The 57671-nt window shown below is 64.0% G+C and carries 47 protein-coding genes (1 of these 47 only partly in view); 30 read left to right on the top strand and 17 right to left on the bottom strand.

The features are described from left to right. The first annotated feature begins 105 nt into the window (after positions 1–105). The 8 genes from QQF40_RS04015 (at position 106) to smc (ending at position 9961) form a co-directional block, all read left to right on the top strand. Positions 106–873: a heme ABC transporter permease gene (locus QQF40_RS04015; RefSeq protein ID WP_285460618.1), complete on the top strand. Its 768-nt coding sequence runs from the start codon at positions 106–108 to the stop codon at positions 871–873. After that, positions 870–1136 (top strand): heme exporter protein CcmD, encoded by a 267-nt coding sequence (ccmD, locus tag QQF40_RS04010; RefSeq protein WP_285460522.1) that lies wholly within the window; start codon positions 870–872, stop codon positions 1134–1136. The genes QQF40_RS04015 and ccmD overlap by 4 nt, the downstream gene beginning before the upstream one ends. An 81-nt stretch (positions 1137–1217) precedes the next feature. Continuing rightward, a complete protein-coding gene (gene ccmE / locus QQF40_RS04005) occupies positions 1218–1724 on the top strand; it encodes a cytochrome c maturation protein CcmE (RefSeq protein WP_285460521.1) in 507 nt (168 codons plus the stop codon). Further along, a complete protein-coding gene (locus QQF40_RS04000; RefSeq protein WP_285460617.1) occupies positions 1724–3724 on the top strand; it encodes a heme lyase CcmF/NrfE family subunit in 2001 nt (666 codons plus the stop codon). Before ccmE ends, QQF40_RS04000 begins: the two co-directional genes overlap by 1 nt. Beyond that, positions 3721–4299: a DsbE family thiol:disulfide interchange protein gene (locus tag QQF40_RS03995; RefSeq protein ID WP_285460520.1), complete on the top strand. Its 579-nt coding sequence runs from the start codon at positions 3721–3723 to the stop codon at positions 4297–4299. Before QQF40_RS04000 ends, QQF40_RS03995 begins: the two co-directional genes overlap by 4 nt. Continuing rightward, complete coding sequence (locus QQF40_RS03990; protein ID WP_502871415.1) at positions 4296–4829, top strand: cytochrome c-type biogenesis protein; 534 nt, start codon at positions 4296–4298, stop codon at positions 4827–4829. The genes QQF40_RS03995 and QQF40_RS03990 overlap by 4 nt, the downstream gene beginning before the upstream one ends. Next, positions 4826–6190 (top strand): c-type cytochrome biogenesis protein CcmI, encoded by a 1365-nt coding sequence (gene ccmI / locus QQF40_RS03985; protein ID WP_285460519.1) that lies wholly within the window; start codon positions 4826–4828, stop codon positions 6188–6190. The genes QQF40_RS03990 and ccmI overlap by 4 nt, the downstream gene beginning before the upstream one ends. Positions 6191–6439: 249 nt before the next feature. Next, entirely contained in the window at positions 6440–9961 is a 3522-nt protein-coding gene (smc, locus tag QQF40_RS03980) for a chromosome segregation protein SMC (RefSeq protein ID WP_285460518.1), read from the top strand. An 89-nt stretch (positions 9962–10050) separates the two neighbouring features. On the opposite strand, the gene QQF40_RS03975 is transcribed toward smc, so the two are convergent. Next, complete coding sequence (locus tag QQF40_RS03975) at positions 10051–10491, bottom strand: hypothetical protein (RefSeq protein WP_285460517.1); 441 nt, start codon at positions 10489–10491, stop codon at positions 10051–10053. Between QQF40_RS03975 and QQF40_RS03970 the strand changes: the two genes are divergently transcribed. The 3 genes from QQF40_RS03970 to QQF40_RS03960 all read left to right on the top strand — a co-directional run bounded on the left by QQF40_RS03970 (position 10474) and on the right by QQF40_RS03960 (position 14382). After that, on the top strand, positions 10474–11487 hold the full coding sequence (locus QQF40_RS03970; RefSeq protein WP_285460516.1) for a cell division protein ZipA: 1014 nt from the start codon (positions 10474–10476) through the stop codon (positions 11485–11487). The genes QQF40_RS03975 and QQF40_RS03970 overlap by 18 nt on opposite strands. A gap of 433 nt (positions 11488–11920) precedes the next feature. Continuing rightward, the gene (ligA, locus tag QQF40_RS03965; protein ID WP_285460615.1) at positions 11921–14011 is read left to right on the top strand and encodes an NAD-dependent DNA ligase LigA; all 2091 of its coding nucleotides are present in this window, start codon (positions 11921–11923) and stop codon (positions 14009–14011) included. A gap of 92 nt (positions 14012–14103) precedes the next feature. Beyond that, positions 14104–14382 carry a YheU family protein gene (locus tag QQF40_RS03960; protein WP_043333752.1) on the top strand — a complete coding sequence of 93 codons (279 nt, stop codon included), beginning with the start codon at positions 14104–14106 and terminating at the stop codon, positions 14380–14382. 169 nt (positions 14383–14551) lie between these two features. On the opposite strand, the gene QQF40_RS03955 is transcribed toward QQF40_RS03960, so the two are convergent. After that, positions 14552–15862, bottom strand: a complete 1311-nt coding sequence (locus QQF40_RS03955) for a 2-hydroxycarboxylate transporter family protein (RefSeq protein ID WP_285460515.1) — start codon at positions 15860–15862, stop codon at positions 14552–14554. Between the two features lie 192 nt (positions 15863–16054). Here QQF40_RS03955 and QQF40_RS03950 point away from each other — a divergent pair, with 192 nt between their 5' ends. Further along, the gene (locus QQF40_RS03950) at positions 16055–17872 is read left to right on the top strand and encodes an ATP-binding protein (protein ID WP_285460614.1); all 1818 of its coding nucleotides are present in this window, start codon (positions 16055–16057) and stop codon (positions 17870–17872) included. A 65-nt stretch (positions 17873–17937) separates the two neighbouring features. Next, positions 17938–18675, top strand: a complete 738-nt coding sequence (locus QQF40_RS03945; RefSeq protein WP_285460514.1) for a response regulator — start codon at positions 17938–17940, stop codon at positions 18673–18675. A gap of 14 nt (positions 18676–18689) precedes the next feature. Here the strand turns inward: QQF40_RS03945 and mnmC1 are convergent, their stop codons facing one another. The 3 genes from mnmC1 to QQF40_RS03930 all read right to left on the bottom strand — a co-directional run bounded on the left by mnmC1 (position 18690) and on the right by QQF40_RS03930 (position 22031). Further along, positions 18690–20993, bottom strand: a complete 2304-nt coding sequence (mnmC1, locus tag QQF40_RS03940; protein WP_352230714.1) for an FAD-dependent 5-carboxymethylaminomethyl-2-thiouridine(34) oxidoreductase MnmC1 — start codon at positions 20991–20993, stop codon at positions 18690–18692. Positions 20994–21150: 157 nt separating this feature from the next. Next, entirely contained in the window at positions 21151–21450 is a 300-nt protein-coding gene (locus QQF40_RS03935; RefSeq protein WP_176676085.1) for a YciI family protein, read from the bottom strand. Continuing rightward, complete coding sequence (locus QQF40_RS03930; protein ID WP_043333711.1) at positions 21450–22031, bottom strand: septation protein A; 582 nt, start codon at positions 22029–22031, stop codon at positions 21450–21452. The genes QQF40_RS03935 and QQF40_RS03930 overlap by 1 nt, the downstream gene beginning before the upstream one ends. A 251-nt stretch (positions 22032–22282) precedes the next feature. Between QQF40_RS03930 and QQF40_RS03925 the strand changes: the two genes are divergently transcribed. Beyond that, positions 22283–23257 carry a PHP domain-containing protein gene (locus tag QQF40_RS03925; RefSeq protein ID WP_502871414.1) on the top strand — a complete coding sequence of 325 codons (975 nt, stop codon included), beginning with the start codon at positions 22283–22285 and terminating at the stop codon, positions 23255–23257. Positions 23258–23322: 65 nt separating this feature from the next. Further along, complete coding sequence (locus tag QQF40_RS03920; protein ID WP_054555307.1) at positions 23323–23946, top strand: L-threonylcarbamoyladenylate synthase; 624 nt, start codon at positions 23323–23325, stop codon at positions 23944–23946. Positions 23947–24056: 110 nt separating this feature from the next. On the opposite strand, the gene QQF40_RS03915 is transcribed toward QQF40_RS03920, so the two are convergent. Continuing rightward, on the bottom strand, positions 24057–25142 hold the full coding sequence (locus QQF40_RS03915; RefSeq protein ID WP_285460513.1) for an ion transporter: 1086 nt from the start codon (positions 25140–25142) through the stop codon (positions 24057–24059). A 151-nt stretch (positions 25143–25293) separates the two neighbouring features. Beyond that, positions 25294–26304, bottom strand: a complete 1011-nt coding sequence (locus QQF40_RS03910; RefSeq protein WP_285460512.1) for a CYTH domain-containing protein — start codon at positions 26302–26304, stop codon at positions 25294–25296. A gap of 471 nt (positions 26305–26775) precedes the next feature. Between QQF40_RS03910 and QQF40_RS03905 the strand changes: the two genes are divergently transcribed. From QQF40_RS03905 to glrR, 6 genes are all read left to right on the top strand, one after another. Further along, positions 26776–27456: a TIGR00153 family protein gene (locus QQF40_RS03905; protein WP_285460511.1), complete on the top strand. Its 681-nt coding sequence runs from the start codon at positions 26776–26778 to the stop codon at positions 27454–27456. Positions 27457–27496: 40 nt separating this feature from the next. Continuing rightward, on the top strand, positions 27497–28780 hold the full coding sequence (locus QQF40_RS03900; RefSeq protein ID WP_285460510.1) for an inorganic phosphate transporter: 1284 nt from the start codon (positions 27497–27499) through the stop codon (positions 28778–28780). A gap of 216 nt (positions 28781–28996) precedes the next feature. Further along, the gene (gene argA, locus QQF40_RS03895) at positions 28997–30307 is read left to right on the top strand and encodes an amino-acid N-acetyltransferase (RefSeq protein WP_285460509.1); all 1311 of its coding nucleotides are present in this window, start codon (positions 28997–28999) and stop codon (positions 30305–30307) included. Between the two features lie 1088 nt (positions 30308–31395). Continuing rightward, a complete protein-coding gene (locus tag QQF40_RS03890; RefSeq protein WP_285460508.1) occupies positions 31396–32952 on the top strand; it encodes a sensor histidine kinase in 1557 nt (518 codons plus the stop codon). Between the two features lie 4 nt (positions 32953–32956). Beyond that, a complete protein-coding gene (locus tag QQF40_RS03885; protein WP_285460507.1) occupies positions 32957–33523 on the top strand; it encodes a hypothetical protein in 567 nt (188 codons plus the stop codon). A gap of 120 nt (positions 33524–33643) precedes the next feature. After that, positions 33644–35011, top strand: a complete 1368-nt coding sequence (gene glrR / locus QQF40_RS03880; RefSeq protein ID WP_054555312.1) for a two-component system response regulator GlrR — start codon at positions 33644–33646, stop codon at positions 35009–35011. Between the two features lie 291 nt (positions 35012–35302). On the opposite strand, the gene xseA is transcribed toward glrR, so the two are convergent. Further along, positions 35303–36673, bottom strand: coding sequence for an exodeoxyribonuclease VII large subunit (gene xseA, locus QQF40_RS03875; protein ID WP_285460506.1), 1371 nt, complete (start codon positions 36671–36673; stop codon positions 35303–35305). A 462-nt stretch (positions 36674–37135) separates the two neighbouring features. On the opposite strand from xseA, the gene guaB reads away from it, so the two are divergent. After that, complete coding sequence (gene guaB / locus QQF40_RS03870) at positions 37136–38605, top strand: IMP dehydrogenase (protein WP_285460505.1); 1470 nt, start codon at positions 37136–37138, stop codon at positions 38603–38605. Between the two features lie 164 nt (positions 38606–38769). Continuing rightward, positions 38770–40344 carry a glutamine-hydrolyzing GMP synthase gene (gene guaA, locus QQF40_RS03865; RefSeq protein WP_175089919.1) on the top strand — a complete coding sequence of 525 codons (1575 nt, stop codon included), beginning with the start codon at positions 38770–38772 and terminating at the stop codon, positions 40342–40344. A 173-nt stretch (positions 40345–40517) separates the two neighbouring features. Here guaA and QQF40_RS03860 read toward each other — a convergent pair whose 3' ends face one another. The 5 genes from QQF40_RS03860 to QQF40_RS03840 all read right to left on the bottom strand — a co-directional run bounded on the left by QQF40_RS03860 (position 40518) and on the right by QQF40_RS03840 (position 44620). Then, positions 40518–41135: a hypothetical protein gene (locus QQF40_RS03860; protein ID WP_285460504.1), complete on the bottom strand. Its 618-nt coding sequence runs from the start codon at positions 41133–41135 to the stop codon at positions 40518–40520. Further along, positions 41132–42322 carry a DUF3500 domain-containing protein gene (locus QQF40_RS03855; RefSeq protein ID WP_285460503.1) on the bottom strand — a complete coding sequence of 397 codons (1191 nt, stop codon included), beginning with the start codon at positions 42320–42322 and terminating at the stop codon, positions 41132–41134. Before QQF40_RS03855 ends, QQF40_RS03860 begins: the two co-directional genes overlap by 4 nt. 141 nt (positions 42323–42463) lie before the next feature. Further along, the gene (locus QQF40_RS03850) at positions 42464–43354 is read right to left on the bottom strand and encodes a pseudouridine synthase (protein WP_285460502.1); all 891 of its coding nucleotides are present in this window, start codon (positions 43352–43354) and stop codon (positions 42464–42466) included. 244 nt (positions 43355–43598) lie between these two features. Then, complete coding sequence (locus QQF40_RS03845; RefSeq protein ID WP_043333722.1) at positions 43599–43913, bottom strand: hypothetical protein; 315 nt, start codon at positions 43911–43913, stop codon at positions 43599–43601. A 203-nt stretch (positions 43914–44116) separates the two neighbouring features. Beyond that, positions 44117–44620 carry a hypothetical protein gene (locus QQF40_RS03840; protein ID WP_285460501.1) on the bottom strand — a complete coding sequence of 168 codons (504 nt, stop codon included), beginning with the start codon at positions 44618–44620 and terminating at the stop codon, positions 44117–44119. A 388-nt stretch (positions 44621–45008) separates the two neighbouring features. On the opposite strand from QQF40_RS03840, the gene QQF40_RS03835 reads away from it, so the two are divergent. Further along, positions 45009–45443 (top strand): hypothetical protein, encoded by a 435-nt coding sequence (locus QQF40_RS03835; protein ID WP_285460500.1) that lies wholly within the window; start codon positions 45009–45011, stop codon positions 45441–45443. Positions 45444–45786: 343 nt separating this feature from the next. Here the strand turns inward: QQF40_RS03835 and QQF40_RS03830 are convergent, their stop codons facing one another. Further along, entirely contained in the window at positions 45787–47382 is a 1596-nt protein-coding gene (locus tag QQF40_RS03830) for a hypothetical protein (protein WP_285460499.1), read from the bottom strand. Positions 47383–48446: 1064 nt separating this feature from the next. Here QQF40_RS03830 and dbpA point away from each other — a divergent pair. The 3 genes from dbpA to QQF40_RS03815 all read left to right on the top strand — a co-directional run bounded on the left by dbpA (position 48447) and on the right by QQF40_RS03815 (position 51003). Then, complete coding sequence (gene dbpA / locus QQF40_RS03825) at positions 48447–49847, top strand: ATP-dependent RNA helicase DbpA (RefSeq protein ID WP_285460498.1); 1401 nt, start codon at positions 48447–48449, stop codon at positions 49845–49847. Between the two features lie 229 nt (positions 49848–50076). Further along, a complete protein-coding gene (locus tag QQF40_RS03820; RefSeq protein ID WP_285460497.1) occupies positions 50077–50649 on the top strand; it encodes a GNAT family N-acetyltransferase in 573 nt (190 codons plus the stop codon). A gap of 186 nt (positions 50650–50835) precedes the next feature. After that, on the top strand, positions 50836–51003 hold the full coding sequence (locus QQF40_RS03815) for a hypothetical protein (RefSeq protein ID WP_166019763.1): 168 nt from the start codon (positions 50836–50838) through the stop codon (positions 51001–51003). 120 nt (positions 51004–51123) lie between these two features. Here QQF40_RS03815 and QQF40_RS03810 read toward each other — a convergent pair whose 3' ends face one another. Then, complete coding sequence (locus QQF40_RS03810) at positions 51124–52482, bottom strand: NarK family nitrate/nitrite MFS transporter (protein WP_285460496.1); 1359 nt, start codon at positions 52480–52482, stop codon at positions 51124–51126. 562 nt (positions 52483–53044) lie between these two features. Here QQF40_RS03810 and QQF40_RS03805 point away from each other — a divergent pair. The 3 genes from QQF40_RS03805 (at position 53045) to QQF40_RS03795 (ending at position 55669) form a co-directional block, all read left to right on the top strand. After that, a complete protein-coding gene (locus QQF40_RS03805; protein WP_054555320.1) occupies positions 53045–53620 on the top strand; it encodes an ANTAR domain-containing response regulator in 576 nt (191 codons plus the stop codon). Positions 53621–53670: 50 nt separating this feature from the next. Continuing rightward, entirely contained in the window at positions 53671–54879 is a 1209-nt protein-coding gene (locus tag QQF40_RS03800; protein ID WP_285460495.1) for a CmpA/NrtA family ABC transporter substrate-binding protein, read from the top strand. Positions 54880–55048: 169 nt separating this feature from the next. After that, the gene (locus QQF40_RS03795) at positions 55049–55669 is read left to right on the top strand and encodes a TetR/AcrR family transcriptional regulator (RefSeq protein WP_285460494.1); all 621 of its coding nucleotides are present in this window, start codon (positions 55049–55051) and stop codon (positions 55667–55669) included. A 156-nt stretch (positions 55670–55825) separates the two neighbouring features. Here the strand turns inward: QQF40_RS03795 and preA are convergent, their stop codons facing one another. Next, on the bottom strand, positions 55826–57178 hold the full coding sequence (gene preA / locus QQF40_RS03790) for an NAD-dependent dihydropyrimidine dehydrogenase subunit PreA (RefSeq protein ID WP_285460493.1): 1353 nt from the start codon (positions 57176–57178) through the stop codon (positions 55826–55828). Beyond that, a protein-coding gene (locus QQF40_RS03785) for an NAD(P)-dependent oxidoreductase (protein WP_285460492.1) crosses the window boundary here: on the bottom strand, positions 57178–57671 show its 3' end. It continues 907 nt past the right edge of the window; the window shows 494 of its 1401 coding nt (coding positions 908–1401); the start codon falls outside the window, past its right edge — the gene reads right to left on this strand; it ends in the stop codon at positions 57178–57180. Before QQF40_RS03785 ends, preA begins: the two co-directional genes overlap by 1 nt.

Genomic DNA, 57671 nt, shown 5'->3' with positions numbered 1-57671 from the left:
TGCCCCTGACAAGAGGCCCGTGTGACCGCCGATTCCGACTCTCCTCAAGCGCCTTCCCGCAAGGTTCGTCCCCGCAAGGGCGGGCTATGGCCGTGGCTGCATCGCATGGGTGCGCCGGCGACCTTTTTCGCGGCCAGTCAGCGCTGGCTGCCGTGGCTGTGGGCGCTGGCGATCATCTCGCTGGTGGCCGGCAGTGTCTGGGGGCTGGCCTTCGCGCCCGCCGACTACCAGCAGGGCAACAGCTTCCGCATCATCTATGTACATGTCCCAGCGGCGATTCTCGCCCAGTCGTGCTTCATGCTGCTGGCGGTGTGCGCGCTGCTCTTCCTGGTGTGGAAGATCAAGCTGGCGGACATGGTCGCCACGGCCGCCGCGCCCGTCGGTGCCTTGATGACGGCTCTGGCACTGTTTTCCGGCTCGGTGTGGGGCATCCCCACCTGGGGCACCTGGTGGATCTGGGATGCCCGGCTGACCTCGATGCTGATCCAGCTGTTCCTGTATCTGGGCGTGATCGTATTGCGTGGTTCCTTTGCCAGCCGTGACAGTGGTTCGCGTGCGGCCTCGATCCTGGCGCTGGTCGGCATGGTCAATATCCCGATCATCAAGTATTCGGTGGACTGGTGGAGCACACTGCATCAACCGGCCACCTTCACGCTCAGCGAAGCGCCGCCGATGCCGGCCAGCATGTGGATTCCCTTGCTGATGATGGTGATCGGCTTCTACGCCCTGTTCGGCGCGCTGGTGCTGATGCGCACGCGGGTCGAGGTGCTGAGGCGCGAGAGTCGCAAGCAGTGGGTGCGTGATCTGCTGAGTCCATCTTCGCGTGCGCGCCCCGATGCTGCGGTGGTCGCGGCAGAAGGGGACAAGCCATGAATCTGCCGGGCATCGCCTTCTCGAGTGTCAGCGAGTTCTTCGCCATGGGCGGCCATGCGCTGTATGTGTGGTCGGCCTGGGGGCTGACGGCGGCGTGCCTGGTGGGGCTGGTGATCGCCACGCGGCTGTCGCGTCGCGCGCTGGAGGCGGATATCCGTCGCCGGCTGCGCCGCGACGCTTCCCGTCATTCTTCGCACCCTGCTACACACCGCGCTTCGCATCGTTCGTCACCTCAGGATTCGCGCCGCACCTCTCGTGATTGAATCTGTTTTCTTCCTCCCGCGGCGGTTGTCCCGCTGACCGCGAGAGGCTTGACTGTCCCTTGCCCTGATCGAGCCCTGACCATGACTCCCAAACGCAAGCAGCGCCTGTATATCGTCACGGCCATCGTGCTGCTGGCCGCCCTCGCGGTGGGTCTGACCCTCTATGCCCTGCGCGCCAACATCAACGCCTTTTATACCCCGACCCAGATCGCCAGTGGCGAAGCGCCCCAGGGGCGGCAGATCCGTGCGGGTGGCATGGTGCGTGATGGCAGTGTCAGGCGCGACAACGAGACGCTGGATGCCATCTTCACCGTCACCGATTTCGATCATGATGTGACGGTGCATTATCAGGGCATCCTGCCGGACCTGTTCCGTGAAGGGCAGGGCGTGGTGGTGATGGGCACCTTCGATGGTGATCATCTCGAGGCCAGCGAAGTGCTGGCCAAGCATGACGAGAAGTACATGCCGCCGGAGGTATCTGATGCACTCAAGGCCTCCGGGCGCGATGTGTCTGGTAACAGGACGGGCAACCTGGCCAGCGACAGCAGCGCTACCAAGGCCGCGATCGATCCGCAGGAGGCCCCGTGATGGTGATGCAACTGTTGCCGGAAATCGGCCACTTCGCGCTGATTCTGGGTGCCTGTCTGGCCTGTGTGCAGGCTGTCGTGCCGCTGGCGGGGGCCAGCACGCGTCGCCCGCTGTGGATGAGCTTTGCCCAGCCGATGGCCTGGGGGCAGTTCCTGTTCGTGCTGATCGCCTATGCCTGCCTGACCGCGAGTTTCTTGCTGGATGATTTCAGCGTCGCCTACATCGCCAACAACTCCAACAGTCAGTTGCCGTGGTACTTCAAGTTCAGTGCCGTCTGGGGCAGCCACGAGGGCTCGGTGCTGCTGTGGAGCCTGATTCTGGCCGGCTGGGGCTTTGCCGTCTCGCTGGGCGCGCGCCATCTGCCGCGCGACATGCTGGCACGGGTGCTGGGCATCATGGGGCTGATCTCCACCGGCTTCATGGCCTTCGTGCTGCTGACCTCCAATCCCTTTGCGCGCCTGTTGCCTGACATGCCGGCTGACGGCGCGGACCTCAATCCGCTGCTGCAGGATATCGGGCTGATCATCCACCCACCGATGCTCTACATGGGTTACGTGGGCTTCTCGGTGGCGTTCGCGTTCGCGATGGCGGCACTGATGGGCGGGCGTCTCGATGCCGCCTGGGCACGCTGGGCGCGCCCCTGGACCAACATCGCCTGGGCCTTCCTGACCGTCGGCATCGCATTGGGCAGCTGGTGGGCCTACTACGAGCTCGGCTGGGGCGGTTGGTGGTTCTGGGACCCGGTGGAGAACGCCTCCTTGATGCCGTGGCTGGCCGGTACCGCCCTGATCCATTCGCTGGCGGTCACCGAGAAGCGCGGCGCCTTCAAGAGCTGGACGGTACTGCTGTCGATCTTCGCCTTCTCGCTGTCACTGCTGGGCACCTTCCTGGTGCGCTCCGGCGTGCTGACCTCGGTGCACGCCTTCGCCAGTGACCCCGACCGCGGGCTGTTCATTCTCGTGCTGCTCGGCATCACCGTCGGTGGCTCGCTGCTGCTGTTCGCGTTGCGTGCACCGCGCGTACGTTCGACGTTGGGCTTTCACTGGCTGTCGCGGGACGCCTTCCTGCTGGTCAACAATCTCGTGTTGCTGGTGATGATGGTCACCGTGCTGCTGGGCACTCTCTATCCGCTGGTGCTGGATTCGCTGGGACTGGGCAAGATCTCGGTGGGCCCGCCGTACTTCAATGCGCTGTTCGTGCCGCTGACCACGCTGCTGTGTGCCTTCATGGGCCTCGGGCCGGCTTCGCGCTGGAAGCAGATGCCGGGCCGCGAGCTTACGCGCCGTCTTGCGCTGGCCGGCAGCGCGGCACTCGTCATCGGTGGCCTGCTGCCACTGACGCTGGATATCGAGTGGAGTTTCCCGGTGGCACTCGGGCTGGTCATCGCGCTGTGGGTGGTGCTGCCGCTGCTGCGCGACCTGTGGGACAAGAGTGCCTCGAAGGCGGGGCGCTGGGCGGGGCTCAAGCGCCTCACGCCCAGCTACTGGGGCATGCAACTGGCGCATCTGGGGCTGGCAGTGACCATCGTCGGCGTGACGCTGGTCTCCAATACCGAGGTCGCCGAGAACGTACGCATGGTGCAGGGCAAGGAGGTCAGCGTGGGCGGCTATCAGTTCCGCATGACTGAGCTTGGCGAATATCGCGGCCCCAACTACCTGTCGGACCGCGCCACGGTGGAAGTCAGTCGCGATGGCAAGGCGGTGACGACACTGCATCCCGAGAAGCGTCTGTTCCTGGCCAGCGGCATGCCGATGACCGAGACCGCGCTCGATGCCGGCTTCACGCGTGACCTCTACGTCGCCATGGGCGAGAAGCTGGATGACGACAGCTGGGCGGTACGCATCCAGGTCAAACCCTTCGTGCGCTGGCTGTGGCTGGGCGCCTTGCTGATGGGGGCGGGCGGTGTGATCGCCGTGCTGGATCGCCGTTATCGCCGCCGTGTCGAGGCCAGCACGGCGTCTGACACCCACTCTATCGCCACACAGGAGGCTCGCCCATGAATCTTCGTCGTCTGGTGCTGTTCGTGCCGCTGGTGGTCGTGGTGGGGCTGGGTGCCTTCCTCTACCAGCGCCTCGATGATGACCCCTACGCACGGGACTCCGCGCTGCTGTCGCGGCCCTTCCCCGAATTCTCGCTCAGCACCTTGAGTGAGCCGCAGGCGCGCCTCGATGCCTCGCTGCTCAAGGGGCAGGTCAGCCTCGTCAACGTCTGGGGCGAGTGGTGCCCGACCTGCAAGCACGAGATGCCGCAACTGCTGGATCTCGCCAGCCGCGGCGTGCACATGGTCGGCGTCGACTACAAGGACACCCGCGCCAAGGGGCGCCAGTTCCTGGAGGAGTTCGGCAACCCGTTCAGCGTCAATCTGTTCGACCCCGACGGCGCCCTGGGCTTTGATCTTGGCGTCTATGGGGCACCGGAAACCTTCCTTGTCGATGCCGAGGGCGTGATCCGCTATCACCACACCGGCTACATCCGCCCCGAAGATGTCCGCGACGTCATCCTGCCGACGCTTGAACGCATTGTAGAGCCCGCGCCTGACGTCGCCAGCACGCCCGATGAGGAGGCCAGCTCATGAAATCCGTACTCAGGAGTGTCGCCATCCCGCTGGTGCAGGCGCTGGTGGTGCTGATGTTTCTTGCCTGGCTGTCTGCCGGCAAGGCGCATGCCGCCATCGAGATGCATCAGTTCGACAATCCGGTGCTGCAGAAGCGCTACGACAGCCTGACTGCCGCGCTGCGCTGCCCCAAGTGCCAGAACCAGGCGATCGGTGACTCGGACTCCCCCATCGCCGGTGACATGCGCCAGAACGTGGCTGATCTGCTCAAGGACGGCCGCAGCGACAGCGAGATCCAGAATTTCATGGTCGCGCGCTTCGGCGAGTACGTGCTCTACAACCCGCGCCTTGATGGGCGCACCTGGCTGCTGTGGGGCGGTCCGGCCGTCCTGATTCTGCTCGGCTTGCTGGTCGTGACGCTGATCGTGCGTGCCCGGCGGCGTGCGCGTGTGCGTGCGCTGGATGATGATGAGCAGGCGCGCCTGTCGGCGCTGCTCGCCACGCACTGCCAGTCCGGCGCTGGGCAACATGCTGCCAAGGAGCGCTCATGATCCTGTTATGGCTGGCGATTGCCGTGCTGTTGATTCCCGCCGGCTGGCTGCTGTTGCTGCCGTTGCGGCGGGCGCGCCGCGTGCATGCCGATCAGCAGGCGTTCGAGGACAACGACAGCCTCGGCGCCGAGAACGTGCGTGTCTATCGGCGCCGACTGGCCTCGCTGGAGCGCGGCCATGCGCGTGGTGAGCTGGATGACACGGCGCTGGCGGAGGGGCGGGTCGAGCTGGAACGCAGCCTGCTGGAAGATGCCGAATCCCTCAAGCGCTCTCCGCTCAAGACGGCCAGCAGCGGCCGTGTGCTGGTGCCCGTGTTGCTGGTGGCGATGGTGGCGGGCTCGCTCTACTGGTATCAGCGCGAGGGCGCGAGCGGGGACCTGGCGCTGGCGCAGGCGATTGCCGCCACGCCGATCCACGATGCCGCCAGCTTCGAAGCGCGCATCGCCCGGCTGCGCGCCGAGGCCGAAGCCCAGCCCGACAACGCCAAGGTATGGATGGCGCTGTTCCCGCTCTACCGCGATGCCGGACGCCTCGATGAGGCCATGCAGTCGCTCGAGGCGTTGATCGCGCTCGAAGGCCGCGTGCCCGCATTGATCGCGCAGCTGGCGCAGCTCAAGTTCTTCGCCGCCCAGCGTACCCTGACCGATGAGGTGCAGACGCTGGTCGACGAGGTGCTGGCGGCCGACCCGCGTCAGCCGACGGTACTCGGTCTGCTCGGGATCGAGGCCTTCGATCATGCCCGCTATCCCGAGGCCATCGATTACTGGCGCAAGGCGATTGCCGGTTTCGAGAATCCCGATGCCGCCAAGGCGCTGCGCGAAGGCATCAAGGCTGCACGCCAGCGCATGGCCAGTGCCGGTGATGTCGATGCGTCGGTCGCCCTGGCTCCCTCGGCAGCGAGAGATAAAGACGCGGCGGATGCGCAGGGAGCGAGGGCTGATCAGGACACCAGAGAGGGCGCTGCACGTCTGACGCTCAAGGTGTCACTGGACCCGGCGCTCGAGGCGCAGCTGGCGGCGCTGCCGGTCAGTGCCGAAGCGGCGACCCTGTTCATCGTGGCGCGTGATGGCGAAGGCAAGTTGCCGCCTCTGGCAGTGGTACGCACCACCGCGGACAAGCTGCCGCTGACGCTCACTCTGTCGGATGACAACGGCATGGCGCCGATGGCAAGGCTCTCGATGGCGGAGCGCGTCGATCTCGTGGCGCGTATCTCCGCTTCCGGCCAGCCGACGGCCCAGCCGGGGGATCTCGAAGGCACGCTCGAGAATGTCATCGTTACTCGCAGCACCGATGCTGGTGTCACCCATGAGGCTGCGGACGCGCCGCTGATGCTGCGTATCGACCACCGCGTCACTCAGTAAGCCGCGATTGGTCCCTGCCCCGCGCGATGACGGCTTCGTTTGTCATTGCGCCGGTTGGGGCCATCGCCGCTTTTGGGTAGACTGCGCGCTGGTTTTCGAAAACCCCCTCGATGACCGGCTGTCTCGTCGTAAGGACATGTTTACCCTGCGGTGGTGCGGGATCTCCCCACGGAGGTCTGCAAGGCCGGAGCGTGTCAGGTTTTCTGCACCAGCCACTCTTCTCCCAGACTCAAGGACGCGCCAGGCGCAATGCGGCTCAAATCGATCAAGCTGGTCGGCTTCAAATCCTTCGTCGATCCGGTCACCGTACCCTTCGACAGCAACATGACGGCGATTCTCGGCCCCAACGGCTGCGGGAAATCCAACGTCATCGATGCTGTGCGCTGGGTGATGGGCGAGTCCAGCGCCAAGAACCTGCGTGGCGAGTCGATGACGGACGTCATCTTCAATGGCTCCACCGGGCGCAAGCCGGTGGGGCAGGCCTCCATCGAGCTGACCTTCGACAATGCTGATGGCAGCCTCGGTGGCGCCTGGTCCGAGTATGCCGAGATAGCGGTCAAGCGTCTGGTGACGCGTGACGGCCAGTCCGGCTACTTCCTCAATGGCCAGAAATGTCGTCGGCGTGATATCGCCGACGTCTTCCTCGGTACCGGCCTCGGGCCGCGCTCCTACTCCATCATCGGTCAGGGCATGATCTCGCAGCTGATCGAGGCGCGCCCGGATGACCTGCGCAGCACCCTCGAGGAAGCCGCGGGCATCTCCAAGTACAAGGAGCGCCGCCGCGAGACCGAGAACCGCATGAAGCGCACTCAGGAGAACATGGAGCGCCTGGATGACCTGCGTGAGGAGCTCGACAAGCAGCTCGAGCGCCTCAAGCGTCAGGCCGAGGCCGCCAAGCGCTATCAGACCCTCAAGCAGGATGAATACCGCCTCAAGGGCGAGCTGGCCGTGCTGCGTCGGCGGGGCCTGCGCGCGCAGCAGCGCGAGCAGCAGTCACGCGTCGCGGAGCTGGAAACCGGCGTCGAGCGCGAGATTCTCGGTCAGCGTCAGTGCGAGAGCCAGCTGGAAGAGCAGCGCTATCAGCACGACGAGCTGGCGGGAGAGCTGGAAACCCATCAGGCCGCCTTCTATGAGACCGGTGCCCAGATCGCGCGTCTCGAGCAGAGCCTCGAGCATGCCCGCACCCGTGAGCAGCAGCTGGCGGCGGACCTCGAGATGGCCAGGCGCGAGCTGAGCGACATCCAGCGCGTCGAGGGCGAGGACGGCGAGCGGCTCGAGATGATCGATGCGCGCCTGGAAGACATCGTCCCGGAACTCGAGCTGGCCCGCGAGACCCTCGAAGGGCTCGAGCTGTCACTGGAAGAGGCCGAAGAGCGCCGCCAGGACAGCCAGAGCGAGTGGGAGCGCTTCAGTCAGGCCGACAACGAATCCCAGCGTGGCGCCGAACGGGCCCAGAGCGAGATCCAGCAGCTCGAGAATGCCATCGCCGACGCCGAGCGCCAGCGCGAGCGCCGTCTTCAGCAGCTGGCGGAGCTGCCGGATGTCGCCGAGTTGCGTGAAGCCCGCGAAGAGCTGCGCGAACAGCTCGATGAATTGTCGCTCAGCGGCGAATCACTGGAGTCGCGCCGCGAGCAGGCCAGTGAAGCCCGTGAGCAGGCTCAGGCCGATCGTCTGGCGCTGGATGGTGAGCGCGATCAGCTGCGCCAGCGTCGCAATGTCTTGCAGGGCGAGAAGGCCTCGCTTGAGGCACTGATCGACGCGGCGCTGCGTGATGACGATGACAGCCTGGCGAGCCACCTGGAGCAGCATGGGCTCGCCGAGACCCCGGCGCTGGCCGAGGGGCTCGAGGTCGCCGAGGGCTGGGAATCGGCCAGTGCCTGGGTACTGGGCCCCTTCCTCAAGGCGCGTATGGCGGCGGGCGAGCCGTCGCGGCTGGCCACGCTGATGGATGAGCTGCCCGGCGGCGAGCTGTTGCTGATCGATGGCACGCCGGCATCCAGCGCGGCAGCCCGCCCAGAAGGCACACTGGCGGCGCAGGTGAGCGGCGCGGATGCCCTGACTGGTTGGCTGGCCAGCATCCACTGTGTCGAGTCGCAGGCAGCCGCCTGGGCCAGGCGTGACTCGCTGGCCGCGCACGAGAGTGTACTGACGCCGGATGGCCTGTGGCTGGGGCAGGGCTGGAGTCGCCGTCAGGTGGCCGGTGACCGTGCCGATAGCGTCATCGCCCAGCGGGCGCGCCTCGAGCAGGTCGTGCTGGAGCTCGAATCACTGGATGAGCGTCTCGAGGAGATCGAGACGCGCCTGGCCGCGGCCGCGGAACAGATTGCCGGCGCCGAGCAGCAGCTCGAGCATCTGCGCGTCGAAGAGCGCGAGCTGGGCGAGCGCCAGCGTGAACTCAGTCTCAAGGAGGCCGGCATCGCCAGCCGCCTGGAGCATGTCGATGGCCGCGCTCGTGAGCTGGATGAGGAGCTCGAGCAACTGGCGGAAACGCGCGAGACTCAGGCCCTGACGCTGGAGGAGGCGCGCGAGCGCTGGCAGCAAGCATTGGAGGCGGTCGAGAACAACGCCCAGTCACGTGAGTCGCTGGAGCGTTCACGGCGTGAACATCAGGAAGCGCTGGCCGGGCTGCGTGCTCAGCTGGCGCCCGCGCGTGAGCAGGTCAACCGTCTCGACATGGAGCGTCAGCGCCTGACCACCGAACGTGACGGCATGCAGGGCCAGCGCATGCGAGCCGTCGAGCAGCGCGAGAAGCTCGCCGAGCGCATCGAGATGCTCGAGGCCAGCCGTGAAGAAGCCTCGCTGCCGCAGGAAGAAGAGCGCGAGAAGCTCGAGATGCTGCTCGAGACGCGGCTGTATCAGGAAACCAAGCTCAACGCCTGTCGTGACAAGACTCATGAATTGGTCGAACAGATGCGTCAGGCGGAACAGGCGCGTCAGACTCATGAGCGCAATCTCGAGGGGATTCGCCAGCGCCTCGAGGAAGGCCGCATGCAGGTGCAGGCGCTGACCCTCAAGGGCGATGCGCAGGACGAGCAGCTGACGGAGCTGGGCTACGACGAGGCGGCGATCACGCAGCTCGAGGACGAACTGGACCCCAATGCCACCGAGTCAGCCTGGAGCCACAATCTTGAACAGGTCGGCGAGCGCATCAAGCGGCTGGGGGCCATCAACCTGGCAGCCATCGAGGAATACGACCAGCAGGCCGAGCGTCGCAACTATCTGGAAGCCCAGCATGCCGAGCTGAGCGAAGCGCTGGAGACTCTCGAGCGCGCCATCCGCAAGATTGACCAGGAAACACGGGTGCGCTTCAAGGACACCTTCGACAAGGTCAATGCCGGAATCCAGGCGCTTTTCCCCAAGATCTTCGGGGGCGGAACCGCATGGTTGACGCTGACGGGTGATGATTTGCTGGAGACGGGAGTCGCGATCATGGCGCGGCCACCGGGCAAGAAAAACTCCACCATTCACCTGCTGTCAGGCGGCGAGAAGGCACTGACGGCACTGGCGCTGGTCTTCGCCATCTTCCAGCTCAATCCTGCGCCGTTCTGCATGCTCGATGAGGTGGATGCGCCGCTGGATGATGCCAACGTCGGACGCTATGCAAGGCTGGTGAAGGAGATGTCGGAAAGCGTACAGTTCATCTATATCACCCATAACAAGATCGCCATGGAAGCGGCGGATCGGCTGATGGGTGTCACCATGCAGGAACCCGGCGTCTCGCGCCTTGTCTCTGTAGGGATAGAAGAAGCTGCCGTGCTTGCCGAAGCGTGAGGGAAAAGCCGTTCAGGAGGGCAAGGTCATCCTCCGGCGCGGTAGCCAGTGGCCGCCTTGGCGGCCTGGTTGGCAAGATCGTGTTGCATCTAGACATCGAAAGCACTACGAGTTTGCGTCATAGTGTCAGTCAGGGATAATTGAAGGGCGATTGCGCAGGTCACCACCACAGGATTGACATTCGAAAAAATGTCCCCTTTTTCTGCAATCGCGCTATGCTGTTCACGTGCATGGTGCCCAAGCAAACAGGCTAATGACCCATGGAATTGAGAGAGTGGCTCATCTTGTTGGGGTTGGTGCTGGTCGCAATCATCGTCGTTGACGGTGTGCGCAGGCTCCAACGTCAACGTCGAGTACCCCGACTGGATCGAGCGGGTACAGAGGATTTCACCGACGATGCGGGCAATCCCGCGGTGGAAGAAGAGGAAGAACGTGACAACTGGGAGCTGCCGAACGGCGGCTACCGGGTGGTTGGCGATTCCGGGACGCATGCCGAGACCGAGGAAGATGTCGTGCTCGACAATGCTCATGGCATCAAGGCCTCGCGGGTGACTCAACCGAGTCGTCCGGTGCAGCCCATGGAGCGTCGTGAAGCGCCGGAGCGCAAGGGCTTCGGCGAGCGTGCGGCTGCCTTCGGTGCGCGTGCCAGCCAGTCGATGCGCGACGTGACGGCCAGTCTGGGCGCACGGCGTGATGACGAGCATGAGCACGACGATGCGCATCGTGAGCCCGTGCTCGGCAGTGCCTCCAGTGAACAGGCCGAGACGGCGCGCGAAGACGACTTCCATGAGAAGCCGGTGATCACCGCCGAGGACGACAGCATCAGTGTCTCCTCCACCCAGGCCGATGATCTCGAGCCGATGGCCGAGATCGAGGAAGGTCAGGATGCCAAGGCTGAGGTGTCCTCCGCTGGCAAGCCGGCCGATCTCGCCGACAATGCTTCCCCGCGCCAGGAACCTTCACTGGAAGCGGACGTCGCGCCTTCTGCCGATGCCGCAGCGCCCGTGGATGATCGTCATCCGCTGGTGCTGCGTGCCGAACGCAACCAGGTCGATGACCAGCTCGCACGTGACACCCTGGCCGATGCCAGTGAAGTCATCATCATCTCGGTGATGGCACGTGGCGACGAAGGTTTCAGTGGTGAAGACGTGCTGGGCATCTCGCTGGCCTGTGGTCTGCGTCATTCCGAGATGGGGCTGTTCCTGCGCCACGAGGAAGATGACGACGACAGCCCGCTGCAGTTCGCGATGGCCAACGTGGTCAAGCCGGGCATCTTCAAGCCGGCCGAGATGGTGGAAAGCCAGCTCGACGGCGTTACCTTCCTGATGCCGCTGCCGGGCGCGGACGACACCTCCGCCGCCTTCGAGACCATGGTCGAGATCGCCATGCTGCTGGTGCGTCGTCTGGGGGGTGAGCTGAAAGACGAGAACCACAGCGTCATGACGGCCCAGACCATCGAGTTCAAGCGCCAGCAGGTGCATGAATTCGAGCGTCGCAATCGTCTGCATCGCTACCAGGCCAACTGATCGACTCCCTAGCCATTCTCTGAGTCGAGCAGTCATGCCAGAACGCCAACGGCGACCTTCGGGTCGCCGTTGGCGTTTGCGTGTCCTGCCTATCTCTTGCTGCCTCCGTCAGCCTCCGACGTTCCATGACAGCGCCTGACGGTCGCTCGGGGTGCTTGAATGTTCGGCCCGTCGTTCACATTGAGTACAATGGCAGCATCAAGGCGTCTCCTCGGCATGCAAGCCCGTACAAGTCTGGTCGAGTCGTAGGGTTCGCCACCCGTTTTCAGGTCGCTCAGCGCTGCCTTATGGCAGTGCTGGCGAGCCACTGTTTCGAGTGAGTGTCATGTCAGCCCAGGATGATCTGTTTTCGGCGCCCGCCGATGAACCCAACGCCTCGAGCGCTTCCCGCTCCGCTGCACCGGCCGCGGTGGAAGGCGTGCCTGCCAAGGTGATGGAGGAGGTCGCGCAGCTGCACCGCGAGCTGCTCGAGGCCAGCCACCGCTATTACGTGCTGGATGATCCGACGCTGACCGATGCCGACTACGACATGCGCCTGCGCCGTCTCGAGGCGCTGGAAGCCGAATACCCCCAGCTGATCACCTCGGAATCGCCCACCCAGCGTGTCGGAGCCGCGCCGGCCAGCGGCTTCGAGGAAGTGCAGCATGCAGTACCGATGCTGTCGCTCAACAACGCCTTCGATGACGATGAGTTGCGTGCCTTCGTGCAACGTGCGGCGAAAACGCTGGAGCTGGGAGATGCCCAGGATGCGGGTGACGAGCTGAGCTTCTGCTGCGAGCCCAAGCTCGATGGCCTGGCCGTGTCACTCATCTACGAGAATGGCGTGCTGGTGCAGGGCGTGACGCGCGGCGATGGCCGCACCGGCGAAGGTATCACCACCAACCTGCGCACCATTCGCTCGATCCCGCTCAAGCTGCGGGGGGATGATCTGCCGGAGCTGCTGGAAGTGCGCGGTGAGGTCTACATGAGCCACGCTGGTTTCGAGGCGCTGAATGCCCGCGGCCGCGACGAGGACGGCAAGGTGTTCGCCAACCCGCGCAATGCCGCCGCCGGCAGCCTGCGCCAGCTGGATTCCAATATCGCCGCCTCGCGTCCGCTGGAGTTCTGCGCCTATCAGGTCGCGCGGGTGGATGATGCGCTGCTCGCCAGCGAGGCCGGCCAGAATCATTCCGGTCTGATGGCGCTGCTCAACGACTATGGCTTCCGTACCAGCCCGCAGCTAGAGGTGGTGCGTGGCGCTCAGGGCATCATCGACTACACCCGTCGTCTCGGCGAGCAGCGTGATGGACTCGATCACGACATCGATGGCGCGGTCATCAAGCTCGATGCTCTGCGTCTGCAGCGTGAACTGGGCTTCGTGGCGCGCGCACCGCGCTGGGCCATCGCCTACAAGTACCCGGCGCAGGAGCAGGAAACCACCCTGGAAGGCGTCGATTTCCAGGTCGGACGCACTGGCGCGCTGACGCCGGTCGCCCGGCTGGCACCGGTGCAGGTCGCCGGTGTGGTGGTCTCCAACGCCACGTTGCACAACATGGACGAGGTGGAGCGTCTCGGCGTGCAGATCGGTGACAGCGTCATCATCCGCCGTGCCGGCGATGTCATCCCTCAGGTGGTGCGGGTCGCCAGTGAAGGTGCCAGCCGCGAAGCCATCGTGCTGCCGGACGGCTGCCCGGTGTGTGGCTCCGAGATCGAGCGCCTCGAAGGCGAGGTGGTGGCACGCTGCGCAGGCGGACTGATCTGCGCCGCGCAGCGCAAGGAAGCGCTCAAGCACTTCTCCAGCCGCAAGGCGCTGGATGTCGATGGTCTCGGCGAGAAGCTGATCGAGCAGCTGATCGAGCGTGAGCTGGTCAAGACGCCGGCGGACCTGTTCCACCTGGAAGCTGCCACCCTGGCCGAGCTGCCGCGCATGGGCGAGAAGTCCGCCGCCAATCTGGTCGCTTCGCTGGACAAGAGCCGCAACACCACCCTGGCGCGCTTCATCTACGCCCTCGGCATTCGGGAAGTCGGGGAAGCCACCGCCGCGAATCTGGCTACGCACTTCGGCACGCTTGAAGCGCTGCGCGCAGCCGATCAAGCCGCGCTGGAGGCAGTGGAAGATGTCGGCCCCATCGTTGCCGCGCATATCCATACCTTCTTCCAGCAGCCGACCAACAACGAGACGCTGGATGCGTTGCTCGCCTGTGGCCTGAGCTGGGAAGAGGTCGAGATCGGTGAGCGACCCCAGCCGCTGGCAGGCCAGACCTGGGTGCTGACCGGCAGCCTCGACAGCATGACGCGTGATGAAGGCAAGGCGCGTCTGCAGGCGCTGGGCGCCAAGGTGGCGGGAAGTGTCTCGAAGAAGACTGCTGGTGTGGTCGCCGGCGAGGCAGCGGGCAGCAAGCTCGAGAAAGCCATGCAGCTGGGCCTCACGGTGCTGGACGAAGAGACCTTCGTGAAGCGCCTGGCCGAATGGGAATCCGGTGCTGATGCACAGCAGGACAATCCGCAAGACAGTGCGCAAGACAGCGCGGGAGAGGATGCATGAGTACGGATACGCTGAACGATGCACCGCAGGCGGCGTCACGCCACCCTGATGATGGACAGGAGCTACCCATGAGCCAGATGCCACTTGATCAGATGGACCCGCGGGACCGCTTCATCGAGGTACCGCAGACCATGCTGCCCGCCGATACACGGCGCGCCCTGCTGGAAGCCTTCGTCACCCGTCAGGGCTATGACACCACCGATGTCGGCGAAGGCATGGCCGGCTGGGTCGCGGAGCTGGAAGGCCAGCTGTCACGCGGCAAGCTGCTGATCGTCCATGATATCGGCACCGAATCCACCGAGGTGATGACGCTGGAGCAATGGCAGTCCTTCGGTCGCCAGCTGGCGGACGACGAGGAAGAGGGCGACTGAGCCCAGCCAGCGGTCATGCTGTGTTGAGCATGCCCTGATCCTTACCCTGCCCCTGGTCCCGGGGCTGGAAACGACAATGCCCCTGGCCTGAGCCAGGGGCATTGTCGTTCATGAAGCACCAGTTGTTGCGCTAATTAGTGCGCCTAGTGGCGTCTGGCGATGCGCCGGATCATGCAAACCACATCGGCACGACCAGGCTCGAGATCAGCAGAATCAAGGCCCCGCCCAGGCGCGAGGAAATCTGCGCGAAGGGCATCAGCTGCATGCGATTGGCCGCCGAAAGCACGGCGACGTCACCCGTGCCGCCCATGTTGGCCATGCACAGTCCAGCGGTGATGGCGGACTCGATGGGGTAGAAGCCGACCAGCTTGCCCACCAGACCCGCACCGAAGGCGGCACCGGCGACGACACCGAACACGATCACCACGTAGGTGATGGTGATGGCATCGATTACCTGGCCCAGATCGGTATAGGCCACGCCGATGCCGAACAGCAGCGCGAAGGTCCAGTTGCCTGCCACGAATCGGAACCATTGGGCGGCGGCCTGATTGATGTTCTCCGGTACCAGGTTGGCGCACTTGAGCACGGCGACCGCGATGATCATCAGCGCGTAGGGGTGCAGCGGAATGACCTTGCCGAGAATCTGGCTGGCGACGAAGAAGCTCAGGGCAATCACCATACCGATGCCCAGCTGGGACAGGTCAGGCATGCTTTTCTCTTCGCGGACATTGACGCCCGGCATCATCTGGCCGCCACCGGTCAGTGACGGGAAGCGCTTGCCAAGTCCGTTGAGCAGCCCGGCAATGATGATGGCGAAGACATTGCCCAGGGCCAGTGCCGGCACCAGGATCGAGATATAGTAGCTGGCCGGTTGCCCCAGCAGCTGCTCGTAGATCTGGCTCATCGGCACGGCGCCGGCGCCCATGCCGCCGCCCATGATGGGCAGGGCGATGACCATGACGGCATCCTTGGGCGAGAAGCCCATGACCCAGCCGACCAGCATCGCGAAGAGCGCCGCGAACAGCACCGAGCACAGCAGCGGCAGCGCGAAGCGGGCCCCGACCTTGACCAGTACGCGGGAGTCCATGCCGAGAATGCTGCCGGTGATCAGCGCCGCGATGTAGAAGTTCAGAAAGCCACCGGCCTTCATGAACTCACTGACATTCGCCGTGACTTCCTGCGGCAGCCAGCCGCTGTAGACCAGCGCTGCGGCACCGAAGATGGCGAGAATGGCGCCGCCACCCAGATAGCTGTTGATGATCGGCAGGCGGTCGCCCAGAAAGCCCAGCAGCTCCCCGAGAATCATCATGACCAGCAGCGCGCCGATCATGCCCGCAGGCAGGGTGTCGGTGGCGATGGCGGCGACAAGAACCAGGAAGGACAGGGCGAAGATCGGCAGCGACATGCCGAAGATGCGCGTCTTCTGCCAGGGGGACTCTGCGGCAGGCGTGGCCGTGGCGGTCTGCGAGGAATGTGTCATGCATGCTCCTTGTCCTGCACTCTGTCGTTGCAGGACCTGTTGTCATGCCCGGACGCGTTGGCGTGGCATCGCGGGATCGTTTGGGACGGGGAAGGGACATCATGTTCGCGCACTGGATGCGCGTCACAGGGAGCTTACGGTGTGGCTCCCGAGGGCCAAGTTTTGCGAATTAAAGAAAGCCTTTTGAAACTTATGAAAGCGCCGGCTGCCGCTCGCCCATGCGCCGGGCCGAATGGCCATGCCACCAAGGGGGCACATGGCTTGTCCGGCGTGTTGCGGCATTCTCAACCCGGACTGAGCGCGCTGACCTCATTGCTCGCCGCCGGCATGGTGATCGTCAGCCTGCTGGTCGCGGCCTGGCTCTTCAGTGCCCAGCTGGAGCGGACCCAGCGCGAGATTCAGGGCCAGCGCATTGCCGCTCTTGCCCAGCGTATCGCGCGTCTGCCCGAGGTGCGTTCCGCCCTGAGCGAGGCCAGCTCGCCGCAGGCTGCGCCTCCTGTCGCGGACAGCCGCCTGGCGGCACGCATCGAGCGACTGCGTCGGGAGAATGCCGTCGACTTCATCGTGGTGATGCGCCCGGATGGCCTGCGGCTCAGTCACCCGGACCCCGCACGCATCGGGCAGCCCTTCCAGGGTGGCGACGAACAGCGTGCGCTTGCCGGTGCCTCCTACCTCTCCGAATCCCGCGGCACGCTCGGCGAAAGCCTGCGCAGCTTCGTTCCGGTCATGGCGAATGCGTCCAAGAGCGATGAGCGCGCCGTCGTCGGTGCGGTGGCCATCGGTATCACGCTGGACTCCCTGGGGCGGCGTCTGGCCGATGAGAAGCGCCAGCTGCTGCTCGGACTAGGTTTGTTGATGCTGTTCGGCACGCTGGGCGCACTGGGTCTGGCGCGCTATCTGCGCAGGCAGCTCAAGGGACTGGAGCCGGCGGCCATCGCGCGGCTGGTGGAGGAGCATCAGGCGGTGCTGGCCAGCCTGGAAGAGGGCATCATCGTGGTCGACCCCGAGGGGCGGATCACGCTGGTGAATGCCGCGGCGCGCGAGTTGTTGGGGGCCTTGCCGACGCTGGGAGAGCACCTTGATGGCTGGCTGCCCGACACCGGCATGCGTGAGTGCCTCGTCGCGCGCCAGCCGGTGAGCGAACAGGAAGAGACCCGCCTGCGCCAGGTGACTCACGGCGGGCGGCGATTGCTGGTGCGTTGCCAGCGGGTGCATGATGGCGAGCTGCTGATGGGCGGCGTGCTGGTACTGCGCGAGCACGACCGCATGCAGCGCCTCGCCGAGGAGCTGACCGGCGTCCGTCGTCAGGCAGAGTCACTGCGCGCCGCGCGCCATGAGTTTCGCAACCGGCTGCATGTGCTGTCGGGCCTGACGCAGATGCAGGACCTCGCCGGGCTGCGCGATTATCTTGCGTTGCTGGTGGAGCGGGAGTTGCCGGCGGATGCCGCGGCCGCCGAGCGCATCGCGGACCCTCTGCTGGCAGGTCTTCTGATCGGCAAGCACAGCGAGGCGCGCGAGCGTGGCATCGCGCTGGCGGTCGAGCTGGAGATCGAGTGCCCTCATGGCCGCTGCGCTGAGTGGGGAATGTCACAGGACGAGGGCGCTCAGGCCGAGTTTCCGGTGCTGGAGCGTAGCTTGAGTCATGATCTGGTCAGCGTGATCGGCAATCTGCTCGACAATGCCTTCGAAGCGCTGGAGGAGGTGGGCGCTGACGCTCACGCCCCGTCTGTGACCCTGGGGTTGATGCTGGAATCACTGGACCCGTCGGCAGAGGCGCAGTTGTCGATCAGTGTGGCGGACAACGGCCCCGGCATGCCGTCGGAGCTGAGGCAGACGGCATGCATGGCGGGGGTGAGCAGTCATGGGGAAGGCCGCGGGCTGGGCCTGTCGCTGGTGCAGGAGATCGTGACCGCGCGTGAGGGCGAATGGCACCTCTATGCGCCCTCGGGCGGCGGTACCCTGGTCGAGCTGACCCTGCCTTGCCGACTGCTGACTGGCGCGGCGCCCTGATAGTGGCCCGGGCATCACGGGATGTCGTTGCGGCCGGAACTTGCACAACGAAGGAGCCAGAGCGCATGCGTGTGCTGATAGTCGAAGACGACCCCATGGTCATGCGTCTCAATGTCGAATACCTCAGTCGCATCGACGGCATGCGCCTGGTGGCCCAGTGCGAGGATGTCGCGACGGCACTCGACGTACTGGCGCAGGAAGCGGTGGACCTGGTGCTGCTGGATGTCTATCTGCGCAGTCGCAGCGGGCTGGAAGTGTTGCGATGGCTGAGGCGCCACGCCGGCCCCGATATCCAGGTGATCCTGATCACCGCCGCCAGTGAGGCGGACACGGTGCGCAGCGCACATGCGCTCGGGGTGTGCGATTACCTGGTCAAACCCTTCAGCTTCGCCCGTTTTCAGCAGGCGTTGGCACTGGCGCGTCGCGGGCGCCAGCAGCTGGAGAGCCTAGAGGGTGAAGTCAGCCAGCAACAACTGGACCAGCTCTTCGGCGTGCAAGGGCTGGTCAGCGGCGCTGCGGGCGCGGTTCCCGAGGGGCGCCTGCCCAAGGGCGTGACGGCGGCGTCTCTAGCCTTGGTGGCCAGTGCCATCCAGGCGTTGCCGCGCGAGGAAGGCAGCTTCACCAGTGAGGCGTTGCTGCCTGCCACCGGCATGTCGCGAGTGACCATCCGCAAGTACCTGCGCCATCTCGCGGCCTGCGGCATGCTCAGCGAGGCCTTCCACTACGGTCAGATCGGCCGGCCATCCTTTACCTACCAGGTCATCGACCGTCAGGCCCTGTCCAGACAGTGCCGTCAGGCCTGAGTGATACCGACCTCTCAGCGCCGCTGGACGATATCGCGGATCAGGCGGCGTCCCGGGTGCAGGTGCTCGGCCAGTTCGCGTTCCATCGGCAGCGGCTCGCCACACAGTTGCGAGGCGATCAGTTCGGCGCACAGCGGGGCGGTGGTGAAGCCGCGTGAGCCGTGTGCGGTGGAGAGCCACAGGCCGGGAAGATGGGCGCCGCTCGACTGCGGCACACGCTTTTTCGCATCGAAGGCCATGGCAGCGTAATCCTCACGCCATTGCGCAGCGTCCGGCGCTGGACCGGCCAGCGGGCTCTTGTCCGGGCTGGCGGCGCGCCAGGCGACGCGTCCCTGCCAGTCATCGTCTTCCAGCCTTACGCCACGCCCCTGCTCCCAGGCGGCGACGAAGGCGGGCAGGGCACTGCGCAGCTCCGCGACATTGGCGGCGTGGTCTGCCTCGCGGACCGCCTCATCCTCATCGCGCGGGGCGAAGGTCGCGCCGAAACTGAGGGTCACGCTGCCATCGGCGTGACGCTGGCAGGGCGAGACATAGCCACCGGCACAGACCACGCTGTCGAGCATGGGCAGACCTGCTGCCTGTTCCGACGCTACCGTGATCTCGCTGACCTGGCCGCGAATCGGCTGCAGCGGCAGGTGCGCGAGCGGCTCGGGCAGGTGTGTCTGCTCCCCCAGCGCGACGATCAACTGATCGACTTCCATGCTGGTGCCGTCGCTGGTCTGCAGCTGCCAGCGTGGCGCGCCGTTGCCAATAGTCCCGTTTTCCTCGGCCTCCAGCGACTGAATGGCCTCGATGCGTGCCTGCAGGAAGCAGATGCCCGGCGTGGCGGCGAGGTGCTGGCAGAGCGCGCTGGGGCGAACCCAGCCCGCGACCGGATAGAAGAGGCCGTCGAAGGCAATCTCGCTGCCGGCGATTCGACTGGCCTCACTGGCGCTGACAGGCGTGAGCAGCGCCTCGGGCAGCGGGTGATTGTCGAGAAAACGCTGCTGGCGCTTGCGCTCACGCTCGCTGGTGGCCAGCTGCAGCACGCCGCTGGCGGACCACAGGGTCTGTTCGGGGTCGAGTCTTGCCAGCCAGCGTCGGCTGTACTGCAGCGCGGCTAGCTGGAAGCGACTGGCGGGGTTGGTCTCGGCGGCCAGCTTGACGTAGAGCGCGCCTTGGCGATTGCCGGAGGCGCGCGCGCCGGGGGTTCCGGCATCGATCAGCGTGACCTTCACACCGCGCCGCGCCAGCGCCTCGGCGCAGCTGGTGCCGGCGATACCGGCACCGAGTACCGCGACATGCGTCTCGCGACTGACAGGCGCGGGCTGCGGGGGCTGTGTCCAGGGCTGCTCATGACGCAGCGGATGCAGGGCGCCACGCACCGCGTGCTCCTGCATGGGGGAGTGGCCGGATGCGGGTGAGGCATCAAGCCCCATCAGTTCGGCGCGCGCGGCGGCGGTCGGTTCGTCCAGCTCGCCGCAGATCATCTCGCGCTTCATGCCGTGGCCGGGCACCTTGCGCCACACGAAGCCTGCCGCGCGCAGGCCACGACGCACGAAGCCCGCGGCAGTGAAGGTGGCGAAGGTCGCCGTGGGTCGCGAGACTCCCGCCATGGCAGCGAACAGCTCGGGTGACCACATTTCCGGATTCTTCGATGGTGAGAAGCCATCGAGGAACCAGGCATCGACGCCCCCCTCCAGGCGCGACAGACGCTCCACCGCATCGCCGAAATGCAGGTCCAGGGTGATGCGCTCATCCAGCCACAGGCGGTGCACGCCGAGGACGGCTGCGGGCCATTGAGCGACCAGCGGCTTCGCCAGTGAGGCGAGGTCCGGCCAGGCGGACAGCGCCCGCTCGAGATCCGCGGCGCGCATCGGGTGCTTTTCCACCGAGATGACATGCAGGCGCGCCTCCGCGGGTGCCGTGGCCAGAAAGCGCTGTGCGGCGCACAGGATGTTGAGGCCGGTGCCGAAGCCGGTCTCGCCGATCACGAAGGGGCGCGCCTCTTGCCAGTCACGAAAACGCTCGCTCAGCCGGTTGCTGTCGAGGAAGACGTGCACGGTCTCGGCACGGCCATCGTGGGTCGAGAAGTACACATCGCCGTAATCGGTGGCCTGTGGCGCGGTGTCATCCCACTCGAGCTGCGCCTCCTCCAGTGTCGCCAGCGGTGCCAATGGCACGTCCGGCACCACGCCGGGCGCCGTGACCGGCTCGATCGCACTCGGCGGCGTCGTGGCAGGCTTGCGTGCCGCAGTGCCCGAGGCGTCCTGGGGTGACGTCTTGCGGGCTGACGGATCGGGAGCGGGCTGGCGGGTAGAGGAGGGGCGATCGTTCACGGGCATTCCTGGCAGGAGGTCGAGCGGGAGAGCGGCACAATGAGTCGGTATCAGAGCGAGTCAGCATCAGAGAGAGGCCTGCAACGCAGACGACGGACAGCCAGGCTGTCCGTCGTCTGCGAGAAACCGCCGGTCAGATGACCGGTCGGGTGCCGGGCTAGGGCAGGGTCTGCTTGAAGGGCTTCACTTCAGCGCTTGCATAGACACCGGCGATGACGAAGGGATCGGCATCGGCCCACTTCTGAGCGTCTTCGAGGGAGTCGAACTCGGCGATGATGACGCTGCCGCTGAAGCCGGCTTCGCCCGGTGCTTCGCTGTCGATGGCCGGGTTGGGTCCGGCGATGACCAGCCGGCCAGCGGCGTGCAGTGCCTCCAGACGTGCCAGATGCGGCGGTCGCGCCGCCATGCGAGCTTCGAGGCTACCTTCGACGTCCTGACAGACAATGGAGTAGAGCATCACGAATCATCCTTTTGAGAATTGGTCGAGGAAGCGTTCTCTTCCTGAGGGGCCTGCACCATATGACGGGACAGGTAGACGCCCTGAACGATGACGAACAGCAGTGTCAGACCGAGCATGCCGAACAGTTTGAAATCGACCCAGATGTCTTCCGAATAGTGGCTGAAGACGTAGATGTTGAGGCCGCCCATGGCGAGGAAGAATACCACCCAGGCCAGATTGAGGCGGTGCCAGATGGGGCGCGGCAGCTGAATCGCCTTTTCCATCATGCGCTCCACCAGCGGCTTGCCGCCGAACAGCGGCGACAGCAGGAAGGCGACGGCGAACAGCCAGTTGACCACGGTGGGCTTCCACTGGATGAAGGAGCTGTTGCCGAACAGCACGGTCGCGCCACCCAGCACGACGACCAGCGCCAGGGTGACCAGCTGCATCTTCTCGACACGCTTGTGGCGCCAGTAGATATACAGCACCTGCGCGAGGGTCGCGGGAATCAATACGGCGGTAGCCATGATCATGTCGCCAGTCATCTTGTAGACGGCGAAGAAGATCACGATCGGCAGAAAGTCGAGCAACATCTTCATGAGTAATGCGCACTCCTGAACACGACGACGCAGCCGTCGGGAAGGCAAGGGCCTGTGCGAGTGGTATCCTGTCTGACACCAGCGGCGCGCCCCTGCCTGCATGTGCTCATTCTGCCGCCATTGCTGCCTGCTGACAAAGCCCCTGTGTGTCCGGGCGCGCATCGCAGCCAATACTGCCCGACGTCTGGCCCGCTGGATCGCCTGCATCTCAGGCATCGCGTGACACAGACGTTCATCCCGAGAGGTTCCCCGTGTCCGACGTCCCGTCCGACTCTTCGCCGATTTCCGCCCGCAAGCCGATCGAGTTTCGCCCGCTGCCCCAGCGCTTCGATTCCGATATCGAGGTGCCGGACATCGATCTGCACATGCATTCCACCGCCTCCGACGGCGGCATGGCACCGACAGAACTGGTGGCGCTGGCCGCACGGCGTGGCCTGTCACGCATGTCACTGACCGATCACGACAGCATGGAAGGCATCTTCGAGGCCCAGCAGGCCGCCCGCGCCGAGGGAATCTCGTTGCTGCCCGGCTGTGAGCTGTCGGTTCGCTGGCGCAATCAGACGATTCATATCGTGGCGTTGATGCCCGAGGGCGCCGGCGATGCGCTGAGTGCCGGTCTCAAGCAGCAGCACGAGGCGCGTGAGCGCCGCAGCCACGAGATCGCCACGCGCATGGAAAAGCTCGGGCTCGAAAATGCCTACGAGCGCGCCCGTGAGCAGGCCATGCTGAGTGGCGCGGGCGACCGCCCGCTGTCACGCCCGGATTTCGCCCGCGCGCTGGTCGAGGCCGGAATTGCACGCAACCTGCAGGACGCCTTCAAGCGGCACCTGGGCGCAGGCCAGAAAGGCGACGTCAAGGCGCACTGGCCGGAGATGGAAGAGGCGGTGGGCTGGGTGCGTGCCGATGGTGGCATCGCCGTGATGGCGCACCCGATGCGCTACAAGCTGACGCGTACCAAGCGTGGCGAGCTGCTGCGTGACTTCATTGCCGCCGGCGGCGAAGGCGCGGAGCTGGTCAGCGGCTTCCAGAATATCGATCGCGCGCGTGACCTGGCGCGTCAGCTGGATGAGCTGGGCCTCTACGCCTCCGTCGGCAGTGACTTCCACTTCCCTGGCGGCCCGCTGGCCCCCGGCAGCATGAGCCCGCCGCCCCGCACCAAGGTGCCGCCCGTGTGGTGTCACCCACGCATCGCGCCCTTTTTTGCGGCCGATGCTGCCTCCATGTGATATCAAGAGATCACCGTGACGCCAGTTCGCCTGCCGGGCTGGCGCCCAGACGCAAGGAGCACCGCATGGGACAGTTCTTCCAGATTCATCCCGAAAATCCCCAGAAACGCCTCATCGATCAAGCCGTCGCCATCATCCAGCAGGGTGGCGTGATTGCCTATCCGACCGACTCCGGCTACGCGCTGGGCTGTCATCTGGGCGAGAAGAAGGCCATCGAGCGCATCAAGCGCCTGCGTCAACTGGACGACAAGCACAACTTCACCCTGGTGTGTTCTGACCTGTCGGAAATCGGCACCTACGCCAAGGTCGACAACGCCATCTTCCGCCTGCTCAAGAGTCACACGCCGGGCGCCTACACCTTCATCCTGCAGGCGACTTCCGAAGTGCCGCGCCTTCTGCTGCATCCCAAGCGTCGCTCCATCGGCGTAAGGGTGCCGGACCACGCCATCACCCACGCCCTGCTGGAAACCCATCGCGAACCGCTGATGAGCGTGACGCTGATTCCGCCGGGCGAGGAGCTGCCGATGACGGACGCCGAAGAGATTCGCGAGCGATTCGGACACGCGCTGGATCTGGTCATCGACGGCGGCGCCTGCAGCTTCGAGACCACCAGCGTGGTGGACCTGCGCGAGCTGCCGCCGGTGATCGTGCGCGAAGGGCGCGGCGATATCTCGAGCTTCACGGAGTGATCGCGACAGCGTAGCGCTTCACGGCGCTGACATCGCTACACGAAGACGCCCCCGGACCTTGCGGTCGCGGGGGCGTCTTCGTGTGTTGCCTTGGCTCGCGGTTGCCTGGATCAGCTGTGATCCGGGTCAGAAGGCCCTTTTTTAGTAGACCCGCTCTCGGGAGGCCCGCTCTCTGGAGGTTCTGGCTGATCGTCCGATGGCGTCTCTGCATCAGCTTCAGATTCGGGCTCTGGTCCAGATCCAGGTTCTGTGTCTGGCTCAGGCTCCGGTTCCGGCTCGCGCGGGTCGCGGGTGTCCTCGTCAAGCCAGGTGCCGCAGAACTTGCAGTACTTGGCGTTGCGATCATGGCCTTCACGACCACAGCCCGGGCAGGCTTCGTCGCTGGTCTGCTGCATGCGCAGGCCATTGAGGACCTCGGCCGAGAACACCCCGGTGGGCACGGCGAGAATCGAGTAGCCGAGAATCATCATCAGCGCCGAGATGAACTGCCCCAGCGGCGTGATGGGCGCGATGTCGCCATAGCCCACCGTCGTCAGCGTCACCACGCCCCAGTAGAGCGCCTTGGGAATGGAGGTGAAGCCGGCCTCGGGTGGCTCGATCAGATAGATCAGAGCGCCGAATACCGTGACGATGCTGAGCACGGTGATGAAGAACAACATGATCTTGCGCCGGCTGCGCGTCATGGCTTCGACCAGCATGCGGCCCTCGCCGACGAAGGCCATCAGACGCAGCACGCGGAACAGGCGCAGCACACGTAGCACGCGGACCACCAGCAAGGCCTGGGCACCCGGAATCAGCAGCGACAGCCAGGTGGGCGCGATCGACAGCAGATCGAGCACGCCGTAGAAGCCCTTGGCCCAGGTGCCGGGATGCTTCAGGCAGTAGAGGCGGACGGCGTATTCCAGCGTGAAGATGATCGTGAAGCCCCACTCCATGATGCGGAACAGCTCGCCGTATTGCGCATTCAGCGAGGGGACGCTGTCGAGCATCACCACGGCGACACTGGCGAAGATCATCAGGATCAGACCGATATCGAAGGCCTTGGCCGCCTTGGTGTCGGATTCGAAGATCCAGTGAAACAGCCGCGCGCGCAGACGGCCCGTGGCGGGCTCGTAGTCGCTGGGGTGCGAGGGCGACGCTGGGGGGATTTGCGGAGTGCTGCCATATTCATTGGCAGGGCCCTGGCGTTCAGGCATGCAGGCTTCCTTGACGGGCGTGATGACGCCGGTTGAATGTCAGGGCGTATCGGGGATGTCTCAGTGTGTGACCTTCAGTGACTGCCCGGCCGTTGTCCATCAGCCAGTGGTCTAGCGCCTGACGGCTGGGCAGTCGAAGTCGTGCTGAAATTCAGTCGCGCAGCGTCGCGAGCAGTGACAGGCTGTGCTGGCCGAAGTCGCGAGTCGCCCAGTCCTGTGAGGCGTCACCGTCGCTGCTTTCCAGCGCCTCGACCAGTGCCACCGCGTGGATATGGCCGGGATGCTGACTGGCGGCCAGCCGTGATGCGAGCGCCGACAGAGCGGCCAGCGCGTGCGCGTACCACTTGAGGTCGTCTTTCGCCTGTCGGTCGGCGTGGGCATCGAGCGCATCGATGGCGGCGGACAGCAGCGCGCCGGGGTCAGTGGTATCCAGCGTCTTCTCATGCCATTCGCCATCACGCAGCGCCGCGCCGCGCTTGGCCTTGCTGGCATCCGCCGGACGCAGTGCCAGGTGGCTGGCCAGCGAATCCGCCAGCTGCCAGAGCACGGCTTCTCTCACCTCTGGGGCGAGTTCTTCGCCGCCGGTCAGCTCGAGCTCGATTTCCTGGATGGCCACCTCGCGACCACTTGCCTTCACCGCGCCAAGGTCCAGCGCCATCTCGACACCGACGGTGACCTGCTCGTCGCTCAGATTCTCGTCGCTGCATGTCGCCTTGACGTCGAGCTGCCAGGCATGACGCTCGAAATCGGTGCTGAAGCTGGGCGCGAGCGCACTCAGCAGCTGCTCGCGGGCGCCGTCTTCCAGCGCCTGCAAGGGCGGCAGGCCACGCAGGCCGTCGAGGTCGAGGTCGGTCTGGCCCTCGGGCAGCTCCCATTCCCATTCGCCGCGAGAATGCAGTCCGCCATGACTCTCGCCGCTGGTCTTGAGCGTCTGGCGCAGGGCCCCCGTGCTGTCGGCATTCTCACCACTCTGGCGCAGACGCAGCGCCATGCGCGCACGCTCCAGCGCATGCTCGGGGGTGTCGAAATAGGTGTTGGCCAGCCAGCGCCGCCTGGGGTTGACCGTTGCCAGCTCTGCAATGCTCGTCAGTGTCTCCAGAATGGCATCGCGATCAATGACGGGGTGAGACAGTGCCAGTTTGAGTTCGATTTCCTGCGCCATGATGGGCACTCCCTGTACGGATGAAAGAAGACGGATGCTGACGGATGATGGTGACAGCGGCGCCAGGACCGCAGAGCCTCCGGCAAGCATGGTGCATGGTGATCGAGGCTCATGCCTCTCATGCTCGCGCCTGGCCCGCGGCAAGGCAAGCACGGGAGGGGGGAGGCCATGCGGGTATCGGCTGTCGGCATAATCACATTTATATGACAGCATGATGACATTGAGGTGACAGCAATTGCCTGTCGTCACGTCCTTGGTTATATTAAGAATAGTGGATCAAGCCAGTGACCACGGGTCCTGCCGCTACATGACAATCTCTCCTCTGGAATCCTTCGTGTTCCCCCGAACTGCCGCTGTTGTTGCGTAAAGTACAACAGCATGGCGGTATCATGACGTTATGATGAAAGTTATGTGATCGTCACAAAGGCTTTGCTACACTCCGCGCGTCAACCCTTAACGCCGACGGCCACTATGGTAACGACCAACCCTTTCTCTTCGATGTTCGGGCGCTCGCCTTTCAAGGCGCTGCACACCCACATCATCAAGACCGACGAGTGCGCCCAGCACTTGCTGACCTTCTTCGACGCCTGCGAGCAGGGTGATTGGGAGCAGGCAGCCAGCATTCGCAAGACCATCAGCGGGCTGGAGCGTGAAGCGGACGAGTTGAAGACGCAGCTGCGCCTCAACCTGCCCAACTCGCTGTTCCTGCCGGTCTCGCGTTCCGACCTTCTCGAGCTGATCCATGTCCAGGATTCCATCGCGAATGTCACCAAGGACATCGCCGGGATCATGCTGGGTCGTCATATGCAGATACCTTCCGCACTGGTGCCCGCCATGCGTGAGTATCTCAAGACTGCGGTCGAATCGGTCTGCCAGGCGCGCCGTGCGTTGGGTGAACTGGAAGACCTCGTCGAGTCCGGTTTCGGGCGCAACATGAGCGAGCTGGTCGACAAGCTGATCAACGAGCTGCATGAACTCGAGAAGCAGTCCGACGAACAGCAGATCGCCATCCGCCAGACCCTGTTCTCGCTGGAAGCCAGTCTCCCGCCCGTCGATGTGATCTTCCTCTACAAGATCATCGATTGGGTCGGCGATGTGGCTGACCAAGCGGAAAAGGTCGGTACCCGACTGCAGATCCTGATGGCGCGCTGAGCGCCATCAGGACGTCCTGCCATCTGTCCAAGAGTCTTCTATGTCCATCATTGCTCAATACGGCGATGTGCTCGTCATTCTTGCCTGTCTGTTCGGTTTCTTCATGGCATGGGGTGTGGGTGCGAATGATGTCGCCAATGCCATGGGAACCTCGGTAGGTTCCAAGGCGATCACCATCAAGCAGGCGATCATCATCGCCGTGATCTTTGAATTCCTCGGTGCCTGGCTTGCCGGTGGTGAGGTGACTGACACCATCCGCAAGGGCATCATCGACCCGTCACTGCTGATCGAGAATCCTCAGTTCCTGGTCTACGGCATGCTGGCCTCGCTGCTGGCCGCCGGTATCTGGCTGCTGATCGCTTCCATGAAGGGCTGGCCGGTCTCGACCACCCACTCCATCGTCGGCGCCATCGTCGGCTTCTCCGCTGCGGGTCTGGGCGTGGATGCCGTCGAGTGGGCCAAGGTCGGTCAGATCGCGGCCTCCTGGCTGGTCTCGCCGCTGCTGGCGGGCTCCATCGCCTTCGTGCTGTTCAAGTCCGTGCAGACGCTGATCTTCGACAATGAAGACCCGTTCGCGGCCGCCAAGCGCTACGTGCCGATGTACATGTTCCTGGTCGGCTTCATCATCTCGATGGTGACCATGGTCAAGGGCCTCAAGCATGTCGGCCTGCATCTGAGCTTCGAATCCAGCCTGCTGCTGGCCGTCGTCGTCGGTGCCATCGTGATGGGTATCGGCGTGCTGATGGAGCGCAAGGTCGCGCGTTCACGCCTCAAGGAGAAGAATCGCGCCACCGGTGACGACTTCGACTTCAGTGGTGTCGAGAAGGTCTTCGGCCTGCTGATGATGTTCACTGCCTGTGCGATGGCCTTTGCCCATGGCTCCAACGACGTGGCCAATGCGGTCGGTCCGCTGGCGGCCATCATCAGCGTCGTCGACTCTGCCGGTCAGATCGGCGCCAAGGCGAGCATGCCGTGGTGGGTCCTCGTGCTGGGTGGCGGCGGTATCGTCGTCGGCCTGGTCACCTATGGTCGTCGCGTCATCGCCACCGTCGGCACCGGCATCACCGAGCTGACGCCGTCCCGCGGCTTCGCGGCCACGCTGGCCGCCGCCTCGACCGTCGTGCTGGCCTCCGGCACCGGCCTGCCGATCTCCACCACCCACACTCTCGTGGGTGCGGTGCTGGGGGTAGGTCTGGCACGCGGCATGGCAGCGCTCAACCTGCGCGTGATCGGCACCATCGTGATGTCCTGGCTGATCACTCTGCCGGCCGGCGCGATCCTGTCGATCCTGTTCTTCTTCATGTTCAAGGGCATGTTCGGCTAAGCCGGCGCATGGTTCTGAGCCTGAGTCTTGGCTCGAGCTGACGCTCTGCATGAGATGAACGGCAAAACGAGAAAGGCGACCTTCGGGTCGTCTTTCTCGTATCTGACACATGGATGTCAGGGGGCACCGCTCGCCGTGCAGGCTGCGGCGCTGATATGATGATTCATGGGCATGCCTGACATGCCATTTTCCCTCTCTCCTGCCCGGAGCTGGCTCTTGAACACGCGTTTCCCCTTCGCGGACTGGTTTCGCAACTCCTCTCCCTATATCAATGCCCATCGTGGCCGCACCTTCGTCATTCTGATCGAGGGCGATGCCCTGTCCTCGTCACGACGAACGCAGTTGATACAGGATCTGGCGTTGCTGCATACCCTCGGCGTGAAGCTGGTGGTGGTGTTCGGGGTGCGCCCGCAGGTGGCCGAGGCGTTGCAGGCTGCCGGTATCGAGGCTGACCGCCATCAGGGCCGCTGGGTGGTGACGCGCGAGATTCTCGGCCATCTGGAGCAGCAGGTCGCCACGCTGCGTCTGCGTCTTGAGGCCAGTCTGTCCCAGGGGCTGCCCAATACGCCGCTGCATGGCGTGGAGCTGTCCGCCGTCTCCGGCAATCTGGTGATGGCCAAGCCGCTGGGCGTGCGTCATGGCATCGACTTCCAGCATGGTGGCGAGGTGCGCCGCGTGCGCAGCGAGGCGATCCAGGGGCTGCTCTCGCAGCAGGCCATCGTCGTACTGCCGCCGCTGGGCTATTCCAGCACAGGTGAGGTGTTCGATCTGGACGCCGCTGAGGTCGCCGAACACGCCGCCGTGGCGCTGGCCGCTGACAAGCTGATCCTGCTTGGCGAAGGGGAGGGCCTGTTCGGCGAAGACGGTGAGCTGCTGCGTCAGCTCAATCCTGAAGAAGCCGCGCTGATGGCGCCGCCTCGCGATGACGACAGCGAGCTGTCGCGCCACCTGGCCGCGGCCTGCGGCGCCGCACGGCGCGGCGTCGGTCGTACCCACCTGTTGAGTTGGCGCGACCGTGACGCCCTGCTGGGCGAGCTGTTCACCCGTGACGGTATCGGCACCATGATCACGCGTCAGGGCTACGAGCAGCTGCGCAAGGCGCGGCTCGAGGATGTCGGTGGCCTGCTGGCGCTGCTGGGGCCGCTGGAGCAGCGTGGCATCCTGGTGGCCCGCTCGCGGGAGCGTCTCGAACACGAGATCGACGACTATGTGGTGCTGGAGCGCGATGGCATGATCATCGGGTGTGCGGCGCTGCATCTCAGCCGTGACGCCGCCATGGGCGAGCTGGCCTGCGTGGCAGTGCATGATGACTATCGCCGCGGACAGCGCGGCGAGCAGCTGCTGGCCGAGATCGAGCAGCGCGCGCGTCGCGCCGGGGTCGAGCGTCTGTATGCGCTGACGACCCACACCGTTCACTGGTTCATCGAGCACGGTTTCGTGTCGGCCGGCCTGCAAGACCTGCCGGCCATGCGTCGCGAGGCCTACAACTCGGCGCGCAACTCCAAGGTATTGCTCAAGTCGCTCTAGTCACACCTCACTTGCCTGCCAGTATGAATCGCCCAGAGAACACCCGCTGATGACCCCCTTGATGAGGGCAGATCAGCGGGTGTTCTTGCGTAGGTGTCGCAGTTTCCCCCCACCCCTTGCGGGATTGTCTTGCAAAAGAGACGTTTCAAGTAATTGATAATAAAAGGAAAAATGTAGCGCCCCATATATGTGTTGGCAAATCGCGACGAATCGGCCAGTAAAACACGACTCTGTGTGCCACCCCGAGCAACATTGGCATGCCTGTCGTCGTGATGGTAATTTCAAGTTATTGTTTTGTAATGTGTTTTCGGTTTTATGGCACGCCTTTGGCAATAGGTATCGTGAGCAAGAGATATGAGGTGCATCACCGGCCCTTTCTCTGGCCTTCCAGCGATGACGGTACTCACTGCCCTGTGCGCTCCGTGATCGCTGACAGGCCAAGCGTCTGCTCCACGCGATGTGTGACTTCAGGTTGCGATGAGACAGGTACGGCCCCTGGTGGGCATGGACAGTATCTTGAGGGCAAGGACGCCCGGGCAAGGATGCCCGAAACCGATGCGGTAGCCGGAGAGATTGGCTGCCGTCATCCCCGAATTGACGATCGAGGCGGGCAAGTCGGCAAGCCATCCGACTCGATCATCCACATTGCGATGTGTTGCCCCCTGCTTCACATCCGATAGGGAGCGCGGACGCTGTCCGGCGTGAACGTCAACTGACCTGGAACGACCACCAGGTGACGTTCTTTTCTCCCGGGCCTGACAGGCAGACCACCTGTCAGGCCCGCCAATCACGAGTTGCCCCTGGTCTCCAGGTACCAGAGGCATCACGTGATGACTGACCCTTCAGTTCCCTGCGTACTTGGGGCCGGCTATGCCGGCCCTCTTTTTTTGTGCGTCTAGCGCTGAATGGCCAACGATTTCATGCGAAGCGTTGCCAATGGGGCGGTTTGTCTCGTGGCAGCGTGATGATTTGAATAAGAGTCATATTTATTAACGAACTGGCAACCGCGATGGACGCCGGTGAACTCTGGTATTCTAGGAAGACGTGATTCGATGATGACCACCCCTTTCTTGCATAGAGTTCTTTCCATGGCCTCCACAGTGTCACGACGCTGGCGTCCCCGCTCGCTGCCGCAGCTGGTTCTGATGGCATTTCTGGTGGTGATGCTGCCGATTGCCGTGCTCATGTTTCAAGCAGGGCAGGCGCTGTCGGAGTTGTCGGAACTGGCGGATGTCAGTGCCCGCCAGGCTGTCGATCAGACCCGCCGCGCCCGCACGCTGACCAATCTCGCCGTCGAGATGGAGCGTAGCGCCCGCCAGTACGCCGTGCTGGAAAACCCCGATCTGATGAAGATCTACGCCGACAAGGCCAACAGCTTCCGCACCTTGCTGGATGAGCAGGCGCGCCTGTTGGGTGAGGGGGACCCCCGCGTCAGCGAATTGAAGGCGACGCTGTCACAGCTCGAGCGTATGCCCGAGATGAGCGTCGACCAGGTCAGTCGCCATCTGGAAGACTTCGGGCCCTTCTCGATCCAGGCCAGCGGCCTGCTCAACTCCACGCGTGAACTCGTCGACGCGCGTATCGAAGGCATCCGCGCCCGCGCCTCCCAGGTCAAGAATCAGCTGTGGTGGCAGACCGCCGCGCTGGTCTCCATCAGTCTGCTGTTGATGCTGTTCTTCACCTGGCTGATCATCCGTCCCATCCGGCAGCTGGAGCGCCGCATCAATGGCCTGGGCAGCGGCACCGACAGCGAGCGACCCATCGTCATCAAGGGGCCGGCGGAGCTGGTGCAGCTGGGCGAGCGTCTCAACTGGCTGTCGACGCGTCTGGATGAGCTCGAGGAGCAGAAGCAGCAGTTCCTGCGTCACATGTCGCATGAGCTCAAGACCCCGCTGGCCAGCATCCGTGAAGGCACCGGCCTGCTGATCGACGAGGTCGCCGGGCCGCTGAGTCCGCACCAGACCGAGATTCTTGGCCTGCTGGATGATTCCAGCAAGGAATTGCAGAAGCTGATCGAGCAACTCCTCGACTACAATCTGCTGCAGCACAATCAAGGCCTCGAACAGAGCCGCTTCGATGTGCATGAAGTGTTCAAGGAAGTGCTGGCAAAACATCGTCTGGCACTGGAAAAGAAGGGCATGCGCGTGCATCTTCCGCCTGCCAGCCTCAGTTGGGAGGCGGACAGGCCGCGTACCGGGCGTATTCTTGACAACCTGATCTCCAATGCCATCGCCTATGGCGAAGACAGTGGTGACCTGTGGTTGAGAGCCCGCAAGGAGCGTCGCAAGCTGATCATCGAAGTCGCCAACAGCGGCGAGCCCATCGCTGCCCAGGACCGTGACCACCTGTTCAAGCCCTTCTATCAGGGTGAGGTCAAGCGCAAGGGGCCGCTCAAGGGCTCCGGCATCGGTCTCTCGGTCGCCGCTGACAGCGCCCGCGCTCAATTTGGTCAATTGGCGCTGGTGGAGGACCCCAGGGCGGATGTCTGCTTCCGGCTGACATTGCCGACACCGAGTCGCTCGCTGACGTCAGGGGAAGGCAGTGAGCATGAGCCGCAGACAGACAGGGATGCCGCCGGGGCGGATCAGCAGTCCACACCACATGAAATGGCGTCATTGAACGCCATCAAGCACTCAAGGAACTGAAGTGATGAAGGGTCAACGACTACTGATGCGCCTGGCCGCAGGCGTATTGCTCAGTACGCTTAGCGCCTGTGGCGCCCTGACCAATATCACCATGCCGGGCAGCGAGCCGGAAGTGGTCAGCCCGAGTGTGCGGGAGAGCTGCTACGGCGTCGGCGACCTGCCGGACTTCACCGGCGAGGACTGCCTGCTGGATGAATGGGTCGCCTTCGCGCTGCAGGCCCAGCGTGGCAACAGCGGCTGGCGTGAAAGCACCCTGTTGCAGCTGGAAGGCAACCGCCATGACCGTCGCCTCGCGCGTGCCATCGTGCTCAGCTGGGGCGATGAATCGGACTGGGAGCTGGCCTCCGACCTCTACAAGGCGGACCTGCCTACTGCCCCGAGCCGCCTGCAGCCGCTGCTTCGCCAGTGGCTCAATGGCCTCGAGGAGCGTCGCGGTCTGATCGCCGAGCGTGACAAGAATGACGGTGCCCGTCGCAAGCTCAGCGCCGAGAATGCCCAGCTGACCAAGAAGCTGGAAGCCTTGACGGCCATCGAAGAATCGATCAATTCGCGCCGCCAGAGCACGCCCTGAACCCTCAGCGGCAGACTCTGGCCACGACCCTGTCACTCAATCCTCGCGATTGCTTGACGCAAGACTGTGCGGCCCCGACGTCGATGTCCCAGGCCCTCGGGTGTCGCAAGGAGAGTTAGTGTGAAATACGCACAAGCGCATATTCTGCTCGTCGATGATGATGCGAGCCTGCTCAAGCTGCTCGGCATGCGTCTCGAAAGCCGTGGCTTCAAGGTCACGACGGCCAGCAGTGGCCGCGAGGCGCTCAGTCGTCTCGAAGCCGCACGTCCAGACCTGGTCCTGTCCGACCTGCGCATGGATGAAATGGATGGCATGGCCCTGTTCGGTGAGCTGCAGAAGCGTCAGCCGGGCATGCCTGTCATCCTGCTGACCGCACACGGCTCCATCCCTGATGCCGTCAGTGCCACCCGCCAGGGCGTGTTCAGCTTCCTGACCAAGCCGGTCGACAAGGACGAGCTGTTCGCTGCCATCGATGAGGCGCTGGCCCAGGCGCCGCCCGTAAAGGAAGGTGACGATGCCTGGCGCGCTGGCATCATCACTCGCTCCCCGCAGATGGAGCAGATTCTCGAGCAGGCGCGCATGGTCGCGGCCTCCGATGTCAGCGTGCTGGTCACCGGCCCGTCTGGCTCGGGCAAGGAGCTGATGGCCAAGGCCATCCACAACGCCAGCCCACGCGCCTCGCGCCCCTTCGTCGCCATCAACTGTGGCGCGCTGCCGGAGCAGCTGCTGGAAAGCGAGCTGTTCGGTCACGCCAAGGGCTCGTTCACCGGCGCGGTCAGTGCCCACCAGGGCCTGTTCCAGGCGGCAGACGGCGGCACCCTGTTCCTCGATGAGATCGGCGACATGCCGCTGGCGCTGCAGGTCAAGCTGCTGCGTGCATTGCAGGAACGCCAGATCCGCCCGCTGGGCTCCACCACCTCGGTGCCCATCGACGTGCGCATCATCTCCGCCACGCACCGCAATCTCGACAAGGCGATGCATGACGGCGACTTCCGCGAAGACCTCTACTACCGTCTCAACGTGGTGAATCTGAAGCTGCCCGCCCTGCGCGAGCGTGCCGAGGATGTGCCGCTGCTGGCCAAGTATCTGATCAGTCAGGCCGCCGCGCGCCACAAGCCGTTCGTGAAGGGCTTCTCGCCGGAAGCGCTCAACCTGCTGGCCTCCAGTGCCTGGCCGGGCAACGTGCGTCAGCTGGTCAACGTGGTCGAGCAGTGCGTCGCCCTGACCAGCTCCTCGATGATTCCGGAGGCGTTGGTCTCCCAGGCGCTGGCCGCGGAAGAGAACGCCCTGCCGTCCTTCTCCGAGGCGCGTGCCGGCTTCGAGCGCAGCTACCTGATCAAGGTGCTGAAGATCACCGAAGGCAACGTGACCCAGGCGGCGCGTATCGCTGGGCGTAACCGTACCGACTTCTACAAGCTGCTGGGGCGTCACGATCTGGAGCCGGGCGTGTTCAAGCCGGGCGCCGAGCAGGGGCCACCTGATTTTTGATCCAACGCGTCCGAGGCCACGCGAAAGGCATGAGGTCAAAAGCGGCCCGGAGCTGCGCGAAAGGCATGAGGTCAAAAGCGATCCAACGCGCCCGGTACCACGCGAAGGGCGAAAGGCGAAAGGTCAAAAGCGATCCAGCGCACCACTTATTGCAAGCTCACGCGCGTAAAGCGTGAGACCACAAGCGGCTTGGTGTGGCGGACGTGAAGCGCTCATGAAAAAGCCCCGTTACCTGTTCAGGCAGCGGGGCTTTTTGCGTCTTGTTCTCGTCAGTCCGAGGCAAGACAGGGCTCAGGGGCGAGGCTTGTAACGGCGTTTGACCTCGACGGCGAGGCGGCCTTCGCCGAGGCGGATCGAGAGCATCTCGCCGGGCTGGGTCTGGTGGGCGGTGCGAATCACTTTATTGTCGCCGGGCGACTGCGTCTGGCTGCTGCCGACGCGCTCGACGATGGCATAGCCACGGTTGAGCACATTGAGCGGACTGACCGCATTCAGTGCACGCATCGCGCCTTCCAGGCGCTCACGATCAGCGGCCAGTCGACGTGGCAGGGCGTTGTTGAGGCGCGGGGCCAGCATCGCCAGTTGCTGACGATGGCGCTGAATGTCGCGCGCAGGGCTGGCCTGTTGCAGGCGGCGGGTCAGCTGGTCGGCCTTCTGCTGCTCACTGGTCATGCGCATGCGCACTGCGGTGTGCAGGCGGCGTTCCAGCTCGCGGGCACGCTGGCGCTGGGTTTCCAGCTCACGGGCCGGATGACGCAGGCGCGAGCGGGCATGATCCAGACGCTGCGCCGCCTGATCGAGACGGGCCCGCTGCGCGCGCCACAGGCGCTGCTTGAGGGCGCTCAGCTGTTGCACCTGGGCGAGTTGGTCCGGGTACAGTGCTTCGGCTGCGGCGGAGGGCGTCGGTGCACGCAGGTCGGCGGCCAGCTCTGCCAGGGTGGTGTCAGTCTCGTGGCCGATGGCAGCCACCACCGGCAGGCGCGAGTGGAAGATGGCACGCGCCAGATGTTGGTCATTGAAGGCCCACAGGTCTTCCAGGCTGCCGCCGCCACGTGTGATCAGCAGTGCATCACAGTCGCTGTCGCGGTTGGCCATCGCCACCGCGCGAATCAGCTGCGGCACCGCCTGCGGCCCCTGCACGGCGACCGGCAACACGCTCAGATGCGCCTGCGGCCAGCGCTTGCGCGTCACCGCGATCACATCCTGCAGCGCCGCACCGGTGGCGGAGGTGATAACCCCCAGATGGCGCGGCGGATGGGGCAGGGCGCGCTGATTGGCGAACACGCCCTCGGCCGCCAGTTGCTCCCTCAGGCGTGCCAGTCGCGCCAGCCACTCCCCCAGCCCCGCCTGCTGTAATGCCTCGACGATCAACTGATAGTCGCCGCGTGCCTCGAACAGCGACACCTTGGCACGCACCCGCACCCGGTCGCCGTCCCTGGGCTTCTCGCGCAGGAACTGGGCACGGCTCTTGAACAGCGCGCAGCGCACCTGGGCGTTGTCATCCTTGAGCGTGAAGTAGCAGTGGCCGGAGCGCGGCTGCGAAAAGCCCGAGATATCCCCCTCGATCCAGAGCTCCCCCAGGCCTCGCTCCAGCAGGCCCTTGGCCTCGCGGTTGAGCTGGGTCACGCTGATGGCATTGGCGGCAGACGAGGTTTCGAACACGCGACATTCCTTGTGCTGGAGCTGACGGGGAGCTTGAGTGAGGGCGAGCACTGAAGCTTGTGAAGCACTGAAGCTTGTGAAGCACTGAAGCTTGTGAAGCACTGAAGCTTGTGAAGAGCACAGGACAATGATGCCACAGGCGAGAAGCGAGAGACGATCCAAGGCGACCCAGCGGGATGCGCTGACCAGTGCCCAGCGAGGTGCGGCTCTGGCAAGGTGACTTGCCGCCCGCCAGTCCGCAGGCCGCGCCACTCGTGGCTTTAGTTGACCAGATGGTTAGTGTCGCCGGGACGTGAAGTTGCGAGTTTGATAGCCTGCGACGTTTGTCTCGGGCGGGGCGAATGGGTTATCATGGGTGATTACCTCGCAGCAACCGCTAGAACCGTAGTCATGGCGCCTGTCCATCGGGCCCTGCACTGCGGCTTTCGCGCATCCCTCATAAACTGCTACTGGGCGTTCGACATGCTACGTATAGCGCAAGAAGCTCTGACGTTTGATGACGTTCTTCTCGTCCCCGGCTACTCCGAGGTCCTCCCCAAGGACGTCAGCCTGAGATCACGTCTCACACGCGACATCAGCGTCAATATCCCGCTCATCTCCTCTGCGATGGATACCGTCACCGAAGCTCGCCTGGCCATCGCCATGGCGCAGGAAGGTGGTGTCGGCATCATCCACAAGAGCATGAGCATCGCCCAGCAGGCCGCGGAAGTCCGCAAGGTCAAGAAGCACGAAAGCGTCATCGTGCGTGACCCGGTCACTGTCAGCCCGAAGGCCAAGATCCAGGATCTGCTGGCAATGTCCGAGGAGCATGGCTACTCCGGCTTCCCGGTGGTCGAGGGTGAATACCTGGTCGGCATCGTGACCGGTCGCGACATGCGCTTCCAGCCTGACTTCAGCGATACCGTCGCCGGCATCATGACCGGCCGCGACAAGCTGGTCACCGTGCTGGAAGGCACGCCGCTGGATCAGATCAAGGCAAAGCTGCAGGAAAGCCGCATCGAGAAGATGCCGATCGTCGATGACGAATTCCGCCTGCGCGGCCTCGTCACCGTTCGCGACATCGAGAAGGTCAAGACCTACCCGAACGCCGCGAAGGACAGCAACGGCAGCCTGCTGGTGGGTGCCGCTGTCGGCACCGGCCCGGAAACTCCGGATCGCGTCGCTGCGCTGGCCGAAGCCGGCGTTGACGTCATCGTCGTCGACACCGCGCACGGTCACTCCAAGGGCGTGATCGACCGCGTCGCCTGGGTCAAGGAGCACCACCCGAAGATTCAGGTCATCGGTGGCAACATCGCGACCGCCGAAGCCGCCATCGCCCTGGCGGAAGCTGGCGCCGACGGCGTCAAGGTCGGCATCGGCCCGGGTTCCATCTGCACCACACGTATCGTCGCCGGTGTCGGCGTGCCGCAGATCAGTGCCGTCGCCAACGTCGCGGCCGCCATGGCCAAGTACGACGTGCCGGTCATCGCCGATGGCGGTATCCGCTTCTCCGGTGACATCGCCAAGGCCATCGCCGCAGGCGCCAGCATCGTCATGATCGGCGGTCTGCTCGCCGGTACCGAGGAAGCGCCGGGCGAAGTCGAGCTGTTCCAGGGCCGTACCTACAAGGCGTATCGCGGCATGGGTTCCATGGGTGCCATGTCCCAGACCCAAGGGTCCAGCGACCGTTACTTCCAGGACAAGAATGCCGGCGTCGAGAAGCTGGTACCGGAAGGCATCGAAGGCCGCGTGCCCTACAAGGGCATGATGAGCGCCATCGTGCACCAGCTGATGGGCGGCCTGCGTGCCTCCATGGGCTACACCGGTAGCCAGACCATCGAAGAGATGCGCACCGTGCCGCAATTCGTGCAGATCACCGGTGCCGGCTTCGCCGAATCCCACGTCCACGACGTGCAGATCACCAAGGAAGCGCCCAACTATCGGCGCGACTGAGACATAGCGAAGCGCGACGCAAAGCGGGAGCCCTACACGGGTTCCCGCTTTGCTTAGGTCGAGAAAACTTCTCCCCCGGCGGTTTCGGGGGCAGGAAGGAGACGACACCGCGCTCCCTCGCAGCTCCGAAGCGGGTCACATGACTCCCCAATGAGAGACTGAAGATGCAAGACATCCATTCCCACAAGATCCTGATCCTCGATTTCGGTTCCCAGTACACACAGCTGATCGCGCGTCGCGTGCGTGAGCTGGGCGTGTTCTCCGAGGTGCGTGCCTTCGACATCACCGAAGAAGAGATCCGCGAGTACAACCCCAACGGCATCATCCTGGCCGGTGGCCCGGAATCCGTCACCGAGCTGGACTCGCCGCGTGCGCCCGAGTGCGTGTTCGAGATGGGGCTGCCGGTGTTCGGCATCTGTTACGGCATGCAGACCATGGCCGAGCAGCTCGGCGGCAAGGTCGAAGGCTCCAACGTGCGCGAATTCGGCTATGCCCAGATTCGTGTCGACGGTGAGTCCGCACTGTTCAAGGACATCAAGGACCACCTGGACGACGAAGGCCGCCCGCTGCTCGACGTCTGGATGAGCCACGGTGACAAGGTCGCGAAGGTCCCGGAGACCTTCACCGTCACTGCCTCCACCCCGAGCTGCCCGATCGCCGCCATGGCGTGGGAAGAGAAGCAGTTCTACGGCGTGCAGTTCCACCCGGAAGTCACCCACACCCTGCAGGGCCAGCGCATCCTCGAGCACTTCGTGATCGAGATCTGCCAGTCCGAGCGTCTGTGGACACCGGCCAAGATCATCGAAGACCTGACCGATCGCGTTCGCGCCCAGGTCGGTGACCGCAAGGTGCTGCTCGGCCTGTCCGGCGGCGTCGACTCCTCCGTGGTCGCGGCGCTGCTGCACAAGGCCATCGGCGACCAGCTGACCTGCGTCTTCGTCGACAACGGCCTGCTGCGCAAGAATGAAGGCGACCAGGTCATGGAAACCTTCTCACGCCACATGGGCGTGAAGGTCATCCGTGTTGACGCCGAAGACCTCTTCCTCGGCAAGCTGGCTGGCGTCAGCGACCCGGAAGCCAAGCGCAAGGCCATCGGCAACACCTTCATCGAAGTGTTCGATGCCGAAGCCGCCAAGCTCAAGGACGTCGACTTCCTCGCCCAGGGCACCATCTACCCGGACGTGATCGAATCCGCAGCCAGCAAGACCGGCAAGTCCCACGTCATCAAGTCCCACCACAATGTCGGCGGCCTGCCGGACGACATGAAGATGGAACTGGTCGAGCCGCTGCGCGAACTGTTCAAGGACGAAGTCCGCAAGGTCGGCCTCGAACTCGGCCTGCCGTATGACATGGTCTACCGTCACCCCTTCCCGGGGCCGGGTCTGGGCGTGCGCATCCTCGGTGAAGTGAAGAAGGAATACGCGGACATCCTGCGTGAAGCCGACGCCATCTTCATCGAAGAGCTGCACAACTTCGACTGGTACCACAAGACCAGCCAGGCGTTCGCCGTCTTCCTGCCGGTCAAGTCCGTCGGCGTCGTCGGCGATGGCCGTCGTTACGAGTGGGTCATCGGTATCCGTGCCGTCGAGACCGTCGACTTCATGACGGCCCGCTGGGCGCACCTGCCGTATGAGCTGCTGGAGAAGGTCTCCAATCGCATCATCAACGAGCTGGAGCACGTCTCGCGCGTCACCTATGACGTCAGCAGCAAGCCGCCGGCCACCATCGAGTGGGAATGATCGCCTGACGATCATCCCTCGATGAGCTGAGGCAGCGTTCTGTCGAGACGGTCTCTTGAACTGATCGAGACGAGAACGCAACAAGCAAAAAGCCCTTCTGGCCATTGGCCGGAAGGGCTTTTTTGTGGGCGCGATTCAGGAAACGCTTACCGGCTTGTTTACTCCAGCTCGGCTCATTCCTGCTCGACTGGCGCCTGTCTGTCATTCTGCAAATTCAGTCGGACACCGTGGGCGGAGTGGAAGAAGCCGAAGCCGGCCAGTGGCCGGGTGTCGCCGTCGGGCGTTTGCCAGTAGACATCGGCGCGGTGATTGCGGACTTCGTGCATCACGGCGTCGTATTTCAGCAGCAGTGAGTCCGGTTCGGCCTTGTCGGTCTTCACGTTCCATTCGGTGATGACCAGCACGTAGTCACCGAGTTGAGGCTGATAGGTGGATTCGAGGCGCGCTCCCACCAGTTGCAGCGTCAGTGGTGTGTGATTCGCTGACAAGGCGAGGTGGTGACTGAGGTAGTCGCCGAGTTGATCCACCAGTGGCTGCGGCAGGGGCTGGCCTGGTGCCTGCTCACCAAGGGCTGCCAGTTCCGGCGCGGCGATCAGCAGATCCTCGCGCGGGAACTGGAGCGTGAGGTGCAGCGTGTGCTGCGGTTGCTGCTCGAATGTCAGCACGCTGCCGGGCAGGGCGTGGGCGTGAGCCGTCTCGATGAGGCCGCCTCCCGCCCCGCTGGCCCCGTGGCCGATAGAGATCACGGCAAGGGCGAGCAGGGCGGTGCGCCAGAAAACGCGCCGGCTCATTCGGTCTGGCCGCCGTAGTCGTCGGTGCGATCCCGCCATACCGAGTGCGGATGGTTGCCGACCTTGTCGGTGGACTTGTTCGACTGCAACGAGAATTCGATCCACAGCGAGGGGCCGTGGAGACGCACGTAGTCATTCTCGGCGCTGACCTGCGGCGTGCCGGAGAAGCCGAGGTAGGTGTCCGAAAGCTCTGCGGTGTACTTCTCCATGTAGGCGGCGGCTTCGGGGGCGGAGATGTCGTCCACGTAGGTCTCGATGGCAGTGAGCAACAGCGCCTGCTGCTCGTCATCCAGCTCGGAGACGGGGATGCCTTCATAGCTTTCGGGGATGGCGTCATCCGCCTGGGGGCCAGCGAGGATGTCACGGTAGGTGCCTTCCAGCGTGGCCTTGGCCTGTTGATCCTCGGAGAGCGAGCTTAACAGGGTGGCGAAGGCATCGCGTTCCTGGGTCAGCGGCTCGTTCACGCGACCGTTCATCTCGAAATAGGGGAAGGGTTCCACGCCACGGAAGGAGGGCGTGGCACCGGCCAGCTTACCGTCAGTGTAGGTGTTGGCGAAGGCCATGTGGTGACCGCCGTAGTACAGCTCCCAGGTGCCGCTCTCGCCCGGTGTGCCGAGGAAGGCGAATTTGGTGTTGTAGGAGGAGTAACCGGCCTTGTAGTCGGTGCTGACGGTGTTGATGTAGTCATCGGCGTTGAGCGTCTGGAGCATCTCGTCGAAGCCTTCATCGGGCGCGTGGCCGGTGGCTTCCAGCATGATGGCCTTTACGAGGCCGCGCTGCTTGATGTTCAGCTCGCCCAGCAGCACGCCGGGGCGTTTCGGGAAGGCGCCGGCTGGCAGGTTGCTCCAGTTCTCGGCCTCTGCGAGGGAGTAGTCATGCTGCAGGTTCTCGAGAAGGTCATCGGAGACATCGGCCTTGAGCAGATCGATCAGGCACAGCATGCGCTCGTAACCGGGCGTATCACCACATTCAGCGGCGCTCTCGGGGATGGGCACGCTCTGCATCTGGGTGCTGGTATCGCCCATGCGCGCGCGCAGCGCCTCGCTCAAGGCCTGGTCTTCCGCTGACATCGGCGGCGGGCCAGCGTGTTCAGGCGGCGGCCCGTCGTGCCCTTGTTGTGCGAGGACGGGGAAGGACAGGAGCGCGGCCAGCGCGGCTCCTCCGGTCACTGCGAGACGTCGGGACATCGATGGGCCTATTTTCCGGGGACGAAGGAAAACCTTAGCCCGCCTGACGTCGAGCAGGAAGCTTTCGTCAGATGATTTCTTTGTGCACATGCCGTGGCCTGTGCGTCGACTGGCGACGACAGCCACGGACGATGCCATGGCTCACGCCAGTGTCAGGTCACCGTCGTATTCGAAGCGTCTTTCCTCGCCGGTGACAGGGTCAATGAACTCGAACCCCTTGGAGAGCAGCTGCAAGGGGCGCGCGTAGTCATCCGGCGAGAGCGGTTGCAGCTCGGGGTAGTAGCGGTCATTCAGGATCGGCCAGCCCAGCGACTGCATGTGCACCCGCAGTTGATGGCGACGCCCGGTGATGGGGTGCAGCTCGAACAGCGCCCGGCTACCGCGTTGCGCAATACAGCGGATCATCGAGTGGCTGTTGGGCTCGCCTTCGGAGACCTGAAAACGGAAGCGTTGCCCGGCCTGTTCAAGGCGGTTCTTCACCTCCCACTGCTGGCCCACCAGGGACTCATCGCTGTGTGTTTCGGCAATGGCCTGATAGGTCTTGTGGATATTCCGCGACTTGAAGAGCGCATGATAGCGGTGACGCGATTCGGGATTCAGCGAGCACAGCACCAGCCCGGCGGTGGCCCTGTCCAGACGATGCACCGCCTGCAGCGCCTCTATTCCGGTACTGTCGCGCAGGCGCTGCTGCAGGCACTCGTTCACGTACAGGCCGCCGGGCGTCACCGGCAGAAAGTGCGGCTTGTAAGCCACCAGAATGTGCTCATCCTGATGGAGAATCCGCTCCGCGAAGGGAATGCTCGGCTCGCTTGCCACCTCGCGGTAATAGAACACGCGCAGATGCGGCTGGTAGGGCGACTCCGGCGTAATCCGCGAGCCATCATCGCGATGCACCTTGCCCTGGGCCATGCGCTCACGCCAGCGAGACTCGGCAATCGCCGGAAACTTGAGCAGCAGATACTCCAGTACCGTCGTCACACCGGGATTGACCTGAGGCAGGCTCAGCTTGGAAGGACGCGCGGAAATGGACATGGAAGGCCTGAGGTTGGGCGGAGTGACTTGAGAGATCCATTGTACAGGGGTGAGGTGGAGAGCGGCGTTGTCAGTTTTTTTGTCGCTGTTATAGGTAGGGAGAGCTGGGGCCGGAGGTCTGTTCAAGACGTTGATATAAAACATCAAAAAAGCCCTCGCGGCATCGCCGGGAGGGCTTTTTCATGCGTCTTGCGACTACGTTCACCGATGGGTTGATCTGTGGGGTTCTACTCAGATCAGACCGTTACATCGGGTGTTGCTCTTCTTCGTAGAGCTCGGCCTTGGCGTCGCGCAGGACATCTTCGCAGGCGCTGTGGTTGGCCAGTTGCAGCATCAGGTTCTGGCTGAGGGCGAAGCCCTTGCCCAGGCAGGTGTCGACCTCTTCGCGGGTGAGCGCCGGGGTGACATTGCAGTCAATCTTCATCGTACGACTACCGCCATCAAAGCGGTCGGCGAGGGCGCGCAAGCGCCAGGCAAGCCGTGTTTTCCAGCGGGCGGTGGGGTCGGGGCCTTCCGTCACGTCGAGCGTGCAACGCCATTCAGGTTTGTAGACCTTCATGTGAACCTCCTCGGCTGGTCGTTTTCAATGATCGATCGTGATGTTCTGCTCCGCGTGCTGTGCTTGATGTCGTGCCTTGTTGCTCGTACCAGAAATGCGTTCCAGTCGTGCATATGACAGTCGTGCTAGAGGCTCGCGCGTCATCTTGATCGTCGACAGGCCGAGCCTCTCTCTCACCATACGAGTTTTGGCGCCGAGATACATCAGTCTGAGTGTAAACGTTGCTTATCCTGATGTATCTGCAACAGCTGCTCCAGCGCCAGATGCAGCCAGTCGAAAGTATCAAGGGGCCTCACGACCCGCGCTGGCACGCCACTTTGTGTAGCGGTGGCGGGGCTGTCAGGCGGAGTGTGCTCACCCAGCAGCTCCGCCAGGCTCTCGATCTGGATGCCTTCACTTAATGCGAATGTCTCAAGCTCGCCACTGGCCAGCCAGATCTCCTGAATCACCGTCGGCACCGCACTCATGGCACAGGCGTAGTCCAGAATCTCGCCGCGCTCGCGTTCTGCTGCAATGCGCGCGGCATGCGCCAGCAGTTGGGCGCTCAAGGCCGGAAAGCGCGCCTTGGCAATGCGGGCTGGCAGGCGAGAGTCGCCAGGCTCGGGCGCTTGCCAGCGGCGCAGTGCAGGAGAGGGCTGGGTGGAAGAGCACGGCATTGAAGCCTCTGGCGACGGGCAGGCAGACGGATGATCAGTCTTGGAGGCCATGTGGATAAACTCCAGCGCAATGGGCGAACCGGCAGGCCGGTCGAGGAGCGAGTGGCGAAGGTCGAGAGTCAGGGCGAGGCAGCAGAGGCGATCGCCGCTGATGGATCAGACAGCGAGAAAGGCAGAGTGTTGGATGACGGGAGAGTCAGTGTCTCTTGCGCGGCAGTCACTGCTGCTGTTTTACCCAGCAATGGCAGCTCGAGGGCACTAATCCCTCCGATGCGGCAGGCGTTTGCGTCAAGAATCGCGGAGCGGGTTGGGGCTGCCAAGTGATTAATCTTGCGAGAAAAATCATCAATCGATGCAACCAGGTGGCCACTTGGTGCGTACACAGCAGCACGTGCCCGCTGCGTTGCAGCGCCGGCCCATTCCCCTGGAGAGAATTGACATGACGAAGTACGCCGATCGAATCCGCATTTCCCTGTTGCTGCTGCGCCTCGGGGTCTTCCTCGTGATCACGATGTGGACACTGGACAAGTTCTTCAACCCTGGTCACGCCGCCGCCATCTTCGAGAAGTTCTATGCCATCGGTGGCGTGGGCGAGGGCATCGTCATCGCGATTGCCGTCATCGAGATGGTGCTGTTGCTGCTGTTCGTCACCGGCGTGAAGAAGACCCTCACATACGGTCTGGTGATGTTGCTGCACGCCGGGTCTACCTTCTCTGCCTTCAAGCAGTATCTGGACCCGTTCGATCATCTGCTGTTCTTCGCTGCCTGGCCGATGCTGGCCGCCTGTGTCGCGCTGTTCATGCTGCGCGAGATCGACACCTGCTTCACCCTCGGTGGCAAGCAGGCGCGTCTTGAGGAAGAAGCGGCACGCTAAGTGGCCGCGGCCGAGCTGGCTGCAAGGTTCGGCCACGGCCCTTGCTGAGATGACACACAAAAGCGCCGCTCGGGACATGCCCGGGCGGCGCTTTCGTGTGGGGAAGTATCGCCATCGTGCGTCTTCGTGTGGCCTTTGTTGCTTGCGCCGGGGAGAGTGGGGGGCTCCAGCGTCGTTATATGTTTCTTTTTATTGTTTTTGTCTAAAAGATAATCATGCGGCTTATGTGCAGATGATAAAGCCTATGGATGTAACTTCTGTGATCCATAATCGGTATTACGTAATCCTCTGTCGGCAAGGCTCACAGGCAGCACTGTGCTTGCTCAAATCACGTCACACCTTGCTACGCCATACGGGATTTCTGCTGCAGGCCCAGTGAGTCACTCAGCACCTTGAGAGCGCTTGAAAAATCTTCGGACTCGCTCGCCTGTGCGAGGCTGTCCGCGCTGGCTTTCTCACTGACGACACTGTTTGCGCTGGTCGTGTCGCTGGTCATTCCACTGCCGCTGACGCCGGCCATGCCGTGATCGCTGGTGATCACCTGATCGACGGGGTGAGCAGTCTCGTTGCCGAGTGCGTCGTCACTGGCGTTGCGCGCGATGATGGCGTGGAGGGCCGGCAAGCTGGCGTGATTGTGGAACTGCCAGACGCCATAGATGCGGCCATCGAAGGAGGCTTCACTGCCCAGTGTCGGGTCGACGGCGAGCCCGGCGCCCAGCCCGAACATGTAGAGGCCCGCGAGACGCTGGCCGTGGATGTCACAGGGGTTGCCGTTGGCATCGGAATCCAGACCGCCATTCACTTCGCGCAACGTGATGGGCTGATGGTGGGCGTCGCTGATGGTGGGAAGAATCGGCTGATAACCGTTGCACTGCACCACGATGGGCGCGTCGGCGAGGACTTCGCTGGCCAGTTCCAGGCGTTGGGCATTGCCGGGGCCGGTCTGCACCAGATGGATGTCCATCGCGCACTCTTCGATGCGGCCGGTGGCCAGAATTTCCTGACCGATGGCCAGTGCCCGGTAGCGCAGCCCGCCGGAGCGGTTGATGCGACCGCTGATCGGGCACACATCGCGCTCGGCGTCATAGTGATAGCCTGCGGCGCGCGCTTCCTCGGCATTCTCGAAGAACAGCCGAATCGGCGAGCGATGCAGCAGGGTGATCTCCTTGACGCGGGTATTGCGCAGCGCGTCGGCCAGCACGTCGAGCATCGAGAAGGCGCTGTGCGAGCCACCCACCACACAGACGCGACCACCACGACGCAGTCGCGGCAACAGCAGGCTGCGCAGTTGCCCCGGCGGCATGCGCAACAGCTCATCGCCGCTGTAGATGCGTGCGCGCCGCGACGGTGTCAGTCCCTGACGATTGAGGCTCCGGGTCAATCGCTCCGGGCACTGCTGGCCGCCGAGGTTGAGCACCAGGTTCTCGGTGCGCAGTCGCGACGTGCGCTGGGACACTTCCGGTGCATGCGAGAGAGTCAGAATGCTGGTGCCGTCTAGGTACTGCAGCGTGTCCAGGCTGGTGCCGCACCACATCTCGACGCCCGGCAGGGCGGTGATGTGCGCCAATACCAGGGCGCTGGCGGCTTCCAGCAGCTCGCCGATCTCATCGAGTCGCGGGGAGGAGTAGGGATCGGCCCGGATTCGCTCCAGGCAAGGTTCGCCTTCAAGCGGGGCCAGCACGTCGGCGAGTGCCGGGTCGCGCAGGCAGTCGAGGAACACATCGCCGACCGAGTTGGCGGTGATGCGGTATTCGCCCAGCCGACCAGCGCCAAGCTTGCCGCTGGCGTGGGTGCCGCCGGCATCAAGAATCAACAGCCGGTGGCGGGCCAGTGCCGTGATCTGGCCTGTCTTGAGGGCATTGAACAGAAATCCCATGCCAGCCGGGCCGACACCGGCCACGATGCATCCGTAGCCCGTGATACTTGAGAGGTCCTTCATGTCGTCTTGCTCCCTGAGTCGTCGTGACATCTTGTGGCTGTTTCGGTAGAGAGGCGTGATCCCCTCTGACAGCTGGCGGCTTGATGGCTGCGCCGCTCTATTGCTGCTCCCCCTGTCATCGGGGCAGCGGTGACCGTGGTGTTGCGGGTGGCAAAGATCGCTTGTCCTTGCGATGTCGTTTGCGATTTCTCACGTCATGACAGCAACTTGCATGCGCTTGGTGTTGTGATTTCCGGCGATGACGCTGCAGGATTCACGTCGATGTTGCCTTGTATGGCCATCGGATTTTCATGACCGGCCTTTCATGATCAGAGTCATGGCCAGAGTCATGATCTGCTGCAAAGGCATAAAGCGTACTTGCAACGATCGAATTCGGGAGACCACCCCGAGATCGATAACACCTGAGCGGCGCGGATAGCATTTCGATACCTGCAAGTCATTGATATACATGGCATCGATTTAGGCTTGGCCTTTGGGCGCGCGGCTGCTCAACAGCGGCTGACGAGCGGTGTCCAGCAGCACATCACGGATGAGGGATGGCATTCCTCATGCCCGGCATGGGGGTAAGGCCACCTCCGTACGCGTCAATCCTGGTGTGTCATTGGCACTCATGGTCTGAGACAGATAACAAGAACGTCTTGATGATTGTTCCATCACGAATGTCGGCGCCATTTTCGTGGACTTCGCTGCATGGAATACATGATGTGAAACATGCTTCTGCGCAGCCGCTGCCTGATATGGGGATGCCGTGATATGCCAACAGGATGTTGGTCATTTTGTTTAATTAACGATAATTAATAAATGATATTTGGCGGGAATCGAATCCTGTCGTGACGAAAATCATGCTTTGAGTTGAGTCACGTTCGAGCTGGCTAATACGGTGTGCTGAGGGGTGGGGCTGGCGGAAAAGAGAAGGCGTTGCTCAAAAAGGCTATCTCGCCTGGGGAGCAGGCATCAGGCGCTGGCGTCCGCGGAAGGCGTCGGTGGCCACGCTCTGCTATGCTCTGCGCCCGCGCGTAAGCCTGTTCGGCTCGTGCCTGTTCATCGATTGAAGGAATGCCCCCGTGACTGACGCCACCGCCACCCCTGCCTTTGCCTCTCTGGCGCTGGCGCCCGAGCTGCTCGACAACCTCGCCACGCTCGACTATCACACCATGACGCCGATTCAGGCGCAGAGCCTGCCGCCGATGCTGGAAGGCCGCGATGTCATCGCCCAGGGCCAGACCGGCTCCGGCAAGACCGCTGCCTTCGGTCTGGGGCTTCTGTCACGCCTCAAGGTCTCGCGCTTCCGTGTGCAGTCACTGGTGCTGTGTCCGACACGTGAGCTGGCTGATCAGGTCGCCGGCGAGATCCGTCGTCTGGCGCGCGGTCTGCACAACGTCAAGGTGCTGACCCTGTGTGGCGGTGCTCCCTTCGGCCCCCAGCTGGGTTCGCTGGAACACGGCGCGCACATCATCGTTGGCACGCCGGGGCGCGTGGATGAGCACCTGCGTAAGGGCAGCCTGAGCCTTGAGGAGCTCAATACCCTGGTGCTGGATGAAGCCGACCGCATGCTCGACATGGGCTTTGCCGAGGTGCTGGATGCCATCGTCGCCGAGACCCCGGAGGAGCGTCAGACGCTGCTGTTCAGCGCGACCTTCGCCGATGGCGTGCGTCCGATCGCCGAGCGCATGCTGCGTGACCCGGTCAGCATCGAGGTGGCCTCCACCCACGATGACAGCAGCATCCGTCAGCTGTTCCACCGTGTCGCCGATGACGAGGCGCGCTTCGAGGCGCTGCGTATCCTGCTGCTCAAGTACCGCCCGGAATCCAGCGTGGTGTTCTGCAACACCAAGCGTCAGGCGCAGGAAGTCAGCGATGCCCTCAATGAGCACGGCTTCAGTGCCATGGCGCTGCACGGTGACCTCGAACAGCGCGAGCGTGACCAGACGCTGGTGATGTTCGCCAACAAGAGCACCTCGATTCTGGTGGCCACCGATGTCGCGGCGCGCGGGCTGGATATCGATGCGCTGGATGCGGTGTTCAACTACGAGATCGCGCGTGATCTCGACGCCCACGTGCACCGTGTCGGGCGTACCGGCCGCGCGGGCAGCTCCGGCATCGCCTGTACGCTTTACACCGAGAAGGAAGACTATCGCCTGGCCAGGCTGGGTGAATTCCTCGAGCAGACCCTGGAAGCCGAGCCGCTGCCCTCGAAGAGCATGCTGACCCGCGAGCCGTTCCATGCGCGCATGGCGACGCTGCAGATCGATGGTGGCAAGAAGGACAAGCTGCGTCCCGGCGATATCCTCGGCGCACTGACTGGTGACGGCGGCCTGGAAGGCAGCAAGATCGGCAAGATCAAGGTACTGGCGCGGACCACCTTCCTCGCCGTGGAGCGTGATGTCGCCAAGTCGGCACTCACCCAGCTGATGAATGGCAAGCTCAAGGGCCGCTCCTTCCGCGCGCGTCGTCTCAAGAGCTGAGGCGGGCAGCGTCGGCGACGCGTCTGACTGCTGGCGGCGAGATGCCTGAGAGGGGCTGAACCAGGCATTTCATCTGTCATGCGACCTTGATATCACCCCGGGCGATGCCCGCCACCACGGCGGGCATCGTGCTTTTTGAGCAGCAGATTGACGCTCGCAGCCGCTGCGGGCGGTGGCTACGCTTGAGGTAACGTCCCTGGCCATCAGGGCGCTGATCCGGTACCTCGTGATGACTGCCAACGCCGTCGATAACCTTCGCATTCGTGAAGAGCGTCTCATTGATCATGAGCGCATCTACCGCATTCATGAATCCGTCTTTGCCGGCCATCGTGAAGCGCGCCTGGGTGACAGATTGCGTCGAGGCAATCTGGCGCAGATCTCGCTGGTGGCCGAGCGTGTCACCGACCCGGAGACCGGCCGCCACCTCAGTGAAGGCGAGGGCGGCCTGCTGGGGCATGTGATGGTGTCGCGCGTGGAGCTTTCCGGCTACCCGGACCGCGTGCTGATGGCGTTGGCACCGCTGGCGGTGCTGCCACAGCATCAGCGTCACGGCATCGGCAAGCGGCTGGTGATCTCGGCGGTCAAGCGCTGTCGACTGCTGGGGGCGGGGGCCGTGGTGGCGGCCGGTCATGCGGATTTCTATACCCACCTGGGCTTTCATCCGGCGTGTCACTACGGGCTCTACTGCCATCATGACGACGTGCCGGGTTCCTTCGTCGCCTTCGAGCTGCAGCCGGACTATCTGGAGGGGCTGGGCGGTGAAGTGCAGTTTCCCGATACCTTCTCTGAGCTGGGGATCTGAGCAGCCCTGAGCGGTTGCCCTGAACAGCCCTGAGTGATTGGTCTTGATCAGCAACAGGCAACTCGGCGTTGCGTGACCCTTGAAACGACAAGGCTCCCGCTCCATGTCATGGGTAACACCACGTGGCAGCCTGCGGGTGATGGCAGGTGTCGCGTCATTCCGACCGATGATTCAAGGAGAGACATCATGAAGCTCAAGACTCTGGGTAGTTCGCTGATGATTGCCATGCTCGGTCTCGGTGGCCTGTCGCTCGCCGGTTGCGAGGACGAAGGCCCGATGGAGAAGGCCGGTGAGAAGATGGACAACGCCGTCGAGGAAGCCGGTGATAGCGTCGAGAACGCCACCGATAGCTGAGGCTCGGCTGCCAGCGCCGCGATGAGTCGCCGCTGACCTGAGCTGTCATCAGACACAAGAAGGCCCCGCCTCTGGGAGGCGGGGCCTTCTTGTGTCTGGCTCGGGGAGAAGGAAATCCGCTTATGCAGAGACGGGCTGCTGCTCGCTCTGCTGCTTGCGGTCCGCGATGGCGGCGTCGTAGGCGCGGCTTTCCTCGGCTTCGGTGGCGGCGCTGAAGCGCACCAGCAGCGCGAACAGCGAGATCACGATCACGCCCATGCCCAGATACATCAGGCCTTCCTGGTAGGTCAGCTCCTCACTGCGGAACAGGAAGCCCGCGGCGACCGCGCCTGCGTTGCCGCCCGCACCGACGATACCGGCGACCGCGCCGAGCGCCTTGCGATTGACGAAGGGCACGATACCGAAGGTCGCGCCCTCCGCCATCTGCACGAAGAGGCTGAAGACCAGCATGATGCCGATGGCCACCGCGAGGGTTTCCATCTGTGCGAAGCCGACCAGCGCGACGCCTTCACACAGCAGCGCGATGAACAGCCAGCGCACGCGGCCCTTGAGGCCAGACTGGCGGGCGAACAGGTCGGAGAAGACGCCGCCCAGGGTGCGGGCGAACAGGTTCATCAGACCGAACAGGCCGGCGATGAGACCGGCGGTGGCGAGATCGAGATCGAAGTGGTCGAAGAAGTAGATGGCGGCGACGTTGTTGATGGTCAGCTCGACCCCGAAGCAGGCGCCGTATACGAGGAACAGTGCCCAGACGCGGATGTCGCGTGCTGCCGCGCCGAAGGTGGCGCGCATGCTGTATTCCTTCTCGGCCTTGGGCAGCTCACCACGCTCACGCAGCTCGCTGAAGTTGCCGTCCGGCGCATCCTGGGTGAAGAAGTAGTAGGCGATACCGGTGAGGAACAGCACGATGCCCGGCACGACCATCGCCAGACGCCAGCCCAGGGTCTGCTCGACGCCCAGCATCAGCAGGCCGGCCATCACCAGCGGCATCAGCATCTGGGTGGTGCCGCCGCCCAGGTTGCCCCAGCCTGCGGTGGTGGCGTTGGCGGTACCGACCACGTTGGGGCCGAACATCACGGAGGTATGGTACTGGGTGATGACGAAGGAAGCGCCGATGGCACCGATGGCCAGACGGGCCAGGAAGAAGGATTCGAAGCTGTCGGCGAAACCGATGCACATCACCGGCAGCGAGCCGAGGCACAAGAGCCAGGTGTAGGCCTTGCGTGGCCCGATGCGATCACACAGCACGCCGATGGCGAGACGCACGATCACCGTGATGGCGACGGAGGCGATGATGGTGTTGCCGATCTGGGTCTTGGTCAGGCCGAGGTCGTCACGCACCACGGCCATCAGCGGCGCGATACCGAACCAGCCGAAGAAGCAGACGTGGAACGCGAACCACGACATGTGGAAGGCGCGCATTTGCGGGGTGTTGAAGCTGAACAGCCGGATGCGGCTGGCCTTGTTGCGGATATCCATGAGTGGGCTCCTGATTCAGCGTCGGTGCCGGGCACGAGGTCAGGTGTGCTCGGCGAGTGGTCGAACGGCTGTGAATGAACGACAGCAAGGGCGCCTCGTCATTGAGGGGCCTGGTTCGACGCACTCGTACTCCGAAGAGCCTGGTCCACGTCATGGAAAGCGATGGCAGCAGTCGGTGATGCCATGGTTGCCGGCAGCAGAGTGTCCGTGCGGCAAGTGACTGGAACAAAGCAAGTAGCGCGCCAGTTGCGGGGGTGTGGGCGGGACAAGTCCCAGAAGATCAATGGCTTGGCAAGGACAGTAGGGTGGCACGCGCAGACGGTGACCCGGGCTGGATGCGCGCTCGATGCGCGCTGGCGGTGCGTCAGCAAGGCGCGGGGTACCAGACTGGCGCACGCCAATGTCGCTGGGAGGGTCGGCAAGGCGCGTGCCTCATTGCAGTGCAGCGGCGCTTTCGACTCGGCCGCTCTGAAGGCCTTTGGCCGCAAGGTTGCACCAGATTGCGGCACGGATCCTGCTTGGGTGTAGCGCAAGATTCATGCCCGACTCAAGGAAACCTGACATGCCCGTGACCGTGCTGATCGTCGATGTCCGCAGTGAGCGCTCCGCCGCGCTGGAGCAGGCGCTATTGAGCGCCGGCTTCGAGGTGGCGCTGCGCGTTGACGAGCACGAGGACCTGCACGCGCTGGTCGAGCAGCATCAGCCCGATGCGGTGATCATCGACGCCGACCTGCCCAGCCGCGACACCCTGGAGCATCTCGGCCAGCTGGGGCGACGCTATCCCAAGCCGATGATCATGCTGGCCAGTGAAGATGCGCCAGACCTCGTGCGTGAGGCGGCCGGCGCCGGTGTCTCGGCCTATGTGGTGGACCACGTCATGCCAGCGATGGTGCGCAGCATGGTCGAGGTCGCCATCACCAGCTTCGAGGCGCACCGTGCACTCAAGGGTGAGCTCAACCGTACCCAGACCACATTGGTGCAGCGGCGCAGTGTCGATCGCGCCAAGGCCGTGGTGATGGAGACGCGCGGGCTCAGTGAAGATGCCGCCTATCAATACCTGCGCAAGACCGCCATGAACCGGCGCCTGGCCCTGCATGAGCTGGCCGATGAGCTGCTCAAGGCCGCGCGTCGGCGCTGAGCCGGTCGCCGTACTGTCCTTCTCTCTCGATCGTTCAAGAGGTGTGCGTGATGCCCACAGATGTACCCCTGAATGGCCATCAGCTGACGCTGGGCCTGATGCCACTCAATGATGCCGCTCCCTTCGTGGTCGCTGAGCAGTTGGGGCTTTTCCGCGAGGAGGGGCTGGCGGTGACACTCAAGTGGCAACCCTCGTGGGCGGCGTTGCGTGATGACCTGCAGACCGGCGTGCTGCAGGGCGCGCAGATGCTGGCGCTGATGCCGCTGACCTCGACCCTGGGCCTGGATGGTCGCGCCACGCCGGTGATCAGTGCCATGACACTGAATCTGGGCGGCAACTCCATCACCCTGTCGCGCGCGCTGATGGCCACCCTCGGTGAGGATGGCCACGACCTCGCCAGCCCGTTGCAGGTCGCGAAGGCGCTGGAGGCGCATGTGCGCGAGCGCAAGCAGCGCGGCGAGCCGCTGCTCAAGCTGGCCAGCGTGCACCCGTTCTCTTCGCACCGGTATCTTTTGCGCTACTGGTTGGCGGCGGGCGGTATCAACCCGGACCGCGACGTCGAGATGCGCGCCGTGGCACCGCCGCTGATGGCCGCGCAACTGGCCAGCGGTGCGCTGGATGGCTTCTGTGTCGGTGAGCCCTGGAACAGCCTGGCGGCGGCGCAGGGCATGGGGCAGGTGGTGGCGGGCAGTCATGATATCTGGCGCTTCGGGCAGGAAAAGGTGCTGGGCGTGCGCGAGGACTGGGCGGAGCAGCATCCGCTGGCGCATCAGGCGCTGATTCGCGCGCTGCTCAAGGCCTGCGCCTGGCTGGACCGCCCCGGCAATCGGGCCAGGGCCGCCGAGTGGCTGCATGATGAGGGCATGCCGGAGGTGCCGATGAGCGTGGTGACGCGCGGACTGGAAGACGTGGATGTCGAGCAGTCGGTGGAGGAGTTTCAGCAGCAAAATCCCGGCTGGACCATCTTCCATCGCTACGCGGCCAACTTCCCGTGGCGTTCCCACACACGCTGGTACATCGCCCAGATGCAGCGCTGGGGCCATCTGCAGGGCTTCAGTGACGAGGATCTCGAGGCGACGCTGGCGCGGTGCGTCCGGCCGGACCTCTACCGCACGGCGGCCCGCAAGCTGGGCATGGTGGTGCCGGTGGTGGATGAGCGCAGCGAAGGCACGCACCCGTCCCCCTGGTGGCTGAGCGGTGAGGCGGGCCAGGTGCCGATGCCGGCGGATGGTTTCATCGATGGTGCGGTCTTCGAATGACGTCGCGGGCGCGGTGCTTGCCGATCCGCGCTGGCGCGGGACTGGACAGCACTTGCAGAGTCGCCATCTCCCTTGCCGGATGGCAGGCGGGGAACCTGACGGCTCAGGCATGTTGGCAGTGCGGTTGTGATATTCTCATCGCACTGCCAGCACCGCGTCAGGGGATCGCATGACCACTCGCAAGTCTCAGATTCGCAAGGATAATGTCGAGCGCATTCTGCTCGCCGCCGAAAAGATCTTCGCTCTCAAGGGCTATGTCGGTGCCAGCATGGTCGATATTGCCGCCGAGGTAGAGCTGCCCAAGTCCAATCTGCATTACTACTTCAGCACCAAGGAAGCGCTGTATCGCGCGGTGCTCGATGGCCTGCTGGCGCTGTGGAAGGAAGATGCGCTGTGCTTCGAGGCCTACGACGACCCGCAGCTGGTGCTCTCCACCTACATTCGCGCCAAGATGATGCACTCGCGTCAGCGCCCCTATGGCTCCAAGGTGTGGGCCAGCGAGATCATGCAGGGCGCGCCGGTGCTGGGCGAGGAGCTGACGGTGTGGCTCGACGAGTGGGCCGAGATGAAGAAGTCACGTCTGCGCCAGTGGATCGGCGAGGGCCGCATCGACAACGTCGATGCCTCCGCCTACCTGTACATGATCTGGGCCAGCACCCAGCACTACGCCGACTTCGACCACCAGATCGCGGTGCTCAATCAGGGCAGGGCGCTGAGTGATCGGGAATTCGAGCAGGCAGTGCAGAACGTGACGCGGGTGCTGCTGAAGGGCGTCGGATTGTCTGCCTGATCCAAAAGGTGATTTCAGGTCTTGTTATCCTTGAGCTAATTAAGATCACCATTGCTGGATCATCAAGCCAATAAAAAGGGGCTGCCATTGCTGGCAGCCCCTTTTTCATTCTCATCTATTGCTGGCTGTTCCCCGGGTCAGAGGATCACCAGGCGATCAGGCCGCGCGATGCGGATTGCGCGGGTCCTCCATCCAGTTCATGTACGGCTTGCCGGTGTCCTGCACTTCCATGGTGATGCAATCCTCGACCGGGCAGGTGATCTCGCACAGGTTGCAGCCCACGCAGTCGGCGTCCTTCACCTCATAGCGGGCGGTGCCGTTGTCCTTGGCCAGATGCATGATGGCCTGGTGCGAGGTGTCCTCGCAGGCGATGTAGCAGCGTCCGCAGCCGATGCACTTGTCCTGGTCGATGCGGGCGATCACCTGATAGTTCATGTCCAGCTGCTTCCAGTCGGTGGTGTTGGGCACCGCCGCGCGCGAGAACTCATCGATGCGCTGATAGCCCTTGCTGTCCATCCAGCGCCCCAGGCCGTCCTTCATCTCCTCGACGATGCGGAAGCCGTGCAGCATCGCCGCCGTGCACACCTGCACGCTGCCCGCGCCGAGGGCAATGAATTCTGCGGCATCCTCCCAGTTGGAGATGCCGCCGATGCCGGAGATCGGCAGGTTGGCGGTTTCCGGCGTGCGTGCGATCTCGGCCACCATGTTCAGCGCGATGGGCTTCACGGCGCTGCCGCAATAGCCGCCGTGGGTGCTGCGGTCACCGACGATGGGATGCGCGACCATGCGGTCGAGATCCAGATGGGTGATGGAGTTGATGGTGTTGATCAGCGAGACGGCATCGGCACCGCCACGCCAGGCTGCCTTGGCCGGTTCGCGCACGTCGGTGATGTTGGGGGTCAGTTTGACGATCACCGGCAGCGAGCTGTAGGTCTTGCACCAGCGCGTGACCTGCTCGACATACTCCGGTACCTGGCCCACTGCGGCGCCCATGCCGCGTTCCGGCATGCCATGCGGGCAGCCGAAATTGAGTTCGATGCCGTCACAGCCGGTGGCCTCGACCTGCGGCAGGATGGTCTTCCAGGCCTCTTCCTCGCACGGCACCATCAGCGAGACGATCAGCGCGCGGTCCGGCCAGTCCTTCTTGACCTGGGTGATCTCACGCAGGTTGATCTCCAGCGAGCGGTCGGTGATCAGCTCGATGTTGTTGAAGCCGCTGACCTCGCCATTCGGGCCATAGTGCGCCGAGTAGCGTGACGAAACGTTCACCGCCGCCGGGTCTTCCCCCAGCGTCTTCCAGACCACGCCGCCCCAGCCGGCCTCGAAGGCGCGTACCACGTTGTAGGCCTTGTCGGTGGGCGGGGCGCTGGCCAGCCAGAAGGGATTGGGCGCGCGAATGCCGGCGAAGTTGATCGACAGATCGGCCTTGTAGCTGGCGACGTGATCGTCAGCCGCGCCAGCGCCTGGCGGACGTGCATTGTCATCGTTGAGCGGGGTATGAATGGTCATCAGGCGGCCTCCACCTTGAGCATCAGATCGTGATGGATGGCCTCGGCGGCCAGCTTGCCGTGGGCGACGGCTTGAACGGTGAGATCCTGCCCGCGGGCGATGCAGTCACCGCCGGCATAGACGCCCGGCAGACTGGTGCGCAGCATCTCGTCCACCTCTATCTTCGCTCCCTCGCGGGCCAGCCCTGCGGCATGGGCATCGCTCAGGCTCGCGTCATCGAAGCCCTGACCGATGGCGGTGAAGACCCCATCGCAGGCCAGCGTGAAGGTCTCGCCGGTATCGACGAGGCGGCCATCCTCGACCTGCGTGCGCGCGAACTGCATCGCGCTGAGCGCGGCGTCATCACCTTCTTCGCTTCTATCACTATCGTCTGCCACATCGATCGCCAGCGGGCGCGCCCAGGTGTGGATCATCACGCCATTGGCGCGCGCGATTTCCTGCTCGTGATGGGTAGCGGACATCTGCTCCTCGCCACGCCGGTAGACCAGATCCA

The organism is Cobetia sp. LC6 (assembly GCF_030264805.1).
Lineage (GTDB): Bacteria > Pseudomonadota > Gammaproteobacteria > Pseudomonadales > Halomonadaceae > Cobetia.
The sequence above is the reverse complement of the archived record's forward strand: the minus strand, read 5'-3'. Positions and strand labels throughout refer to the sequence as shown.

Bases quoted from the DNA above. Each gene is read 5' to 3' on its own strand.
- QQF40_RS03815 (WP_166019763.1), top strand. From the start codon at position 50,836: ATGAAGCTCAAGACTCTGGGTAGTTCGCTGATGATTGCCATGCTCGGT.
- QQF40_RS03845 (WP_043333722.1), bottom strand. From the start codon at position 43,913: ATGAAGGTCTACAAACCTGAATGGCGTTGCACGCTCGACGTGACGGAA.
- QQF40_RS03920 (WP_054555307.1), top strand. From the start codon at position 23,323: ATGGGACAGTTCTTCCAGATTCATCCCGAAAATCCCCAGAAACGCCTC.
- QQF40_RS03935 (WP_176676085.1), bottom strand. From the start codon at position 21,450: ATGCTCTACTCCATTGTCTGTCAGGACGTCGAAGGTAGCCTCGAAGCT.
- preA (WP_285460493.1), bottom strand. From the start codon at position 57,178: ATGACCATTCATACCCCGCTCAACGATGACAATGCACGTCCGCCAGGC.
- QQF40_RS03975 (WP_285460517.1), bottom strand. From the start codon at position 10,491: ATGAGCATTGTCGAGCACGACATCTTCCTCGGTCTCGGCATGCGTCCC.
- QQF40_RS03955 (WP_285460515.1), bottom strand. From the start codon at position 15,862: ATGACACATTCCTCGCAGACCGCCACGGCCACGCCTGCCGCAGAGTCC.
- ccmD (WP_285460522.1), top strand. From the start codon at position 870: ATGAATCTGCCGGGCATCGCCTTCTCGAGTGTCAGCGAGTTCTTCGCC.
- QQF40_RS03960 (WP_043333752.1), top strand. From the start codon at position 14,104: ATGGACCCGCGGGACCGCTTCATCGAGGTACCGCAGACCATGCTGCCC.
- QQF40_RS03805 (WP_054555320.1), top strand. From the start codon at position 53,045: ATGCCCGTGACCGTGCTGATCGTCGATGTCCGCAGTGAGCGCTCCGCC.
- QQF40_RS03820 (WP_285460497.1), top strand. From the start codon at position 50,077: ATGACTGCCAACGCCGTCGATAACCTTCGCATTCGTGAAGAGCGTCTC.
- QQF40_RS03950 (WP_285460614.1), top strand. From the start codon at position 16,055: ATGAAAGCGCCGGCTGCCGCTCGCCCATGCGCCGGGCCGAATGGCCAT.
- QQF40_RS03795 (WP_285460494.1), top strand. From the start codon at position 55,049: ATGACCACTCGCAAGTCTCAGATTCGCAAGGATAATGTCGAGCGCATT.
- QQF40_RS03900 (WP_285460510.1), top strand. From the start codon at position 27,497: ATGTCCATCATTGCTCAATACGGCGATGTGCTCGTCATTCTTGCCTGT.
- QQF40_RS03830 (WP_285460499.1), bottom strand. From the start codon at position 47,382: ATGAAGGACCTCTCAAGTATCACGGGCTACGGATGCATCGTGGCCGGT.
- QQF40_RS03930 (WP_043333711.1), bottom strand. From the start codon at position 22,031: ATGAAGATGTTGCTCGACTTTCTGCCGATCGTGATCTTCTTCGCCGTC.
- QQF40_RS03850 (WP_285460502.1), bottom strand. From the start codon at position 43,354: ATGTCCATTTCCGCGCGTCCTTCCAAGCTGAGCCTGCCTCAGGTCAAT.
- QQF40_RS03800 (WP_285460495.1), top strand. From the start codon at position 53,671: ATGCCCACAGATGTACCCCTGAATGGCCATCAGCTGACGCTGGGCCTG.
- QQF40_RS04015 (WP_285460618.1), top strand. From the start codon at position 106: ATGGGTGCGCCGGCGACCTTTTTCGCGGCCAGTCAGCGCTGGCTGCCG.
- QQF40_RS03860 (WP_285460504.1), bottom strand. From the start codon at position 41,135: ATGAGCCGGCGCGTTTTCTGGCGCACCGCCCTGCTCGCCCTTGCCGTG.
- QQF40_RS03945 (WP_285460514.1), top strand. From the start codon at position 17,938: ATGCGTGTGCTGATAGTCGAAGACGACCCCATGGTCATGCGTCTCAAT.
- guaA (WP_175089919.1), top strand. From the start codon at position 38,770: ATGCAAGACATCCATTCCCACAAGATCCTGATCCTCGATTTCGGTTCC.
- QQF40_RS03910 (WP_285460512.1), bottom strand. From the start codon at position 26,304: ATGGCGCAGGAAATCGAACTCAAACTGGCACTGTCTCACCCCGTCATT.
- QQF40_RS03995 (WP_285460520.1), top strand. From the start codon at position 3,721: ATGAATCTTCGTCGTCTGGTGCTGTTCGTGCCGCTGGTGGTCGTGGTG.
- QQF40_RS03990 (WP_502871415.1), top strand. From the start codon at position 4,296: ATGAAATCCGTACTCAGGAGTGTCGCCATCCCGCTGGTGCAGGCGCTG.
- guaB (WP_285460505.1), top strand. From the start codon at position 37,136: ATGCTACGTATAGCGCAAGAAGCTCTGACGTTTGATGACGTTCTTCTC.
- QQF40_RS03855 (WP_285460503.1), bottom strand. From the start codon at position 42,322: ATGTCCCGACGTCTCGCAGTGACCGGAGGAGCCGCGCTGGCCGCGCTC.
- smc (WP_285460518.1), top strand. From the start codon at position 6,440: ATGCGGCTCAAATCGATCAAGCTGGTCGGCTTCAAATCCTTCGTCGAT.
- ccmE (WP_285460521.1), top strand. From the start codon at position 1,218: ATGACTCCCAAACGCAAGCAGCGCCTGTATATCGTCACGGCCATCGTG.
- QQF40_RS03915 (WP_285460513.1), bottom strand. From the start codon at position 25,142: ATGCCTGAACGCCAGGGCCCTGCCAATGAATATGGCAGCACTCCGCAA.
- QQF40_RS03810 (WP_285460496.1), bottom strand. From the start codon at position 52,482: ATGGATATCCGCAACAAGGCCAGCCGCATCCGGCTGTTCAGCTTCAAC.
- QQF40_RS03890 (WP_285460508.1), top strand. From the start codon at position 31,396: ATGGCCTCCACAGTGTCACGACGCTGGCGTCCCCGCTCGCTGCCGCAG.
- QQF40_RS03885 (WP_285460507.1), top strand. From the start codon at position 32,957: ATGAAGGGTCAACGACTACTGATGCGCCTGGCCGCAGGCGTATTGCTC.
- ligA (WP_285460615.1), top strand. From the start codon at position 11,921: ATGGAGGAGGTCGCGCAGCTGCACCGCGAGCTGCTCGAGGCCAGCCAC.
- ccmI (WP_285460519.1), top strand. From the start codon at position 4,826: ATGATCCTGTTATGGCTGGCGATTGCCGTGCTGTTGATTCCCGCCGGC.
- QQF40_RS03835 (WP_285460500.1), top strand. From the start codon at position 45,009: ATGACGAAGTACGCCGATCGAATCCGCATTTCCCTGTTGCTGCTGCGC.
- QQF40_RS03840 (WP_285460501.1), bottom strand. From the start codon at position 44,620: ATGGCCTCCAAGACTGATCATCCGTCTGCCTGCCCGTCGCCAGAGGCT.
- QQF40_RS04000 (WP_285460617.1), top strand. From the start codon at position 1,724: ATGGTGATGCAACTGTTGCCGGAAATCGGCCACTTCGCGCTGATTCTG.
- QQF40_RS03905 (WP_285460511.1), top strand. From the start codon at position 26,776: ATGGTAACGACCAACCCTTTCTCTTCGATGTTCGGGCGCTCGCCTTTC.